The 41,355-nt window shown below is 70.3% G+C and carries 38 protein-coding genes and 1 tRNA gene; 33 read left to right on the top strand and 6 right to left on the bottom strand.

The annotated features are described in order from the left end of the window. Positions 1-139 precede the first annotated feature (139 nt). The 23 genes from metK to QWJ90_RS14335 all read left to right on the top strand — a co-directional run bounded on the left by metK (position 140) and on the right by QWJ90_RS14335 (position 26,512). Complete coding sequence (metK, locus tag QWJ90_RS14445) at positions 140-1,330, top strand: methionine adenosyltransferase (RefSeq protein WP_290108571.1); 1,191 nt, start codon at positions 140-142, stop codon at positions 1,328-1,330. Positions 1,331-1,346: 16 nt separating this feature from the next. Further along, positions 1,347-3,326 carry a primosomal protein N' gene (locus QWJ90_RS14440; RefSeq protein WP_290108570.1) on the top strand — a complete coding sequence of 660 codons (1,980 nt, stop codon included), beginning with the start codon at positions 1,347-1,349 and terminating at the stop codon, positions 3,324-3,326. A 12-nt stretch (positions 3,327-3,338) separates the two neighbouring features. Next, positions 3,339-4,274, top strand: coding sequence for a methionyl-tRNA formyltransferase (gene fmt, locus QWJ90_RS14435; protein ID WP_290108569.1), 936 nt, complete (start codon positions 3,339-3,341; stop codon positions 4,272-4,274). Continuing rightward, positions 4,271-5,659, top strand: a complete 1,389-nt coding sequence (locus QWJ90_RS14430) for an RsmB/NOP family class I SAM-dependent RNA methyltransferase (RefSeq protein WP_290108568.1) — start codon at positions 4,271-4,273, stop codon at positions 5,657-5,659. Before fmt ends, QWJ90_RS14430 begins: the two co-directional genes overlap by 4 nt. A gap of 505 nt (positions 5,660-6,164) precedes the next feature. After that, complete coding sequence (gene rpe, locus QWJ90_RS14425; RefSeq protein WP_290108567.1) at positions 6,165-6,848, top strand: ribulose-phosphate 3-epimerase; 684 nt, start codon at positions 6,165-6,167, stop codon at positions 6,846-6,848. A gap of 9 nt (positions 6,849-6,857) precedes the next feature. Beyond that, positions 6,858-7,121 (top strand): phosphoribosyl-ATP diphosphatase, encoded by a 264-nt coding sequence (locus QWJ90_RS14420; protein WP_290108566.1) that lies wholly within the window; start codon positions 6,858-6,860, stop codon positions 7,119-7,121. 44 nt (positions 7,122-7,165) lie between these two features. Then, entirely contained in the window at positions 7,166-8,005 is an 840-nt protein-coding gene (gene hisG, locus QWJ90_RS14415) for an ATP phosphoribosyltransferase (protein WP_156241319.1), read from the top strand. Beyond that, the gene (gene hisF / locus QWJ90_RS14410; RefSeq protein ID WP_290108565.1) at positions 8,005-8,766 is read left to right on the top strand and encodes an imidazole glycerol phosphate synthase subunit HisF; all 762 of its coding nucleotides are present in this window, start codon (positions 8,005-8,007) and stop codon (positions 8,764-8,766) included. The genes hisG and hisF overlap by 1 nt, the downstream gene beginning before the upstream one ends. Beyond that, complete coding sequence (gene hisI, locus QWJ90_RS14405; RefSeq protein ID WP_290108564.1) at positions 8,763-9,140, top strand: phosphoribosyl-AMP cyclohydrolase; 378 nt, start codon at positions 8,763-8,765, stop codon at positions 9,138-9,140. The genes hisF and hisI overlap by 4 nt, the downstream gene beginning before the upstream one ends. Then, positions 9,137-9,745: a Trp biosynthesis-associated membrane protein gene (locus tag QWJ90_RS14400; protein WP_290108563.1), complete on the top strand. Its 609-nt coding sequence runs from the start codon at positions 9,137-9,139 to the stop codon at positions 9,743-9,745. The genes hisI and QWJ90_RS14400 overlap by 4 nt, the downstream gene beginning before the upstream one ends. Positions 9,746-9,830: 85 nt before the next feature. Beyond that, entirely contained in the window at positions 9,831-10,061 is a 231-nt protein-coding gene (locus QWJ90_RS14395; RefSeq protein WP_290108562.1) for a DUF6704 family protein, read from the top strand. Further along, positions 10,061-10,867: an indole-3-glycerol phosphate synthase TrpC gene (gene trpC / locus QWJ90_RS14390; protein ID WP_290108561.1), complete on the top strand. Its 807-nt coding sequence runs from the start codon at positions 10,061-10,063 to the stop codon at positions 10,865-10,867. Before QWJ90_RS14395 ends, trpC begins: the two co-directional genes overlap by 1 nt. After that, the gene (gene trpB, locus QWJ90_RS14385; RefSeq protein WP_290108560.1) at positions 10,864-12,072 is read left to right on the top strand and encodes a tryptophan synthase subunit beta; all 1,209 of its coding nucleotides are present in this window, start codon (positions 10,864-10,866) and stop codon (positions 12,070-12,072) included. The genes trpC and trpB overlap by 4 nt, the downstream gene beginning before the upstream one ends. Further along, on the top strand, positions 12,069-12,875 hold the full coding sequence (gene trpA, locus QWJ90_RS14380; RefSeq protein ID WP_290108559.1) for a tryptophan synthase subunit alpha: 807 nt from the start codon (positions 12,069-12,071) through the stop codon (positions 12,873-12,875). Before trpB ends, trpA begins: the two co-directional genes overlap by 4 nt. A 10-nt stretch (positions 12,876-12,885) precedes the next feature. Continuing rightward, entirely contained in the window at positions 12,886-13,860 is a 975-nt protein-coding gene (gene lgt, locus QWJ90_RS14375) for a prolipoprotein diacylglyceryl transferase (protein ID WP_290108558.1), read from the top strand. A 122-nt stretch (positions 13,861-13,982) separates the two neighbouring features. Next, on the top strand, positions 13,983-18,548 hold the full coding sequence (gene gltB / locus QWJ90_RS14370) for a glutamate synthase large subunit (protein ID WP_290108557.1): 4,566 nt from the start codon (positions 13,983-13,985) through the stop codon (positions 18,546-18,548). Next, on the top strand, positions 18,541-19,998 hold the full coding sequence (locus QWJ90_RS14365; RefSeq protein ID WP_290108556.1) for a glutamate synthase subunit beta: 1,458 nt from the start codon (positions 18,541-18,543) through the stop codon (positions 19,996-19,998). Before gltB ends, QWJ90_RS14365 begins: the two co-directional genes overlap by 8 nt. 193 nt (positions 19,999-20,191) lie before the next feature. Next, positions 20,192-21,637: a pyruvate kinase gene (pyk, locus tag QWJ90_RS14360; protein WP_290108555.1), complete on the top strand. Its 1,446-nt coding sequence runs from the start codon at positions 20,192-20,194 to the stop codon at positions 21,635-21,637. Positions 21,638-21,707: 70 nt separating this feature from the next. Continuing rightward, positions 21,708-21,790: transfer RNA gene (locus tag QWJ90_RS14355), tRNA-Leu, on the top strand. A 561-nt stretch (positions 21,791-22,351) separates the two neighbouring features. Continuing rightward, positions 22,352-23,260 (top strand): formyltetrahydrofolate deformylase, encoded by a 909-nt coding sequence (gene purU / locus QWJ90_RS14350; RefSeq protein ID WP_436836709.1) that lies wholly within the window; start codon positions 22,352-22,354, stop codon positions 23,258-23,260. Continuing rightward, entirely contained in the window at positions 23,260-24,129 is an 870-nt protein-coding gene (locus QWJ90_RS14345; protein WP_290108554.1) for a methylenetetrahydrofolate reductase, read from the top strand. The genes purU and QWJ90_RS14345 overlap by 1 nt, the downstream gene beginning before the upstream one ends. Before the next feature lie 21 nt (positions 24,130-24,150). Then, positions 24,151-25,527, top strand: coding sequence for an aminomethyl transferase family protein (locus QWJ90_RS14340; RefSeq protein WP_290108553.1), 1,377 nt, complete (start codon positions 24,151-24,153; stop codon positions 25,525-25,527). 85 nt (positions 25,528-25,612) lie between these two features. Beyond that, complete coding sequence (locus QWJ90_RS14335) at positions 25,613-26,512, top strand: bifunctional methylenetetrahydrofolate dehydrogenase/methenyltetrahydrofolate cyclohydrolase (RefSeq protein ID WP_290108552.1); 900 nt, start codon at positions 25,613-25,615, stop codon at positions 26,510-26,512. 24 nt (positions 26,513-26,536) lie between these two features. Here the strand turns inward: QWJ90_RS14335 and QWJ90_RS14330 are convergent, their stop codons facing one another. Beyond that, the gene (locus QWJ90_RS14330; RefSeq protein WP_290108551.1) at positions 26,537-27,004 is read right to left on the bottom strand and encodes a MarR family winged helix-turn-helix transcriptional regulator; all 468 of its coding nucleotides are present in this window, start codon (positions 27,002-27,004) and stop codon (positions 26,537-26,539) included. A 138-nt stretch (positions 27,005-27,142) separates the two neighbouring features. Next, complete coding sequence (locus QWJ90_RS14325) at positions 27,143-28,699, bottom strand: MFS transporter (protein WP_290108550.1); 1,557 nt, start codon at positions 28,697-28,699, stop codon at positions 27,143-27,145. A gap of 189 nt (positions 28,700-28,888) precedes the next feature. On the opposite strand from QWJ90_RS14325, the gene QWJ90_RS14320 reads away from it, so the two are divergent. The 8 genes from QWJ90_RS14320 (at position 28,889) to QWJ90_RS14285 (ending at position 36,595) form a co-directional block, all read left to right on the top strand. Further along, positions 28,889-29,347 carry a MarR family winged helix-turn-helix transcriptional regulator gene (locus QWJ90_RS14320; protein ID WP_290108549.1) on the top strand — a complete coding sequence of 153 codons (459 nt, stop codon included), beginning with the start codon at positions 28,889-28,891 and terminating at the stop codon, positions 29,345-29,347. Between the two features lie 325 nt (positions 29,348-29,672). Continuing rightward, a complete protein-coding gene (locus QWJ90_RS14315) occupies positions 29,673-31,025 on the top strand; it encodes an MFS transporter (protein ID WP_290108548.1) in 1,353 nt (450 codons plus the stop codon). 311 nt (positions 31,026-31,336) lie between these two features. After that, positions 31,337-32,110 (top strand): LamB/YcsF family protein, encoded by a 774-nt coding sequence (locus QWJ90_RS14310; protein WP_290108547.1) that lies wholly within the window; start codon positions 31,337-31,339, stop codon positions 32,108-32,110. Further along, the gene (locus QWJ90_RS14305; protein ID WP_290108546.1) at positions 32,107-32,829 is read left to right on the top strand and encodes a 5-oxoprolinase subunit B family protein; all 723 of its coding nucleotides are present in this window, start codon (positions 32,107-32,109) and stop codon (positions 32,827-32,829) included. Before QWJ90_RS14310 ends, QWJ90_RS14305 begins: the two co-directional genes overlap by 4 nt. Next, positions 32,826-33,839, top strand: a complete 1,014-nt coding sequence (locus QWJ90_RS14300) for a biotin-dependent carboxyltransferase family protein (RefSeq protein ID WP_290108545.1) — start codon at positions 32,826-32,828, stop codon at positions 33,837-33,839. The genes QWJ90_RS14305 and QWJ90_RS14300 overlap by 4 nt, the downstream gene beginning before the upstream one ends. 37 nt (positions 33,840-33,876) lie before the next feature. Next, on the top strand, positions 33,877-34,632 hold the full coding sequence (locus QWJ90_RS14295; protein WP_290108544.1) for an SDR family oxidoreductase: 756 nt from the start codon (positions 33,877-33,879) through the stop codon (positions 34,630-34,632). Further along, complete coding sequence (locus tag QWJ90_RS14290) at positions 34,629-35,378, top strand: 4-carboxy-4-hydroxy-2-oxoadipate aldolase/oxaloacetate decarboxylase (protein ID WP_290108543.1); 750 nt, start codon at positions 34,629-34,631, stop codon at positions 35,376-35,378. Before QWJ90_RS14295 ends, QWJ90_RS14290 begins: the two co-directional genes overlap by 4 nt. Then, a complete protein-coding gene (locus tag QWJ90_RS14285) occupies positions 35,375-36,595 on the top strand; it encodes an aspartate transaminase (RefSeq protein WP_290108542.1) in 1,221 nt (406 codons plus the stop codon). Before QWJ90_RS14290 ends, QWJ90_RS14285 begins: the two co-directional genes overlap by 4 nt. Positions 36,596-36,677: 82 nt before the next feature. Here the strand turns inward: QWJ90_RS14285 and QWJ90_RS14280 are convergent, their stop codons facing one another. The 3 genes from QWJ90_RS14280 to QWJ90_RS14270 all read right to left on the bottom strand — a co-directional run bounded on the left by QWJ90_RS14280 (position 36,678) and on the right by QWJ90_RS14270 (position 39,126). Further along, positions 36,678-37,019 (bottom strand): hypothetical protein, encoded by a 342-nt coding sequence (locus QWJ90_RS14280; protein ID WP_290108541.1) that lies wholly within the window; start codon positions 37,017-37,019, stop codon positions 36,678-36,680. Between the two features lie 415 nt (positions 37,020-37,434). Continuing rightward, positions 37,435-38,010 (bottom strand): gluconokinase, encoded by a 576-nt coding sequence (locus tag QWJ90_RS14275; protein ID WP_290108540.1) that lies wholly within the window; start codon positions 38,008-38,010, stop codon positions 37,435-37,437. Between the two features lie 12 nt (positions 38,011-38,022). Then, positions 38,023-39,126 (bottom strand): D-2-hydroxyacid dehydrogenase, encoded by a 1,104-nt coding sequence (locus QWJ90_RS14270; RefSeq protein ID WP_290108538.1) that lies wholly within the window; start codon positions 39,124-39,126, stop codon positions 38,023-38,025. A 264-nt stretch (positions 39,127-39,390) separates the two neighbouring features. Here QWJ90_RS14270 and QWJ90_RS14265 point away from each other — a divergent pair, with 264 nt between their 5' ends. After that, positions 39,391-40,404 (top strand): LacI family DNA-binding transcriptional regulator, encoded by a 1,014-nt coding sequence (locus QWJ90_RS14265; protein WP_290108537.1) that lies wholly within the window; start codon positions 39,391-39,393, stop codon positions 40,402-40,404. A gap of 49 nt (positions 40,405-40,453) precedes the next feature. On the opposite strand, the gene QWJ90_RS14260 is transcribed toward QWJ90_RS14265, so the two are convergent. Beyond that, positions 40,454-41,152 carry a FadR/GntR family transcriptional regulator gene (locus QWJ90_RS14260; protein ID WP_290108536.1) on the bottom strand — a complete coding sequence of 233 codons (699 nt, stop codon included), beginning with the start codon at positions 41,150-41,152 and terminating at the stop codon, positions 40,454-40,456. Positions 41,153-41,228: 76 nt separating this feature from the next. On the opposite strand from QWJ90_RS14260, the gene QWJ90_RS14255 reads away from it, so the two are divergent. Continuing rightward, positions 41,229-41,355 (top strand): SDR family NAD(P)-dependent oxidoreductase (locus tag QWJ90_RS14255; protein ID WP_290108572.1); only part of this gene is annotated, 127 nt, incomplete at its 3' end.

Genomic DNA, 41,355 nt, shown 5'->3' with positions numbered 1-41,355 from the left:
GCCCGGCGCCCCCGCGGTGTGCGCGGCAATCACCCCCAAAACCCCCCGGGCCCCCCGCCCCGGGGGGGGGGCGCCCCGCGACATAGTGGGGGGGGGGGCCCCCGCGGGCGCCGCGCCCCCTTGATCGTCTGGAGCCGCCATGAGCCTGCGCCTGTTCACATCCGAGTCGGTCACCGAGGGCCATCCCGACAAGATCTGCGATCAGATCTCCGACAGCATCCTCGACGGGCTCCTCGCGGTCGACCGCGACAGCCGCGTCGCCGTGGAGACCCTGGTGACGACCGGACTCGTGCACGTGGCGGGCGAGATCCGCACCGACGGCTACGTCGAGATCCCCGCGATCGTCCGCCGCGTGATCAACCGCATCGGCTACACCTCGAGCGACATGGGCTTCGACGGCGACTCGTGCGGCGTGAGCGTCTCCGTCGGCGAGCAGTCCAGCGACATCGCCCATGGTGTCGACCGCGCACTCGAGCAGCGCGAGGGCGATTCGGTGGACCGGTTCGATCTGCTCGGCGCGGGCGACCAGGGCATCATGTTCGGCTTCGCCACCAACGAGACGCCGCAGCTCATGCCGATGGCCGCCTGGACCGCGCATCGCCTCGCCGAGCGCCTCACCGAGGTGCGGCGCAGCGGCGAGCTGCCGTTCCTGCGCCCGGACGGCAAGACGCAGGTGACCCTCGGCTACGAGGGCTTCACGCCGAAGACCGTCGATGCGATCGTGCTCTCCACCCAGCACCACCCGAAGGTGACGCAGGACGAGCTGCGCGACGAGGTCGAGCAGGCCGTCATCCGGCCGGTCCTCGACCAGATCGGGCTCGACGCCCCCGACGTCAAGCTCTACATCAACCCCGCCGGGCCGTTCGTCACGGGTGGTCCGAAGGGCGACGCGGGCCTCACCGGCCGCAAGATCATCATCGACACGTACGGCGGCGCCGCGCGTCACGGCGGCGGCGCGTTCAGCGGCAAGGACCCGTCCAAGGTCGACCGCTCCGCCGCGTACGCCATGCGGTGGGTCGCGAAGAACGCTGTGGCGGCGGGTCTCGCCGACCGGCTCGAGGTGCAGGTCGCTTACGCGATCGGCAAGGCCAACCCGGTCGGGCTCTACGTGGAGTCGTTCGGCACCGGCAAGGTCTCCGACGACGTCATCACTCACGCCATCCAGCAGGTGTTCGACCTGCGGCCCGGCGCCATCATCGAGCATCTCGACCTGCTGCGCCCCATCTACGCGCAGACCGCCGCGTACGGCCACTTCGGCCGCGAGCTGCCGGAGTTCACCTGGGAGCAGACGAACCGCGCCGACGAGCTGCGCCGCGCGGCCGGGCTCTGACGACGGGCGGGCGGCCATGACCCGCCGCATCGCGCGCGTCCAGCTGGAGTCGCCGCTGCCGCAGCTCGACCGGCTGTTCGACTACGCCATCCCCGCCGAGCTGCTCGACACGGCCGTCCCCGGCGTGCGCGTGAAGGTGCCGCTGCGCACGGCGGGTCGGATGGTCGAGGGTTACGTCGTCGAGATCGGCGACGAGGACGATGCGGACCGCCCGCTCTCCGAGCTCGATCAGGTCGTCTCGACCGCGCCCGTGCTGCCCGAACGGCTCTACCGTCTGGCGCGCGCGGTGGCCGACCGCGCCGCGGGCTCGGCCGCCGACGTCCTGCGGCTGGCGGTGCCGAAGCGGATGGTGCGCGCGGAGAAGGCGTGGCTCGCCTCCGACGGCGCGGCGCCGCCCGTGGTGCTCTCCGCCGAGCGCGCTCGCGCGGCGGCCGTGCTCGAGGAGTTCCCGACCCTGCTCGAGCAGCTGCGGGCGGGGGAGCGAGTCGCGGTCGATGCGCCGCCGCGCCTGGTGGAGGCCCGCCCAGCGTGGGCACGTCTGCTCGCGGCCGCAGCCGCGAGCATGCTGGCCGAGGGGCGCTCGGCGGTGGTGGCCGTGCCCGACCACCGGGACCTCGACCTGCTGCAGGAGCAGCTGCTGACGCTCGTGCCCGACTCCGCGCTCGTCCGCCACGATGCGGGGCAGTCGGGGCCGGAGCGGTACGCGGGCTACCTCCGCACGCTCGAGGACGCGCCCTGCGTCGTCATCGGCAACCGCTCCGCCGTATACGCCCCGGTGCGCGACGCCGGCCTCGTCGCCATCTGGGACGACGGCGACCCGCTGCTCGATGAGCCCCTCGCCCCGTACGCGCACGCCCGCGACGTCGCGCTCGTGCGGCAGAGCCTCGACGGGTGCGCCCTGCTGTTCGCTGGCCACACCCGCACCACCGACGTCGAGCGCCTCGTCTCGATCGGCTTCGTCGCCGAGGTGCAGACCCCGCGCCGCGCGGCTCCGCGCGTCGTCCTCAGCACGGCACCCGAGCACGAGCAGAGCTCGGCGCGCATCCCCTCGGCGAGCTTCCGCGCTGTGCGGGAGGCGGTCGAAAGCGGCCCCGTGCTCGTGCAGGTGGCCCGCCCCGGCTACGCCCCGTCGCTCGTGTGCGCGGACTGCCGTGCACCCACCCGCTGCGCGCACTGCGGCGGTCCGCTGCACGCCCGCGCCCGCGGCGCCACCCCCGTGTGCACCTGGTGCGGACGAGCGGCGCACGCCTGGTCTTGCCCGCAGTGCTCCTCGACCCGCCTGCGCCTGGCATCGTCGGGCAGCGAGCGCACCGCCGACGAGCTGGGGCGCGCCTTCGCCGGCGCGCGCGTGATCGTCGCCGACGGTGCGCATCCCGTGCGCGAGGTCGACGACCGCCCGGCGCTGGTGGTGGCCACACGCGGGGCCGAACCCCTCACACCGCACGGGTACCGCGCGGTGCTCCTCCTCGACGGCGACCGGATGCTGCAGGCGCCGGACCTGCGGATCGGCGAGCACTGCCTGCGGTGGTGGTCGAACGCCGCCGCCCTGGCCGCGCCGGATGCTCCCGTCCATCTCGTCGGGGTGACCGGCCCCGTCGCCCGCGCGCTCGCGAGCTGGACGCAGCCGAACTACGCGCGCCTCGAGCTCGCCGAGCGCGCACCGCTGCACATGCCGCCTGCCGCCCGGGTCGCGCGTCTCGAGGGCGACACGGCCGCCGTCGACGCGGCGCTGCGCACCCTCGCGGAGGACGTGCCCGGTCTCCCCGCCGAGGCCATCCTCGGACCCGTGCCGATCGACCGCGACGGCTACCCGGGATCGCGGGCGCTCATCCGCTTCGACTACGGCCGCGGCCCGCTCGTCACGCGGTCGCTGCGCGCCTCGGTCGTCGCGGCGGCGATGAAGGCGCGCGGGCGCGCAGCCAAGGACTCACGAAGCCGCAAGGCGACCCGCAATACACTCGCAGTGCGGGTCGACCTCGCCGACCCCGAGCTCTGAAGGACAGCAGTCATGACCTCCCCCCGCACGCTCCGGCTCATCTTCGCCGGCACCCCCGACGTCGCGGTGCCCTCGCTCCGCGCCCTGCACGAGGCGGGGCACGACATCGCAGCGGTGGTCACCCGCCCCGACGCGCCGCTCGGCCGCAAGCGCGTGCTCACGCCTTCGCCGGTCGCGCAGGCGGCAGAGGAGCTCGGCCTCCACGTGCGGAAGACCGCGCGCCTCGACGACGCCGCGACATCCGAGCTCACCGCGCTCGGCGCCGACCTCGCCGTCGTGGTCGCGTACGGCGGCCTCGTCCGTGAGCCGCTGCTGTCCGCGCCCGCGCACGGCTGGATCAATCTGCACTTCTCGCTGCTGCCGCGCTGGCGGGGCGCTGCGCCCGTGCAGCACGCGCTCATCGCCGGCGACGCCGAGATCGGCACCGCCGTGTTCCAGCTCGTGAAGGAGCTCGACGCGGGCGACGTGTACGCCCAGGAGACGGTCGCGCTTCCGTCGGAGGCGACGGCGGGCGCGGCCCTCGATATCCTCGCGCAGACCGGCGCGCGCCAGCTCGTCGACGTCGTCGCCGGGATCGCCGATGGCACGGCGGTCGCCCAGCCGCAGACGGGGGAGGTGACGGCGGCCCCGAAGCTCTCGCTCGCAGATGGCCTCATCAACTGGAGCGAGCCCGCCGTGCGCGTCTTCGCGCGGTATCGCGGCGTGACGCCCGAGCCGGGAGCCCATACGACCCTCGACGGCGCGCGCGTGAAGCTGCTCGCGCTCGCCCCCGCCCCCGAGCCCGTGGCGCTCGCGCCCGGCGCGACCGCGGCAGTCCGCGGCGGCGTGCTCGTGGGCACCGGAACCGAGCCGCTGCTGCTGACGCGCGTGCAGCCGGCCGGCAAGGGCGCCATGGCCGCGGCGGACTGGTTCCGCGGGCTCCGCGACGACGTGCGGTTCGGCGCGTGAGCCGCGACGGACGCCCCGCGGTGCGCGTGCAGCTCGCCCGTCAGGTCGCCTTCGTCGTGCTGCGGGCCGTGACGACCTCCGACGCGTACGCCAACCTGCTGCTGCCGCGCGAGATCGAGCGCGCGGGCATCAGCGGCTCGGATGCGGCGCTGGCGACCGAGCTCGCCTACGGCACGCTCCGTCGGCTGGGAACGTACGACGCGATCATCCGGTCCGCGGCCGGGCGCGAGCTCGACACCATCGACCCGCCCGTGCTCGACGCGCTGCGCCTGGGCGCGCATCAGCTCCTCGCCACGCGCGTCGCGCCGCACGCTGCCGTGAACGAGTCGGTGCAGCTCGCGCGCGAGGAGTCCGGCCCGCGCGCCGGAGGGTTCGCCAACGCCGTGCTGCGGCGCATCGGCCAGGCCGACTTCACGACCTGGATCGCCCGCGTCACGGAGGCCGCGCGCTCGGACGACGAGCGGCTGGCGATCGAGACCGCGCACCCGGTGTGGGTCATCCGCGCTCTCCGCCGCGCCCTCGCCGCGGAGGGGCGCGACGGAGAGCTGGTCGACCTCCTCGCCGCCGACAATGCGGCGCCGACCGTGACGATGGCAGCCCTTCCGGGCCTCGCCGAGCCCGACGGCGAGCGCACCCCGTACTCGCCGACCGGGTTCCGCCTCGGCGGCGGCGACCCCGAGCCGGCGGTCCGCCGGTCTCGCGGACGCCTCCGCGTGCAGGACGAGGGCTCCCAGCTCGTCGCGCTCGCGCTCACGCGCCTCGCGCCGGTGACGCCCGGGGAGCGGTGGCTCGATCTGTGCGCGGGGCCCGGCGGCAAGACCGCACTCCTCGCGGCCGAGGCGCTGGCCGGCGGCGCTGCGCTCGATGCGAACGAGATCTCGCACGCCCGCGCGGGGCTCGTGCGACGGGCGATCGCGCCCGTTCCGCTCGAGGTCGAGGTGCACGAGCGGGATGGCCGCGAGCTCGCGTCCGAGAGGGGCGGCGCGTACGACCGCATCCTCGTCGACGCCCCCTGCACGGGTCTCGGCGCGCTGCGTCGTCGGCCCGAGGCGCGCTGGCGGAAGCAGCCGTCCGACGTCGCCGAGCTCGCGACCATCCAGGCGCAGCTGCTGGAGGCCGCCCTCACCGCCCTCGAGCCCGGTGGGGTGGTGGCGTACGTCACCTGCTCGCCGCATCTGGCCGAGACCGCCGCTATCGTGCGCGAGGTCGTCGAGCGCCGTGGCGACGAGGTCGAGGAGCTCGACGCGCGGGCAGCGCTCCAGGCCGTGGCGCTCACGCCGCTCGACCTGCCCGAACCCGCGGACGGATCCGGCCACGCGCAGCTGTGGCCCCACCGCCACGGCACCGACGCGATGTTCCTCGCGCTGCTGCGCAAGCGCGCCTGACGCGCTCCAGCGCTCCGCGGCGCGAGGCGACGGAACGCGGCGACGCCGGTTGTTCCGCGTTCGGCGCGTTGCGGGTTCCGGGCCCGCGCTCCGAGACTGAGCCTTCGCTCGAAGACCGTGCGCGCACGCCGAGACCGCGTGCGGCGCGTGCTGTCTCGGAGCGATCGCGCGGGAGCGCTGCGCGATGAAGCGGTCCGGGAGCGCAGGCGCAGGGCACGAGGGCCGAGACCGTCCACGCCGCGCCGGGTGAGAGCAGTTCGGGAGCGCTCACGCAGCCCGCGAGGGAAGCCGCGGTCTCGACCTCGACCATCCGACGCGTGTGGGCGGTGCGCTCGCGCCTGCTCCCACACTGCACGTTCGCGCCGACCCCGCGTGCGGCGCGTGCTGTCTCGGAGCGATCGCGCTTCGGCTCTGCGCGACGAGGCGGTCCGCGAGCGCGAGCGCAGTCCGGGAGCTTCGGCCCGCCGTCCGAGCCGTGTCCCGCCGCTCCGCCATAATGGACGCGATGAGCCTTCCCGCCGCGCCGCGCGTCAACCCGAGCATCCTGTCCGCCGACTTCGTCAACATGCAGGCGGACCTCGAGCGCATCGCCGCAGCCGACTTCGTCCACGTCGACGTCATGGACAACCACTTCGTGCCGAACCTCACGTTCGGGCCGCAGATGGTCGAGCGCGTGCAGCAGACGAGCCCCGTGCCGCTGGATGTGCACCTCATGATCGACGACCCCGACCGGTGGGCGCCCGGGTACGCGGAGCTCGGAGCGGCGTCGGTCACGTTCCACCTCGAGGCCGCGGCCGACCCGATCGCCCTCGCGCGCCGGCTGCGTGAGATCGGCTCGCGCGCGGGTGTCGCGCTCAAGCCGAGCACGGCGGCCGAGAGCCTCTACGAGCACCTGCACGAGTTCGACCAGATCCTCGTGATGACCGTGGAGCCGGGCTTCGGCGGGCAGTCGTTCATGCCGGAGACGATGCCGAAGCTGCGCGCCCTCGCCGACGAGGCGCGTCGGCGCGAGGCGGACGTGTGGTTCCAGGTGGATGGCGGCATCTCGTCCTCGACGATCGCGCAGGCCGCCGAGGCGGGGGCGGACACCTTCGTCGCCGGCTCCGCGGTGTTCGGCGCGCCCTCCGCGGGCGACGCCATCGCGCAGCTGCGCGCCCTCGCCGCCGAGCACCGGCACGCGAACCGGTAGCCTTGACGGGTGAAGAACTTCGACGACCTGTTCGCCGAGCTGGCTGAGAAGGCCCAGACGCGTCCGGAGGGTTCCGGGACGGTCACGGAGCTCGATGCCGGCATCCACTTCATCGGCAAGAAGATCGTCGAGGAGGCGGCCGAGGTCTGGATGGCGGCGGAGTACGAGTCCGACGCGGAGGCCGCGGAGGAGATCTCTCAGCTCCTGTACCACCTCCAGGTGCTCATGCTGGCGAAGGGGCTCAGCCTCGAGGACGTGTACCGACATCTGTGAGCCTCGCCGCCGCACTGTCTGACCCCTCGATCGAAAGACCTGGAATGCTCCGCATCGCCGTTCCCAACAAGGGTTCGCTGTCCGAGACCGCCGCCGAGATGCTCGCCGAGGCCGGTTACGCCGGACGCCGCGACACGAAGTCGCTGCACCTCATCGACGCCGCCAACGACGTCGAGTTCTTCTACCTCCGCCCGCGCGACATCGCGACCTACGTCTCCGCCGGTGCGCTCGACGTCGGCATCACCGGCCGCGACCTGCTTCTCGACGTGCGGATGTCCGCGCGTGAGATCGAGACGTTGGGCTTCGCCACCTCGACGTTCCGCTTCGCCGCCCCTCCCGGGCGCTTCACCGGCGTCGCGGACCTCGAAGGCGCGCGCATCGCCACCTCGTACCCGGGCCTCGTGGACTCCTTCCTCGACCGCCACGGCGTCGCGGCCGACCTCGTGCCGCTCGATGGCGCCGTGGAGTCGGCCGTGGAGCTCGGCGTCGCGGACGCCATCGCCGACGTGGTGGAGACGGGCACGACCCTCCGCCAGGCGGGCCTCGACATCTTCGGCCCGGTGATCCTCGAGTCGGAGGCGGTCCTCATCCAGGGGCCGAACGAGCACCCCGGCATCGAGACCCTGCTGCGCCGCGTCCGCGGCGTGATGGTCGCGCGCCAGTACGTGATGCTCGACTACGACCTGCCTGCGGCGCTCGTCGACCGCGCCGTCGAGATCGCCACCGGCATCGAATCGCCCACCGTGTCGCCGCTGCGCGACCCCGAGTGGGTCGCCGTGCGCGTCATGGTCCCGCGCCGCGGCGTCAACCTCGTGATGGACGAGCTGTACGCGATCGGCGCCCGCGCCATCCTCGTCACCGCCATCCACAACGCGCGCCTCTGATGGGCGTCGTCACCCGGGTGATCCCATGCCTCGACGTGGCCGCCGGCCGCGTCGTGAAGGGCGTCAACTTCGAGAACCTCCGCGAGATGGGCGATCCCGTCGAGCTCGCGCGCCGGTACTTCGAGCAGGGCGCGGACGAGCTCACCTTCCTCGACGTGACGGCCACGGTCGACGAGCGCGCGACGACGTACGACGTGGTCCGCCGCACGGCGGAGGAGGTCTTCATCCCCCTGACGGTCGGCGGCGGCGTCCGCTCGGTCGACGACGTCGGGCGGCTGCAGAGCGTCGGCGCCGACAAGGTCGGCGTGAACTCCGCCGCCATCGCGCGCCCCGCGCTGCTGAACGAGATCGCCGACCGCTTCGGCGCGCAGGCGCTCGTCCTCTCGCTCGACGTGAAGCGGTCGCCGCGCACGCCGTCGGGCTTCGTCGTCACCACGCACGGCGGCAAGAAGGAGACCGACCTCGACGCGCTGGCCTGGGCACGCGAGGCGATCGAGCGCGGCGCAGGGGAGCTCCTCGTCAACTCGATCGACGCCGACGGCACGAAGGCCGGCTTCGACCTCGAGCTCGTCGGCCTCATGCGCGAGCTGTCGACCGTTCCCGTCATCGCCTCGGGTGGAGCGGGCGACGTCGCGCACTTCGCGCCAGCCATCCGCGCGGGCGCCGACGCCGTGCTCGCCGCCAGCGTCTTCCACTCCGGTCAGATGACGATCGGCGACGTCAAGCAGGCGCTGAGCGCGGACGGCATCGAGACGCGATGACCGACGACCTCGAGCAGCGCATCGCCCGCGTCGCCTTCAACGCGGATGGCCTCGTGCCGGCCATCGTGCAGCAGTGGGACTCCCGCGAGGTGCTGATGCTGGCCTGGATGGATGCGGAGGCTCTCCGACGCACTCTCACCTCAGGGCGCGTCACGTACTGGTCCCGCTCCCGCGGGGAGTACTGGCGCAAGGGCGACACGTCCGGGAACATCCAGATCGTCAAGGGCGCCCGGCTCGACTGCGACGGCGACGCCGTGCTGCTCGAGATCGACCAGATCGGCCCGGCCTGCCACACGAGCACACGCACGTGCTTCGACAGCGACCTCACCCGCGACGAGGTCGGCGACCGCGACCTGCACCCGGTGATCGGATGACGGCGGTCGGCCGGACGACGGCCACGAGCGCGCGCGGGCGGTCGATCGCCGTCCTCGCCGCGCTCGTCGGCGGCGCGCTGGCGCTCATCGGCTCCACGCAGACGTGGCTCACGGCGTCCGTCGCGGAGGCCACGCTTCCGGTCTCGGGCGCGGAGGCCGTGTCGGTGCTGCGCCCGCTCGCCCTCGCGGCGCTCGCGCTGTCGCTCGTCCTCGCGATCGTCGGGCTCGCCCTGCGCTACGTGCTCGCGGCCGTCGCGATCGCCGTCGGGGGCTCGATCTCCTGGCTGTCGCTGGACGTCGCCCTCGCGCCCTCGGCCTCCGCCGCCTCGTCGGTCGTGACCGAGCACACCGGCATCGCGGGAGACGCGGCGATCGCCGACCTCGTGCAGGGCATCGCGCTCACCCCGTGGCCCGCGACGACGGCCGCTGCCGGCATGGTCGTGGTCGCGGCGGGCATCTGGACGCTCGCGACCGCCCACCGGTGGAAGCGGTCGGGGCGCAAGTACGAGAAGGGCGGCTCGCGCGCGGGCCGCGACGAGGCGGCGCCCCTCGACGCCATCGACTCGTGGGATGACCTGTCCCGCGGCGACGACCCGACGCGCTGACCGCGGCGGACCGCCCGCGACCGAGCGCGGCGCGCGGCCCCGATAGACTGAACGACGTTCCCAGCAGCACGGAGGATGACACGACATGAGCCACTCGATCGACGACCCCGGTCACGGACACTCGCCCGCCGCCTGGACCACGGTCCTCATCATGCTGGTCGCGCTCGCGATCGCCGCGGTCGCGCTGTTCCTCTGGGTGCCGTGGCTGCTCATCGCGTGCACCGTGCTCTTCGTGATCGGCCCGATCGCCGGCTTCATCCTCTCCAAGGCCGGCTACGGCTCCCACGGGGACAAGTCGCGGCCCAAGGCCCACTGATGTCGCTCCTGGCCGATCTCACGGCCGGGGCCGTCGAGGATGCCGAAGCGAGGCGGGCCATCCGCCCGTACGCCGACGTCGAGAGCGCAGCCGCCGACCAGGCGCCTGCGCTCGACGTGTCTGCGGCCCTGCGCCCCGACGCCCGCGTGCGGATCATCGCCGAGGTGAAACGGGCGAGCCCCTCGCGCGGCGACCTCGCGACCATCCCCGACCCCGCGCTGCAGGCGGGCCGCTACCAGGAGGGCGGGGCGTCGGCGATCTCCGTGCTGACCGAGCAGCGCCGCTTCAAGGGCAGCCTCGACGACCTCGCCGCCGTGCGCGCGCGGGTGTCGGTGCCCGTCCTCCGCAAGGACTTCATCGCCACGCCGTACCAGGTGCTGGAGGCGCGTGCGGCGGGAGCGGACATCGTGCTCCTCATCGTCGCGGCACTCGAGCAGCCCGTGCTCGAGGAGCTCTTCGCCCTCACCGTCCAGCTCGGGATGACCCCGCTCGTGGAGGCGCACTCCGCCGAGGAGGTCGCCCGCGCGGCGGACGTCGGCGCGCACCTCATCGGCGTGAACGCCCGCGATCTGTCGACCTTCGAGTTGGATCGCGACCTCTTCGGCCGACTGGCCGAGGCCATCCCCGCCGGCGCCGTGCGCATCGCGGAGTCGGCCGTGCTTCAGCCCGCAGACGTCGCGCACTACCGGCGCGCCGGGGCCGACGCCGTTCTCATCGGGGAGGCGCTCGTCACGGGCGACCCCGTCGCCACGCTCGGCGCGTTCCTCGCGGCCGGCGATTTCCCCGCGGGGGAGGAGACCTCATGAGCCTGCGCACTCAGCCCGGACCGTTCTTCGGAGAGTTCGGCGGTCGCTACATGCCCGAGTCGCTGATCGCGGCGATCGACGAGCTCGCCGTCGCGCACGAGCAGGCGATGGCCGACCCGGCATTCCACGCCGAGCTGAACGCGCTGCTCGTCGACTACGCGGGCCGTCCCTCGTCGCTCACCGAGGTGCCCCGGTTCGCCGAGCACGCCGGCGGGGCGCGGATCTTCCTCAAGCGCGAGGACCTCAACCACACCGGCAGCCACAAGATCAACAACGTGCTCGGACAGGCGCTGCTGACCAAGCGGCTGGGCAAGACGCGCGTGATCGCCGAGACCGGCGCCGGCCAGCACGGCGTGGCCACCGCCACCGCCGCCGCGCTGTTCGGCCTCGAGTGCCGCATCTACATGGGCGAGGTCGACACCGAGCGCCAGGCGCTCAACGTCGCGCGCATGCGGCTGCTGGGCGCCGAGGTCGTGCCGGTCACCACCGGCTCGCGCACGCTCAAGGACGCCATCAACGAGGCGTACCGTGAGTGGGTCGCGAGCGTCGAGACGACCAATTACATCTTCGGCACCGCCGCCGGGCCCCACCCGTTCCCGGCCATGGTGCGCGACTTCCAGAAGGTCATCTCCGAGGAGGCGCGCGCGCAGCTCCTCGAGCGCGCGGGGCGCCTTCCCGACGCCGTGCTCGCGTGCGTCGGCGGCGGCTCGAACGCCATCGGCATGTTCGACGCGTTCATCGACGACCCCGAGGTGCGCCTGTTCGGCGTGGAGGCCGCGGGCGACGGCGTCGACACGCTGCGCCACGCCGCGTCGATCGAGCGCGGCCGCCCGGGCGTGCTCCACGGCGCGCGCACGTACGTGCTGCAGGACGAGGACGGGCAGACCGTGGAGTCGCACTCCATCTCCGCCGGCCTCGACTACCCCGGCGTCGGCCCCGAGCACTCGTGGCTTGCGTCGATCGGGCGCGCGGAGTACATCCCCGCGACCGACGGCGAGGCGATGGAGGCGCTGCGCCTGCTGAGTCGCACCGAGGGCATCATCCCCGCGATCGAGTCCGCGCACGCCCTCGCCGGCGCCCTCCGCATCGGGCGCGAGATGGGCCCCGACGCCATCCTCGCCGTCTGTCTCTCGGGCCGCGGCGACAAGGACATGGACACCGCCGCCCGCTGGTTCGGGCTCTACGACGAGGGAGCGGACGCGTGAGCCGGGTCGAGGACGTCATCGCGAACGCCGCAGCCGAGGGCCGCGGCGTGCTCATCGGGTACCTCCCCGTGGGGTACCCCGACCTGCAGACGAGCATCGACGCGGCCGTGACCCTCGCCGAGAACGGCGTCGACATCATCGAGCTCGGTCCGCCCTACAGCGACCCGGTCATGGACGGGCCCGTCATCCAGGAGGCCACCAACGCCGCGCTCGAGGCCGGCTTCCGCACCGAGCACCTCTTCACGGCGCTGCGGGAGATCACCCGACGCACCGACGCGCCCGTGCTCGTCATGACGTACTGGAACCTCGTCGTGCAGCGCGGCGTCGGCCGCTACGCCGACGAGGTGCGCGAGGCCGGGGGAGCGGGACTCATCACGCCCGACATCACCCCCGACGCGGCCGAGGACTGGATCGCCGCCTCCGAGCGCACCGGCCTCGACCGCGTGTTCCTCGCCGCCCCGACGTCGGTCGACGCGCGGCTGGGCCTCATCGTCGAGAAGACCACCGGCTTCGTCTACACGGTCTCCACGATGGGGATCACGGGCGAACGGGCCGAGCTCGACGCCGCGGCGCGGTCGCTCGTCGGCCGCCTCCGCGCGCAGGGAGCTCAGCGCGCCTGCGTGGGGATCGGCGTCTCCTCCGCCGAGCACGTCGCCAGCATCGTCGAGTACGCGGATGGCGCGATCGTCGGCACCGCGCTCGTCCGCGCGCTCCGAGACGGCGGGGTCGAGGGGCTCGCTGCGAAAGCGCGCGAGCTCGCCGCCGGCACCGTGCGTCACGGTGCGACCCTGCAGAGGAATTAGACTCTCGATCATGCTGTCCTCCGCCCTGACGAGCGTCGTCGCGAGCATCCCCAGCCCCGCGGTGTCGTACATCGACCTCGGTCCGCTGCGCATCCACTTCTACGCCCTCTGCATCATCCTGGGCATCGTCGTGGCCACGCTCATCACGAACCACCGCCTCACCCGCCGCGGCGCGGAGCCGTGGGTCGTCATCGACATCGCGCTCCTCGCCGTGCCGCTGGCCATCATCGGGGCGCGGATCTACCACGTGCTGACGCACTGGGGCTTCTACTTCGGCGCAGGCGCGAACCCCTGGAACCCCACGCAGCCCGGATCCGTGTGGGCGATCTGGGAGGGCGGCATCGCCATCTTCGGCGCCCTCATCGGCGGCGCCGTGGGCGCCTGGCTCGGCTGCAAGTGGACCGGCATCCGGTTCTGGACCTTCGCGGACGCGCTGGCCCCGGCCATCCTGCTCGCCCAGGCACTCGGCCGCTTCGGCAACTGGTTCAACCAGGAGCTGTTCGGATGGCCGACCGACGTCCCGTGGGGGCTCGAGATCGATCCCGACAACGCGGCGTTCCCCGCGGGGCTGCCCGACGACACCCTGTTCCACCCCACCTTCCTCTACGAGGTGATCTGGAACGTCCTCGGCGTGATCGTGCTCTTCGTCCTCGGGCGGAAGCTCTTCTTCCGCTGGGGCCGCCTCTTCGCGATCTACCTCGTCTGGTACGGCGCGGGGCGCGTGGTGTGGGAGTCCATCCGCATCGACCCGAGCGAGGTCATCCTGGGCCTGCGCACCAACGTGTGGGGCGCGATCGCCGCGATCGTCATCGGCCTGGCCATCCTCGTGGTGCAGTCGCGCCACAAGGGGATCGAGCCGTCGCCGTACCGGCCGGGGCGCGAGAGCCACGGCGCCGACGCGGTACAATCGCAGGGCGACTTCGTCGATGTGAGCGAACCCCCTGCATCGACGGTCGCGTCCACGCCGTCGCCACAAGCACCGTAGCGACGATCCCCTGCCTCTGCTGTCCTTTCGGAAAGGGCACGAGGATGATCGTCCGCGCGAAACGGCGCCACCGGGCCAAAGTCGTCCCCTGCCACGAAATCCATCCCGAGGACGGTAGCCACATGTACTTCCAGCCCCCTTACGGCGCATCCGGCGCGTACCCCCCGCGACAGGGCATGTACAACCCGGCGTTCGAGAAGGACGCCTGCGGACTGGCCATGGTCGCGACCCTGCGAGGAGAGGCAGGGCACGACATCGTCGACCTCGCCCTCGAGGCCCTGCGCAACCTCGAGCACCGCGGTGCGATCGGCTCGGACGCGGGCACCGGCGACGGTGCGGGCATTCTCACGCAGATGCCGGATGACTTCCTGCGCGCGGTGGTCGACTTCCCCCTTCCGAAGCGGGGCGAGTACCTCGCCGGCCTCTCGTTCCTCCCCACGGACGACGACGCCCGCGCAGCTCAGAAGGACGGCATCGCCGCCATCGCCGCGGAGGAGGGCCTCGCCGTCCTCGGATGGCGCGAGGTGCCGGTCGACCCGGAGCATCTCGGCCGCCTTGCGGGCGAGGCCCGCCCGGCCATCGAGCAGGTCTTCCTCTCCAGCGCCTCCGACGCCCCCCTCGCGGGCGTCGCGCTCGACCGCCTCGGCTACCGCCTGCGCAAGCGCGCGCAGCACGAGCTCGGCGCGTACTTCGTCTCCCTGTCCAGTCGCACGCTCGGCTACAAGGGCATGGTCACGACCCTGCAGCTCGAGCCGTTCTACCTCGACCTGCAGGACGAGCGCTTCACGACCGAGCTCGCCGTCGTGCACTCGCGCTACTCCACGAACACCTTCCCGTCATGGCCCCTCGCGCAGCCGCTGCGCATGATGGCGCACAACGGCGAGATCAACACCGTCGGCGGCAACCGAAACTGGATGCGCGCGCGCCAGTCGCAGCTCGAGAGCGAGCTGCTGGGCGACATCCGTCCGCTCCTGCCGATCTGCAGCGACACCGAGAGCGACTCCGCCTCATTCGACGAGGTGCTCGAGCTGCTGACGCTGACCGGGCGCACGCTCCCGCACGCGATGCTGATGATGGTGCCGGAGGCGTACGAGAAGAAGGCGTACGTCGACCCCGATCTGCGCGCGTTCTACGAGTTCCACGCCGGGCAAATGGAGCCGTGGGACGGCCCGGCCGCCCTCATCGCCACCGACGGCACGCTCGTCTGCGCGACCCTCGACCGCAACGGGCTGCGCCCCGGACGCTGGACCGTCACGAAGGACGGCCTCGTCGTCATCGGCTCGGAGACCGGCGTCCTCGACTTCGCCCCCGAGCGCATCGAGCGTCGCGGGCGTCTTCGGCCCGGCACGATGTTCGTGGTGGACACCGAGCAGGGCCGCATCATCTCCGACGACGAGGTGAAGGGCGACCTCGCCCGGCTGCACCCGTGGCGCGAGTGGCTCGATCAGGGCGCCGTGCGCCTGGCCGACCTGCCCGAGCGCGAGCACCTCGTGCACCCGATCGCGTCCATCACGCGCCGTCAGCGCACTTTCGGCTACACCGAGGAGGAGGTGCGGATCCTTCTGCGCCCGATGGGCCAGACCGGCGTCGAGCCCCTCGGCGCCATGGGCTCCGACACGCCCATCGCCGTCCTCAGCAAGCGCCCTCGACTGCTGTTCGACTACTTCACGCAGCAGTTCGCCCAGGTCACCAACCCGCCGCTCGACTCCATCCGCGAGGAGGTCGTCACCAGCCTCAAGCAGGGGCTCGGGCCGGAGCGGAACCTCCTGGACTGGGGGCCGGAGCACGCCCACAGCGTGACGCTCGACTTCCCCGTCATCGACAACGACGAGCTCGCGAAGATCCAGCACATCGACAGCTCGCTTCCCGGGCGCAGCTCGCGGACCATCCGTGCGCTGTACCACTTCGACGCCGGCCCCGGCACGATGCGGCGCCGCCTCGAGGAGATCTGCGCGGAGGTGGACGCGGCGATCGCCGACGGCGTGGAGTTCATCGTGCTGTCCGACCGGGACTCGAACAAGGACCTCGCGCCCATCCCGTCGCTCCTGACGGTCGGGGCCGTGCACCACCACCTCATCCGCAACGAGACCCGCATGAAGGTCGGGCTCGTCGTGGAGGCGGGTGACGTGCGCGAGGTGCACCACGTCGCGACGCTCCTCGGCTACGGCGCGAGCGCGGTCAACCCGTACCTCGCGATGGAGACGGTCGAGTACCTCGTCCGCTCCGGCGCGATCACGGGCGTCACCCCGCAGAAGGCCGTGAAGAACCTCATCTACGCGCTCGGCAAGGGCGTGCTGAAGATCATGTCGAAGATGGGCATCTCGACCGTGTCGTCGTACACGGGCGCCCAGGTCTTCGAGGCCGTCGGCCTCAGTCAGGAGACCGTCGACGCGTACTTCACCGGCACGGAGACCAAGCTCGGCGGCATCGACACCGAGGCCATCCAGGCCGAGAACCAGGTGCGGCACGACTTCGCCTACCCGGAGGACGAGGCCGTGCACGCGCACGAGCGGCTGTGGACCGGCGGCGAGTACCAGTGGCGCCGAGGCGACTCACCGCACCTGTTCACCCCGGAGACGATCTTCAAGCTGCAGCACTCCACGCGCACCGGCAGCTACGAGGTCTTCCGCCAGTACACGCGCCTCGTCGACGAGCAGGCGGCGGAGCTGAAGACGCTGCGCGGGCTCTTCTCGTTCAAGGAGGGCGTGCGCCAGCCGGTCCCGATCGACGAGGTCGAGCCGGTCTCCGCGATCGTCAAGCGGTTCTCGACCGGGGCGATGAGCTACGGCTCGATCTCCCGCGAAGCGCACGAGACGCTCGCGATCGCCATGAACCGGCTGGGCGCGAAGTCGAACACCGGCGAGGGCGGCGAGGATGTCGATCGTCTCCTCGACCCGGAGCGCCGCAGCGCGATCAAGCAGGTGGCGTCCGGCCGGTTCGGCGTGACGAGCATATACCTCACGCACGCCGACGACATTCAGATCAAGCTCGCCCAGGGCGCGAAGCCCGGCGAGGGCGGTCAGCTGCCGCCGGGCAAGGTGTACCCGTGGGTCGCGCGCACACGGCACGCGACGGCGGGGGTCGGCCTCATCTCGCCGCCGCCGCACCACGACATCTACTCGATCGAGGACCTGAAGCAGCTGATCTTCGATGTGAAGCGCGCGAACCCGTCCGCGCGCATCCACACGAAGCTCGTCAGCCAGTCGGGCATCGGCGCGGTCGCCGCCGGCGTCGCGAAGGCGCTGAGCGACGTGATCCTCATCTCCGGCCACGATGGCGGAACGGGGGCGAGCCCGTTGAACTCGCTCAAGCACGCCGGCACCCCGTGGGAGCTGGGTCTCGCGGAGGCGCAGCAGACGCTCATGCTCAACGGCATGCGCGGCCGCGTGGTGGTGCAGGTCGACGGGCAGATGAAGACCGGGCGCGACGTCGTCATCGGCGCGCTGCTCGGTGCCGAGGAGTTCGGCTTCGCGACCGCGCCGCTGGTCGTCACCGGCTGCATCATGATGCGCGTCTGCCACCTCGACACCTGCCCCGTGGGCGTCGCGACGCAGAACCCGGTGCTGCGCAGCCGTTTCACCGGTCAGGCCGACCACGTCGTCAACTTCATGGAGTTCGTCGCGCAGGAGGTGCGCGAGTACCTCGCCGCGCTCGGCTTCCGCTCCATCGAGGAGGCGGTCGGCCACGCCGAGCTGCTCGACGCGAACCGCGCGATCGCGCACTGGAAGGCCGAGGGCCTGAACCTGACGCCGATCCTCGAGGGCCCGCCCTTCGGCGAGGACGAGCCGCGCCGCAACGTGAGCACCCAGGATCACGAGCTGGACGAGCACTTCGACGTGCAGCTCATCGAGCGCGCCCGCGACGTGATCGCCGACGGCGGTCGGGTCGTCATCGACCTGCCGGTGAAGAACACCGCGCGCGCGGTCGGCACGATGCTCGGTCATCACGTCACGCGCGCCCACGGGGAGCACGGCCTGCCCTCCGGCTCGATCACGGTGAACCTGCGCGGCTCCGCCGGTCAGTCGTTCGGCGCGTTCCTCCCGAGCGGCATCAAGCTGCGCCTCGAGGGCGACTCGAACGACTACGTCGGCAAGGGCCTCTCCGGCGGCGAGATCGTCGTCCGGCCCGCGACCGGCTCGACCTTCGACGCCGCTGAGAACGTCATCGCGGGGAACGTCATCGGCTACGGCGCCACGCAGGGAACGATGTTCCTGCGCGGCATGGTGGGCGAGCGCTTCTTCGTGAGGAACTCCGGTGCGACGGCGGTCGTCGAGGGGGTGGGCGACCACGCGCTCGAGTACATGACCGGCGGCCTCGCCGTGATCCTCGGACGCACCGGGCGCAACCTCGGCGCGGGGATGTCCGGAGGCACGGCGTACATCCACAGGCTCGACGAGAACCTCGTCAACCGCGAGGCGATCGCCTCCGGTGAGCTCACGCTCGGCCCGCTGGGATCCGGTGACGTCGAGATCCTCCGCGACCTGCTGGAACGGCACGTCGCGGAGACCGAATCGGAGCTGGCCCGACGCCTGCTCGCCGATTTCGAGGACGAGGTGGAGAACTTCGTCCGCGTGCTGCCGCGCGATTACGCGGCGGTGCTGGAGACCCGCCAGGTGGCGGTCGCCGAGGGGCTGGACCCCGATGGCGACGTCGTGTGGAACCGGATCATGGAGGTGACTGGTGGCTGACCCCAAGGGCTTTCTGAAGACCACGGAGCGCGAGCTGCCGGCTCGCCGACCCGTGCCCGTGCGCATCCTCGACTGGAAGGAGGTGTACGAGCCGGGCGACTCGGCCGTGCTCCGCCGCCAGGCCGGACGCTGCATGGACTGCGGTGTGCCGTTCTGCCACCAGGGGTGCCCGCTGGGCAACCTCATCCCGGAGTGGAACGACCTGATGTGGCGCGGTGAGGGCCGCACCGCGATCGAGCGCCTGCACGCGACGAACAACTTCCCCGAGTTCACCGGACGCCTGTGCCCCGCGCCCTGTGAGAGCTCGTGCGTGCTCGGCATCAACCAGCCGCCGGTGACGATCAAGCAGATCGAGGTCTCGACCATCGATCAGGCCTTCGCGAACGGATGGGTCGAGCCCGAGCCGCCCGCGCGCCTCACCGGCAAGACGGTCGCGGTCGTGGGCTCCGGCCCCGCCGGCCTCGCCGCAGCCCAGCAGCTGACGCGCGCGGGCCACACGGTCGCCGTGTACGAGCGCGACGATCGCATCGGCGGTCTCCTGCGCTACGGCATCCCCGACTTCAAGATGGAGAAGCGCCACCTCGAGGCGCGACTGCGTCAGATGCAGGACGAGGGGACCCGCTTCCGCGCGGGCGTCACGATTGGCGTGGACATCTCGTGGGACGAGCTGCGTGCCCGGTACGACGCGGTCGTGGTCGCCACCGGTGCGACGGCTCCGCGCGAGCTGCCCATCCCCGGACGTGAGCTGGCCGGCATCCACTTCGCGATGGAGTACCTGGTCGAGTCGAACAAGGCCGTCGCGGGCGACACGGTGCCGAACCAGATCACCGCCGACGGCAAGCACGTCGTCGTGATCGGCGGCGGCGACACCGGCGCCGACTGCATCGGCACGGCTCATCGCCAGGGTGCGCTCAGCGTGACCAACCTCGCGATCGGCAAGCGGCCATCCGATGAGCGGCCTGGCCACCAGCCGTGGCCGATGATGCCGCAGGTGTTCGAAGTGACCTCCGCGCATGAGGAGGGCGGCGAGCGGCACTTCCTCGCCTCGACCGTCGAGTTCGTCGGCAACGACGCGGGGGAGGTGCGCGCGCTCGTCGTGGCCGACACCGAGTTCGTCGACGGCCGCCGCGTGCCGAAGCCGGGCACCGAGCGTGAGATCCCCGCGGACCTCGTCCTCATCGCGATGGGCTTCACCGGCCCGGAGCGCGCGCACCTCGAGGAGCAGCTGCGGACGCAGTTCACCACGCGCGGCGTCGTCGAGCGCGACGGCTCGTTCCAGTCCTCGACCCCCGGCGTCTTCGTCGCAGGAGACGCGGGCCGCGGGCAGTCCCTCATCGTCTGGGCGATCGCCGAGGGGCGCTCCGTCGCGGCCGAGGTCGACACCTACCTGATGGGGCAGACACAGCTGCCCGCCCCCGTGGCCCCGACCGACATCGCGATCGGCGTGTGAGGCGGATGGCGGCGGCCGGGGCGACATCGCTCCCGGCCGCCGACCATGTCCGTACATGACCGCGGATGGCCCGGGCGCGTAGGGTGGGGATGCATCCGGAATCGTCCGCGACGGCCTCGTGCGGAGAGCCGTCGACCCGACGGACGCGGATGCGTCCACAACAGAAGAAGCAAGCAGTGCGGAAGGCAAGCTTTTGAGACGAGCCAAGATCGTCGCCACGCTGGGCCCGGCCACCTCGACGAAGGAGACCGTGCGGTCTCTCATCGAGGCCGGACTCGACGTGGCGCGCCTCAACCTCAGCCACGGTGACTACACCGTGCACGACAACAACTTCGCGAACGTGCGCGCCGCGGCCGAGGAGGCGGGCAAGCCCGTCGCGATCCTCGTCGACCTCCAGGGTCCGAAGATCCGCCTGGGCAAGTTCGCCGACGGCCCCCACGAGCTCGCCGAGGGCGACATCTTCAAGATCACCGTCGAGGACATCCTCGGCACGAAGGAGATCGTCGGCACCACGTTCAAGGGTCTGCCGCAGGACGTCAAGCCCGGCGACATGCTGCTCATCGACGACGGCAAGGTGCGCGTCAAGGTCGTCGAGACCGACGGCACGGTCGTGACGACCGAGGTCATCGTCGCCGGCGCGGTGTCGAACAACAAGGGCATCAACCTGCCCGGCGTCGCGGTGAACGTGCCGGCCCTCAGCGAGAAGGACGAGGCGGACCTCCGCTACGGCCTGCGGAACGGCGCCGACATCATCGCGCTGTCGTTCGTGCGCAGTGCGAAGGACGTCCAGCGGGTACACGTGATCATGGCGGAGGAGGGGCGTCGCGTCCCTGTCATCGCCAAGATCGAGAAGCCGCAGGCGGTGGAGAATCTCGAGGAGATCATCGACGCCTTCGACGGCATCATGGTCGCCCGCGGCGATCTCGGCGTCGAGCTGCCGCTCGAAGCCGTGCCGATCGTGCAGAAGCAGGCCGTCGAGCTCGCCCGCCGGATGGCCAAGCCCGTCATCGTCGCCACCCAGATGCTCGAGTCGATGATCTCGAGCCCCGTGCCGACACGCGCGGAGACCAGCGACGTCGCCAACGCCGTGCTCGACGGCGCCGACGCGGTCATGCTCTCGGGCGAGACGAGCGTGGGAGACTACCCCGCCATCACCGTGCAGACCATGGCGCGGATCGTCGAGTCGACCGAGGACCACGGACTCGAGCGCATCGCCCCGCTGACGAACAAGCCCCGCACGCAGGGCGGCGCCATCACGCTCGCGGCGATCGAGGTGGCCGACTTCGTCGACGCGAAGTTCCTCTGCGTCTTCACGCAGTCGGGCGACTCCGCTCGCCGGATGGCGCGGCTCCGCTCGCCGCGACGCATGATCGCCTTCACGCAGGACGAGGCCATCCGTCGCCGGATGGCCCTCACCTGGGGCATCCGCTCGGCGCTCGTCGAGCAGGTCGAGCACACCGACCGAATGTTCCTGCAGGTCGACGACTACCTGCTCTCGAACGACCTCGCGAAGGTCGGCGACAAGGTCATCGTCATCTCCGGCTCCCCTCCCGGGATCTCCGGCTCCACGAACGACCTGCGCGTGCACCGCGTCGGCGACGCCGTCCACGGCGCCGCTCCGGTCTACAAGCAGGGCTGAGGCGCGACGCGCCAGGGAACGGGGTCCGGTTCAGCGCCGGGCCCCGTTCGCTGTATCGTCGAGCACGCATGCCGGTGTGGCGGAATGGCAGACGCGGGGCACTCAAAATGCTCTGTCCGCAAGGGCGTGTGGGTTCGAGTCCCACCACCGGCACTTTCTCGCGAGGGCCGCGATCCTCTGGGAACACCGGGATCGCGGCCCTCCTTGGCTACGGATCCGGGTTGACGTGAAAGGTAGAAGCCCTCGTCGACCGGCAGGTCCGGTGACGTAGATCTCGACGACGTCTGAATCGGTTTGCCCGCCGGTGACCTCGCCGGCGGCCTCGATGACTGCTCCGGCGACCCGTGCACTCGGAGGTGCGGCGGCGTCCGTGGTGAGCCACCGGTTCTGCGAAGCAGATCTGCAGGCCCCGATGGAACCAGTGGGAAGCGTGCTGCAACCGCCGCGCATATGTCTCATGCGCATGCGATCATTTCAATTGCTTGACAATCGAGTGGGCATCCTGGTTGCATGGATCCGACGGTGCGACCTGGTGAGCCGCGAATCAGCTCATCTGGAGCGGAACTGATTCTCCCGGTAGCCGCACTGCTCTCGAATCGCTCGTGCAGGGGCACGGCGAGGATCCGACGAGGTCGGACTGCTTCACACCCCTGCGGGGCCGGCCTGAGCAAGCCGACTCCCAAGGGGCTGGTAATCAGACTCAAGGGAGAGACCATGTCGAAGGCAATGACCGCGTCCGCACCGCCATCGAGGTTCGCAGAGGCCTCCGCGGAGGAAGGCGTCCTTCTCGTCCAGGGGGCGGACCGCCCCGGACTCGTCGCGAAGATCTCGACGCTCCTGGCCGCCCATGACGCCAACATCGTCTCGCTGGACCAGTACTCCGATGACCCCGACGGCGGAAACTTCTTCCAGCGGACGGTGTTCTCGCTTCCCGATTTCATCGCCGTTCGGCCGACCCTGGAGTCCGCGCTCGCCGGCGAGCTGGGAAGCGAAAGCGACCTGATCTGGCGGCTGGAAGATCGCACAGCACCCAAGCGCGTGGCCATCCTCGCATCCACATCCGACCACTGTGTGCTGGATCTGCTGTGGCGTCAGCGTCAAGGAAACATCCCGATGACGATCCCGATGGTGATCTCCAACCACACCAACGTCGCCGAGGACGTGCGGCAATTCGGCGTTCCGTTCTTCCATGTGCCCTCCACAGGCGCCGACAAGTCTGAGGCGGAAAAAAGGATCCTGGAGCTGGTGAAAGGCAATGTCGACGTCGTGGTGCTCGCGCGCTACATGCAGATCCTGTCCGCTGATTTCCTGCAGCAGGTGAGTGTGCCGGTGATCAATATCCATCACTCGTTCCTTCCCGCATTCATCGGTGCCGCCCCGTACCGCAAGGCCAAGGAACGTGGCGTGAAGCTGATCGGGGCCACCGCGCACTATGTCACGGAAGATCTCGACGAAGGCCCGATCATCGATCAGGACGTCGTACGCGTCACCCACGCGGAGACCGCGGCTGACCTGCAACGACGCGGTGCAGACGTGGAGCGCATGGTGCTCTCGCGCGCCGTGACGTGGCACTGCGAAGACCGCGTCATGCGCAACGGCCGCGAGACGGTGGTGTTCTCCTGATGACCGAGTCCGCCTCGACGAGCAAAATGCATGCGCAGGGTCCGACCGGTCTGCTCGACGGCTTCTCCCTCGAGATGACGGGCCGGGACATTCCCGAACTGGAACGTGCCGCACCCCTGATTCCCGCCGGCACGCAGATAAACGTCACCTTCTTGGCCACGGAGAACCTCGACCTGCGGGTTGCGGCCGCCCGGGCTGTTCTCAGCGCAGGCGCTGTTCCCGTCCCGCACATCGCTGCGCGTCGGATCAGCAGTGCTGAGGAACTCGACTGCACGCTGGCCGCGCTTCAGGAGGCCGGTGCCGCGCAGCGCGTCTTCGTCGTCGGCGGCGACCCGTCCAGGCCCATGGGTGCGTACTCCTCTTCTCGTGACGTCATCGAGAGTGACCTTCTCGCAAAGCACCACGTTCAGCAGGTCAGCATCGCCGGCTATCCGGAGGGGCATCCCGATATCGACCGAGACACGCTCTGGCGCGAGCTGGAGGCGAAGAGTGCTCTGTTGAAGAAGCAGGGTCTGCGCGGCGAGATCATCACGCAGTTCGGCTTCGACGAGAAGCCGATCATCGAGTGGGTTCACGAGGTCCGTGAACGTGGCATCTCGACCCCCATCCGCATCGGCGTTCCAGGCCCAGCGGGCGTGAAGCGGCTGGTCGGCTTCGCGCGCCGCTTCGGCATCTCCGCGAACGCGTCGATCGTGAAGAAGTACGGCTTCTCGCTCGGCAATCTCATGGGCACCGCGGGGCCAGATCGCTTGATCTCCGCACTCGAGCGAGACATTGACTCCCGCCAGCTCGGAGAGGTGCGGCTGCACTTCTACACATTTGGCGGCGTCGAGACCACCGCGAAATGGATCAGCAGCTTCCGAGGCTGAACGACGCGAACGCCTCAGTGCATGACGAACATCACCAACTCGACGATGAGAGGAAATACCACCATGAACGTCCCCACCCTCCAAGAGGCGATCGATCAGGCGGGCTCACCGATGCAGCTTCTCTGGCAGCCCGACGCCCAGCCCTGGACTGTACCGGTCGTGCAGCCCGAGTTCGTCGGTTGGGCGAAGGAACAGGAAGCCTGGCGGTCGGGTGTCGCCTTCTTCGACCTGTCGTTCCACATGTCCGACACGTTCCTGGCTGGCCCTGACGCCACGCGACTGCTGAGCGAGGTCAGCGCGAACAACTACGAGAAGTTCACCATCGGCCAGGCGAAGCAGTTCGTGCCCGTTGCCGCTGACGGAAACATCATCACCGACGGCATTCTGCTGCGCACCGCCGACCAGGAGTACACCCTCACCGGCCCGCCGGCATCTCAGAACTGGGTGAAGTACCACGCCCAGGCAGGGGGCTACGACGTCGAGTACCGTACCAACGCCGACTCATCCGTTCGGAGGGACGGCGACCCCGAGCTTCTCCGCTTCCAGATCCAGGGCCCGCAGGCCATGGAAGTCATCGAGCGCCTTCTCGGCCGCCCGGTGCCGGAGGTCAAGTTCTTCCACTCAACGCACCTGACCATCGCGGGACGCTGCATCCGAGCGCTGCGTCACGGCATGGCCGGCCAGCCGGGCTTCGAGTTCATCGGAGACTACGCGGACTACGGCGCTGTCAAGGATGCGATCCTCACCGCAGGGGCGCCCTCTGGTCTCGTGCAAGTCGGAGGGGAGGCCTACTTCACCAACGGTGTCGAAAGCGGCTGGATTCCCACGCCGACACCCGCCATCTACACCGACCCCGCCCTGGAGGACTATCGGCGATCGCTCAGCTCGTTCTCCTATGAGGGGAAGAAGCCCCTCAACGGCAGCTACTACTCCGACGACATCGAGGACTACTACATCTCCCCGTGGGAGCTCGGATACGGTCGTTCTCTCAACTTCTCGCACGAGTTCATCGGACGCGACGCCCTCCTCGCCGCCAAGGACCAGGTGCGGCGCACCAAGGTCACGCTCGAGGTGAACCGCGACGACGTCTCCCGCGTGCTCGGGGCGGACCTGGGCTACCTGAACACCTACTCGCGGTTCCGCATCGAGAGGAACGGCGCGCTTGCGGGCATGACGTTCTGGACCTCCAACATCGCCCCCGTCGGCACCGTCCTGGCCCTCTCGCTCGTCGACCACGCCGCGGCCGAGCCGGGCACCGAAGTCGAGCTGGTGTGGGGCCAGCACCCCGGGCACGGCACAGATGGCGACGCCGACCTCGCCCTCCCACGCCTTCGCGCCACAGTGCGACCGTCACCGTACGATGACTTCGCTCGCACCGGGTACCGCTCCAACACCTGACACGCGGACAACCGCCCACGCTCGCCCGGGCAGCCCGGGCGAGCGTCTCCCCTCGCCATGACCTGACACGACCGAGAGAGAAACGATGACCGCCAAACGACTGGATGGCACGGCGACCGCACGCACAATCAGGGAGGACCTAGCCGGTCGCGTGGCTCGTCTCAGCGCACACCAGATGGTGCCCGGAATCGCGACGGTACTCGTCGGAGAGGATCCCGCATCCGTACTCTACGTGGGGATGAAGCACAGGCAGGCCCTCGCGATCGGAATGCGCTCGATCGAGCGCCATCTCCCTTCGAACGCAAGGCAGGAAGAGGTGCTCGCCGTCCTGGACGATCTCAATGCGGATCCCCGCTGCCACGGGTACATCGTGCAGCTGCCCCTCCCACCCCAGATTCACACGGACACCGTGCTCGAGCGGATACATCCCGATAAAGACGCCGACGGGCTCCACCCGACCAATCTCGGCAAGCTCGTCCTCAACGTCGACTCGCCGATCTCTTCGCCGTTGCCCTGCACTCCGCGCGGCGCGATCGAGCTTCTCCGACGCAACGGGTACGACCTCGCCGGTAAGCACGTCGTCGTGGTCGGCCGCGGTATCACCATCGGCCGGTCCGTCGGCCTCCTGCTCACGCGGAGGGACGTCAACGCCACCGTCACGCTCACCCACACCGGCACGCGCGATCTCGGCGCACAGCTGCGCCAGGCGGACGTCATCATCGCCGCAGTCGGAGTGAAACATCTCATCAGACGAGAAGACGTGAAGCCCGGCGCGGCGGTGATCGACGTCGGAGTCACCCGTGAGACCGACGTCGAGACCGGGGAGCATCGTGTCTACGGGGACGTGCATCCGGATGTCGCGGAGATCGCAGGCTACCTTTCACCCAACCCAGGTGGCGTCGGTCCCATGACCGTCGCGCTGCTTCTCACCAACGTCGTCGAAGCGGCCGAGCGCGCCCTCGCTCAGCAACAGGACATCGCCTGACTTTCTGAGAAGGGGACCCTGTCGTCACGCTGGCCATAGCGGCTGCGGCGGCTGCTCCTCGCCGACTAGATCTGCCGACAACTCGAGTAGCATCTGCTGAAGATCGGACACGAAGGACGTGCTGAGACGCTCCTCCAGCATTGCATGGAATTGCCCCAGGATCGCACGACCCGCCTGAGCCTGTTCGCTCCCCAGGGGAGTGACGCCGAACCAGATCACCCGCTTGTGCACGGGATGCGGAGTCCGCTCCACCCACCCCAGGCGCTCCAGCCCGCCGAGCGCCATCGACGCGGACTGGGGACTGACACCGAAGTGCCTCGCAAGGTCGGATCCCGACAACCGCCCCAGCGCATCGAGATGCACCGCGAAACCGAGCTGAGTGATCGTCACGCCAAGATGAGTTGTCTGTTGAGCGAGTAGGCGCTGCACCGCCTGGTTCGCGCGAAACAGGCGGTAGGGAAGGCCGTCAGTCCAGCCAGGAACAGTCGTCACCGCCCTAGTATGACAGAAGCGGATAACATTTCAGACAGATGAAACAGTCTCTGACAACAGGCACGGCTGCCGACCCCCTGCCACGTGCGGCGCCGAGTGCCTCGTCCGTGACTGAGGAGAGACACTCGGCGGCCGCAGTCAGCGGTGGCCGGCCTCGCCTTCGACGGTCTCCTCGAGCACCGTCTTCACGCTGGCATGGCGGCGAGTGCGGATGAAGACGAGCGCGAGGGCGGCGACGACGACCGCGACGGTCGCGCCGACGACCAAGGCGTTGTGGAAGCCGTTCAGGAACGCGTCCTGCGCGGCCACGACGTCGGCGCCGGTCAGCTGTGCGGGCACGATGCCCTGGGCGAGAGAGCCGCGGTCCGGGGCGGTGAGATCGATGCTCTCGGTGCCACTGTTCACGCTTGAGGAGACGACGGCCGCGAACACCGCGGTGCCGAGTGCGCCGCCGAGCTGCAGCATAGTCGCCTGGAACCCCCCGGCGACGCCCGCGTACTGGACGGGTGCGCTGCCGACGATGGAGTCCGCGCCGGCGGTCATGGTGAACCCGACGCCGAATGACAGCGCGACGAAGGGGATCACCATGCCCCAGTACGGGGAATCGACACTTGTGGCCACGAGGGAGAAGAACGAGACCGCGATCAGCAGGAGCCCCGTGATCATCGTCCACTTCGCAGTGATCTTGTGCACGACGACCGCAGCGATGGGCGACGCGATGATCGAGACACCTGAGAGGGGGAGCAGCATGAGCCCGGCCGTGAGTCCCTCGATGCCGCGGAGGTTCATCAGGTAGAGCGTGAGGAAGAAGGTCACGCCGAGCAAGGTGAAGAAGTTCGTTCCGATGGCCAGGCCGCCGATGCTGAAGCCGCGGGAGCCGAACAGGGTCAGCGGCAGAAGGGGGTTCCTCGTCCTCCACTCGGTGAGCACGAACAACCCCAGGAGCACGATGCCGAGCACGAACGCGCCGATGGTGAGGCCGCTGCTCCAACCCCAGACCTCAGCTTGGACGATAGCGACGATGAGGCTGGCAAGCCCGGTGGCGAGCAGGATCACGCCGAGGATATCGAAGCGGCCCTGCTGGCGCTCCGCGGTGGATTCCTTGAGCGCGAGTGCGGAGAAGATCACGCCGATGAGGGCGATCGGGGCGTTGATGTAGAAGATCGACTCCCAGCCGAGGGTCGCCACCAGTGCGCCACCGACGATGGGGCCGGCGGCGATCGCCACGGAGGACACACCGCCCCAGACGCCGACCGCCATGCCGAACCTCTCGCGCGGGAACGTGGACCTCAGCAAGGCAAGGGTCTGCGGCATGAGCATTGCGGCGGAGGCGCCCTGGAGCGCGCGGAAGACGATGACTCCCGTGGTGCTGCCGACCAGGCCGATCGCGACGGAGGTGAGGGCGAACGCAGCGACGCCGAAGACATAGGTGCGGCGCCTGCCGAAACGGTCGCCGATCTTGCCGCCGAGGATCAGGAACGCGGCAAGACCGAGCAGGTAGACGTTCGTGATCCACTGCAGCTCGGCGAAGCTGGTGCCGAGATCGGCGGCGATCGCGGGATTCGCGATCGAGACCACAGTGGCATCCAGACCCACCATGAACAGGCCGAACGCGACGGACACGAGGGTGGCGGTGGGATTGCCGCGAAGCCCGCTACTGCGGGTGTCGCGACGAATGGGAGCAGTCGAGGTCATCGGTGCGTGTGCTCTTTCGTTCGTCATGTAGCGAGAACGCACGCGAGACAAGGCCCGAACGAAGGCGGGGTGTCCTTGCGAGGGCGCTGTGCGCAAGGACCGAACGTGGCAGCAGTACTGCGCGGGCGTGCGCTACCTCGATCGCACACAGCCCCCTTGTGTATAAAAACATACAGTAAGATGGGAGATATGAGCAAGGACGCCACCCCGGATGTCCTGGCCGATCTCGCGGATGCTGTCATCGCGCTCGCCCACCACCTCGAGCTGCGTGGGGCGACTGCACAGGAGGTCGCGGCCCTTACCGGGACAGAGATCACGGTGATCCGGGAGATCCACCGCGCCCCCGGCAGTACCGCGATGAAAATCGCTGAGGCGACGGGTCTGCAGCGCAGCAACGTGAGTGCGACCGCGCACGCCCTCGAGCGGAAGGGGCTCGTCTGCTCCGGCGGTGCCGACGGCTCCGTGCGGGGCACTGGATTCACCGTCACGGAGACCGCTGTAGCGCACATCGAACGCGTGCGCGCCTACTGGGTGCAGCGACTGTCGCTGATGCCGGACGGTCTATGGACGGACCTCCTGCGCACCCTCGACACCGTCCGCGCGGGTACTGGCGCCGACTGCGGAACGAGTTCGACCCTTCCAAGCTGAGTTCGCGGCGGCGCCGACGATGACCGCGCATAGCCGCTCAGGCGATCGCGCAATTCGCCGTTGCAGCAACCAGCGGCGCCCAGATCGAACTGTGGCAATGAATTTGCCGGCGATTCGGCTCGCTCACGCCTGCAGCCGCGAATCGGCGGGCATGCGTACCGCCGCCTTGGCACGGCTGTGGCACAGTGCTTGTTCTGGTTTCGTGTCGATTCGTATAGTTCGAGCAGCCCGCGATACCCAGCCCCCGACTCACCGAGCAGGGTCCCCGGCGCCGACAAACGAATCCCGATCCGTCGCCGCACCGCCGATTGCCAATGGAGGCGAAATGACAACAACCTCAGCACTCAAGAAGACGCCGGCGCGAGCCGCAATAGCCTCCTGGGTCGGCACGACCCTGGAGTACTACGACTTCGCCGTATACGGCACCGCTGCCGCCCTCGTGCTCAACCAGCTCTTCTTCCCCCCGGAGCTGCCCGCCGGCATCCGTGTGCTGCTGAGCATGGTCACGCTGGCTGTGGGATACGTCGTGCGACCCCTCGGTGCCTTCATCCTGGGCCCGCTCGGCGACCGATTCGGCCGCAAGTTCGTCATGATGCTGACCCTGTTCGGCATCGGCGTCTGCACGTTCGTCGTCGGCTGCCTGCCGACCTACGACCAGATCGGAGTCCTCGCGCCGATCCTGCTGGTGGTCATCCGCGTCCTGCAGGGCCTGTCGGTCTCGGGAGAGCAGGCCAGCGCGATCTCGATGAGCCTCGAGCACGCGTCCGACCACCGTCGTGCGTTCACGACCAGCTTCGTCACGAGCGGCTCGGCGTCGGGTGGTCTGCTTGCGACGGCCGTCTTCATCCCGTTCGCGGCCCTGCCTCAGGAGGACTTGCTGAGCTGGGGATGGCGCGTCCCGTTCTGGCTCTCCGCCGTCGTGGTCGTCGTGGCCTACATCATCCGACGCTCGCTCCAGGAGCCGCCGGCCTTCATCGAGACCCAGGCCATCAAGGTGCAGCTCGCGCCTCTCAAGCAGGTGACGCGGTTCCACTGGGTCAAGATCATCCGCGTCGCCGCCTGCGCCATGGTCGCGGGCGTCAGCTATCTCTTCGCCACCTTCTCGGTCGCCTTCGCCACGACCGGCTACGGGCTCGACAAGTCGACCATGCTGTGGGTGCCGGTGCTGGCGAGCCTGCTCGCCCTGCTCTACACGCCGCTCGCCGGCTATGTCGCGGACTACATCGGACGCCGGACCGTGTTCATCATCGGCGCGCTGGGTGCGGGCATCACGACCCTGCCCTACCTGTGGGCGATCACGCAGGGCAACTGGCCGATGATCTTCGTGCTCGGCATCCTCTGCAACGGCTTCTTCTACTCCACCGCCAATGCTGCCTGGCCCGCGTTCTTTGCGGAGATGTTCCCGAACCGCGTGCGGGTCTCCGGCCTCGCCGTGGGCACGCAGATCGGCTTCGCGCTGGCCGGCGCCATCGGGCCGGTCGCCTCGACGGCTCTGTCCGGCGGCGACCTGAAGAACTGGGTCGGCCCCGGCATGCTCGGCATCGGTCTCGCTCTGGTCGCGGTGATCGCCGCGCTGACCGCCAAGGAGACGCACCGGCTCACGCTCGATGAGCTCGACGACGCGCAGCAGACGCAGAAGGAGAAGGACGCCGTCACCTCGTCCATCCTGGTTCCGTAGACGAGCGAGACGCCGCTCAGAGCGAGCCCGGGGTGCCATCGGCACCCCGGGCTCTCCGCGTCCCGCGCGGCGGACTGGGGTCGGCGCCCTCTGCGCCGATCCGAGCGCGAGAGGACAGCCGGACGTGGCAATGAATTTGCCACGCCTTCATCTATCCGTCGCGCGAAGATGCGGCCTGCGGGGTGAACTCCCTGCTTTGTGGCACGAACTCGGCAACACGCTTTGCCTTTGGCGTCGCGACGGCGTTTCATTGCATAACGTGCTTCTGGCGCGACTGACCACGTGCCTTCGACGACGGAAGGAGCCCTCGGGTGACTCGGAGTATCGATCTGGTCGCCGACCTCGGCGAGGGATTCGGCGACTGGCGCATGGGCGACGACGACGCGCTCCTCGACATCCTCACCTCCGCCAACGTGGCGTGCGGGTTCCACGCCGGCGACCCGCGGATCATGGACCGCACGGTGGCGGCTTGCCGGGAGCGCGGCGTCGCGGTCGGCGCGCACCCGAGCTTCCCCGACCTCGTCGGCTTCGGCCGTCGAGCGATGGACCTCACCCCACACGAGGTCCGGACGGACGTCACCTACCAGATGGGCGCCCTCGCGGCGTTCGCGGCGCATCACGGCACGTCGCTCGCTCACGTCGCTCCGCACGGGCGCCTCGGCAACCTGGTCGCCACGCGCGCCGACTACGCGCAGGCCGTGGTGGACGCCGTTCTCGGCTTCGATCGGGATCTCATCGTGCTGGCGCAGGACGGCGAGCTCGCCGACGCCGCGCGAGCTGCGGGTCTCGCCGTCGGCATCGTCGGCATCGCCGACCGGGCGTACCAGGACGACGGCACGCTCGTGCCGCGCTCACAGCCCGGAGCCGTCATCCATGATCCTGCCGAGGTCGCCGAGCGCACTGTCCGCATGGTCGTCGAGGGGAAGATCGGAAGCGTGAACGGCGTCGACATCTCCGTCCACGTGGACACGGTCCTGCTTCACGGAGACACGCCCAGCGCCGTCGCGGTGGCGCGCGAGATCCGCACGCAGCTCGAGGCATCGGGAGTGGCGATCGCTCCGCTGGATGCGGAGAGCCTGCGGTGAGCGCCTCCGCTCGCATCCAGGAGACGGGGGAGGCGGCGCTCCGCGTCACCGGCACCACGGGCGACCGCGAGAGCGACTGGCGTCTGGTGCACATGATCGCGCGCGCCGTGAGCGTCCCCGGTGTGCCCGGGGTGCACTCGGCGATCCCCACCTACGAGTCCGTGCTCATCGAGTTCGACCCGATGATCACGAGCGCGGCTGCGATGACTGCGATCGTCTCGGTGGTGCTGTCGGAGGTCGATCCCTCGCAGCCCCTCACGGAGAATCCCCGCGAGTTCATCGTCCCCGTGCTCTACGGCGGCGAGGGCGGCCCGGACCTCGCCGACGTCGCGCGCACGACGGGTCTCGATGAGGAGGCCGTCATCGAGGCGCATCTCGCTCCCACCTACGTCATCCGCTGCCTCGGCGCTCCTGGCGGATCTCCCATGCTCGACGGGCCCGCGCTGCCGGTGCCGGTCCCTCGCCTCAAGAGTCCCCGGACGCACGTCCCTCAGGGGGCGGTCTCCCTGGCCGGAAGGCAGGCGACGATCACACCCGCTCCCGCACCGGGCGGGTGGTCCCTCATCGGGCGCACGCCGTACACGGTGCTGGATCTCGCCGCCGAACCGCTCGTTCCCTACGCGCCGGGCGACGTCCTCCGCTTCCGTCGCATCGACGAGGCGGAGTTCGACGCACTGCGGGGGATGCGCTTGGAAGCCACGAAGGAGGAGGCGAAGTGAGTCCGCACCTCACGATCACCCTCGCCGGGCGAGCGGCCGTGACCGACCTCGGCCGGTTCCGCGGGCCTGCGTTCGGCCTCCCCGTGAACGGCGCGCTCGACCAGTACTCCGCCCGGGTGGCGAACATCCTCGTCGCGAACGACGAGGCTGCGCCCCTCATCGAGGCAGTCGCCTTCGACACCGCGTTCGTGCCCAGCGTCGACGTGCTCATCGCGGTGACGGGAGCGCCGGTGGCGCTGACGGTCGACGGCTGCGAGCGACCGATGTGGGAGCCGGTGTCCGTCTGCGCCGGGCAGACGGTGGCGCTGTCCTCGATGACCGGCGGGATGCGCGCATACGTCGCCGTCCACGGGTCCTTCGCGGTCCCCGGGCTTCTCGGCAGCTGTGCCCCCGACACGGTCATCGGCTTCGGCAGCTTCCTGACCGACGGCGGACAGGTGGCCCTCAACGCTCAGACCGCCGCGCCGATCAATCCGTACTTCGGCATCTCCCTGTTCAACTTCGGCGTCGACCGCCCGTTCTTCGGCGATGTCGCGTACATCGACGTCACAGACGGCCCCGACGTCGACGAGTTTGCCGGCACATCCCGGCGGCTCTTCGACGCACCGTACCGGGTCACCCCGCGAAGCAACCACATCGGACTGCGCCTGACGGGCTCGCTGCCGGAGCGCGTGCGCAGCGATGAGATGATCTCGCGCGGTGTGCCCGTCGGAGCGGTCGAGGTGCCGCCGGGGGACGAGCTGCTCGTCCTCCATCGCGGGCGGGGTGTGACGGCGGGGTATCCCGTGCTCGCCGTCGTCACGTCCACCTCGCTCGACACCCTGGGACAGGCCCGACCGGGAACCGCCGTGGTCTTCCGACGGGTGACGGCGGAGCATGCGGCGCGGGACGCGCGCGCCTGGCGCGAACGGCTCGACGCCCTGCGCGACCGCGTGGCCACCGTCTACTCCTGCATCGGGGCGGAGCACATCGTTCCCGTGCGTTCCTCGGGCTGCCTGCAGGGCGCCTGATTCCGCCCGACATCACTTCGTAGAAAGGAAGGTCTGCATGACCTACAGCGACTACCGCACCGCGCTCGTCACCGGCGCCTCCACCGGAATGGGTGAAGCCACTGTCAAGAAGCTGCGCGAGCAGGGGCTGACCGTGCACGCCGTCGCTCGCGACGCGCAGCGGCTGACAGCGCTCGCGGAGGCGACCGGTGCCATCGCACACGTCGTGGACCTCGCCGACACGGACGCGATCGAGCGCGAGCTCGGCACGCTCGAGATCGACGTGCTCGTCAACAACGCGGGCGTGAGCGCGCCCGGCAACATCCTCGACGCGACGCGGCAGAGCGTCGACGCGATGGTCGATGTGAACCTCCGCGCGGTGCTGCACCTCGCCCGGCTGCTTCTTCCCGGCATGGTGGAGCGGGACTGCGGCCACATCGTCAACATCTCGAGCATCGCCGGCCTGTACAACTTCTTCGGCCACACCGCCTATCACGCGACGAAGGCCGCCGTGCACCAGATCTCGCGCCAGCTGCGCAACGACACCGTCGGCAAGCGGATCCGCGTGACCGAGGTCTGCCCCGGCCGCGTGGAGACCGAGATCTTCGGCCGCAACATGGGCGGATCGCCCGAGGCGCTGAAGGAAGCCTGGAGCACCTACTACGAGGGTTACGAATCCCTCACGACCGACGACATCGTCGCGGCGATCGATTTCGCGCTCGCCGCGCCCCGCCACGTGAACATGGGCCTGATGGAGATCATGCCGACGTTCCAGGTCCCCGGCGGGCTGACTTTCGACCGGAGGGAAGCATGAGCTCCACCACCACGACCCGTCCGCTGACGACGCCCCCGCACGTCACCACCCGCATCGAGCGCGCCGACGCGGAGGCCGTGGAGCTCCTCGGCCGCTACGGCTCGGCGAGCATCCATGAGGCGCAGGGCCGCCGCGGCGCGATCGCTTCGCAGATCAAGCCCGTCGACCACACCATGCGCTTCGCCGGCACGGCGTTCACTGTCGTGTGCGCGCCGCGCGACAACCTCATGCTGCAGGTGGCCATCCACTATGCGCAGCCCGGCGACGTCATCCTCGTCTCAGCCGGCGAGATGGGCCAGGCCGGCACCTTCGGCGACGTGCTCGCGAACGCCGCGAAGGCCAAGGGCATCGCGGCGGTCGTCACGGACAGCGGCGTGCGCGACACCGCCTCGCTGCGCGCGCTCGGGCTGCCGGTGTTCTCCGGAAGCGTCTCGATCACCGGCACCGTGAAGGAGACCCTCGGCCCGATCAACCAGCCGATGGTCTTCGGCGGTCAGCTCGTCTACCCGGGCGACGCGGTGGTCGGCGACGCGGATGGCGTGGTGGTCGTGCGCCGTGATGAGGTCGCGCAGGTCGCGGAGCTCTCCCGAGCCCGCGAGGAGCACGAGGAGCAGCTCATCGAGCTGTATAAGGCCGGCCGCACGACGATCGACCTGTGCAACCTCCACGACGTGCTGCGCACGAAGGGGATCACGACGGACATCGACGACGTCGACCCCGACCACGGGCTGGGGGCCCGCCCGTGACCACCACGACGACGGCATTCGTGCCGGCGCGTCGCGTGCAGCGGATCAAGGAGTCGCCGAGCTCCGCGGCCGCGGCTCGCGTGCGCGAGCTCAAGGCGCAGGGGCGGCGGATCCTCGACCTCACCGTGGGCGAGCCCGATTTCGACACCCCCGCCAATGTCAAGGTCGAGGCCATCCGCGCCATCGAGGCGGGGGAGACCAAGTACACCCCCGTCAACGGCACCCCTCGCCTGCGCGCGGCCATCCGCGAGCGGATGCTGCGGACGACCGGCGTGGAGTACGCGGACGACCAGATCACGGTCGGCGGCGGCGGGAAGCAGGTGATCTACCTCACGTTCACCGCGTCGCTCGACGAGGGCGACGAGGTGATCATCCCCGCGCCGTACTGGGTCTCTTACCCCGACATGGTGCGTGCGAACGACGGCACCCCGGTCATCCTCGAGACGACGGCCGAGAACCGCTACAAGGTGACGGCCGAGGCGCTGCGTGCGGCGATCACGCCGCGCACCAAGTGGCTCGTGCTGAACGCTCCGAGCAATCCGACCGGCGTGCTGTACTCGCGGGACGAGCTGGAGGCGCTGGGCCGGGTACTGGAGGACGCACCGCACGTGCGCGTGCTCACGGATGAGATCTACGACGAGATCGTCTTCGGCGACGAGCGGGCGGTCGGCCTCGCCCAGGCTGCGCCGGCGATCCGCGATCGCGTGCTCACCGTGAACGGCGTCTCCAAGAGCTACGCAATGACCGGATGGCGACTGGGATACGCCGTGGGAGACCCGGGGGTCGTCAAGGCGATCAACCTGTTGCAGTCGCAGACGTCGTCGTGCCCCTCGTCGATCACGCAGGCCGCGGCAGCCGAGGCCCTCACGGGCGACCAGAGCTTCATCGACGAGAGCGTCTCCGTCTATCGTGAGCGCCGCGACCGCGCGGTGGAGCTGCTCAGCGCGATCGACGGACTGACTCCCGTCACACCGGACGGGGCGTTCTACCTGTTCGTCGACTGCAGTGGGCTCATCGGCCGCCGCACGCCCGACGGCACGGTCCTGGAGAACGACCAGGACCTCACGCTGTACCTGCTGGATCACGCGGGGGTGGCCGTCATCCAGGGGTCGGCGTACGGAGTCGCGCCGTTCTTCCGCATGTCGTTCGCAACGGACCTCGACACGATCGAGGCCGGAGCCGCCGCGATCGCCGGAGCGGTGGCCGACCTGCGCTGACGACCTCGGAACGGAAGGGGCGCGACGACCGACCGGTCGTCGCGCCCCTTCGACGTCTCCCATCGACGGCGACGCCGACCGATCAGGTCGGCTCCGCGCTCAGGATGAGCCGCATGGTGCGCGGGGTCACCCGACGCCGGCGCAGGGGATCGTCGGAGCCGAGGTCGCCGATCGTCGTGCGCCCGCACCCGGTCAGGGCGGAGATCTCCCGGATGCTCAGCCCCTGCCGTCGCCATTCGCGCACGCGCTCGGCTGCTGCCGCCGCGCTCACGGTCTCCGCGCGCGGGGCGATGCCGGCAGCCCGCGCGCACTCCCTCCTGTAGGCGGCCCGTGCCTCCGGGCACGTCTCCCCGGTGTCCCCGCCGGGGCAGGAGCGCGCGTCGCGGCACCCGAGCAGATACCCGTTCGACGTGCCGTGCTCCACCGGCGCCCCGCGCCCGCCGAGACGCCCCGACCGCCACCCGTCCAGGTAGCGACGACGCGCTCCAGCGCAGGTCTGCCGGCCCAGCGCCCAGTTCGGGCACAGGCGGTCGTCATGGCATCCGCGCTTGTATCCCCATGGCGTGCCGTGAACCTCCGATACAGGCTTTCGCTCCGGCGCCCGCGGCGTGCGCGGCGCCGCGGGCGCCGACGGCGGGGAGGCAGCAGCCGACCGCCTCGGCACGGGCTGTTCGGGCGAGAGCTTTCCGACGTGGTAGTCCGAGCGCCGACGGATCGCCGCCTCGGCGCAGGTCAGCCAGTCCGGATCGTCGTGATGCGGGCAGTGCGCCGATAGGCGGCAGCCCTCGTCGAATCCGGCGGGGCTGCCGTGAGGCGCGGAGGGCCGGGCCATCGTCGCCTCAGCGGATGTCGTCGGCGTCTGCCTCGGCACGCTCGCGCGAGGGGAGGGAGGCCCTTCCGCCTGTCACCGCGACGAGCGCCGTGCGCACCACGCGCTCGATCTTCTGGTCGCCGTCGACTCGGGTGCCGATCTCGTCGTCCCTCAGCGGCTCGAGCGCGCGCATCTGGTCGTCGAGGAGCGTGCGCGGAGAGCACTGCGCGAAGCGCGTGATGAGGCGGTTCGCGAGGACCGCGCGCGGCACGTCCAGATGGAGGAAGAAGACCTCCGGCGCCGCGTTGCGGAGCACGTCGCGATGCGCCGCCTTCAGGGCAGAGCAGCCGATGACGACTCCGCCGCCCCGGCGGGCTCGGAGGTCGTCCGCGACGGCCTGCAGCCAAGGCTGGCGGTCGTCGTCGGTGAGGCTGACGCCCTCGACGATCCTCGAGAGGTTCTGCGTCGGCTGATGGTCCTCGCCGTCGATGAACGGCACGTCGAGCCGCTCGGCCAGCAGCGCGCCGACCACGGTCTTCCCGCTGCCCGCCGCGCCCATCACGACGACCAGCGGCGGCTCCCGATGCCCGCTCTGCTCAGTCATCCGCGTGCTCCCTCAGTAGAAGTCGACCGTGTCGACGACGTTCCGGAGCGACCGCCCGTCGAGGAAGCGCGTGGCGTTGTCGGCGAAGAGCTCGGCGATGCGCCGTTCCTCACGAGGATCGAGGGCGGCGGTGTGCGGGCTGACGATGACCTGGGGCAGCTCCCAGAGCGGGCTGCTCTCGGGCAGCGGCTCGACGGCGAAGACGTCCAGCGCGGCGAACCCGACGGTCCCCGCGCGCAGGGCGTCGACGAGGGCCTCCTCGTCGACGACGGTGCCGCGGCCGACATTGACGAAGGTGGCCCCGGGCTTGAGCGCTGCGAGGAAGTCGCGGTCGATCAGACGCTCCGTGGCGGCGGTGCCCGGCAGCGTGGAGATCAGCGCGTCCGCGTCGGCGAGGTGATCCCAGACCTCGGGCAGGGGAGCGACGGGCGTCACCTGGCCCTCGGACGCGGCGCCCGATCGGCTGAAGCTCACGACCTGCGCCCCGAGCAGGTGCAGCTTCTCCGCCGTCTTCCGCCCGATCCCGCCGTTGCCGAGGACGACGATATTCATCGTGCTCAGCTGGCCCATCGTCCACCGGTCGGTCCACTGGCGCGCGGCCCGCTGTGCGGAGAGTCGAGGCAGGCTCTTCGCGCCGGCGAGCACGCCGAAGAGCGCGAACTCGGCGAGGCTGTCGCCGTGCACGCCGGCGCTGGTCGTGAAGACGACACGCTCGAGCTCCGCGGAGGTGAGGCCGGCGGCGCGCACCTGCCCGCCGCCGCCGGCCGCCATCGTCTGCACCCACCGCAGCTGCGGGTTGGAGCGGATGGTGCTGGCCAGCAGCTGCGGGTTCACGTCCGGGATGCCATAGAGGGCGTCGGCGCCTTCGAGGAGCTCCTCGAAGGCGCGCTGCTGGGCAGCCGACCTCGAGAACGCGGGATCCCCGGAGAAGTCCGCGGGGAAGCGCATGGGCGGCAGCAGACCGGGGACGTGCAGCAGCTCCACACGAGGCTCGAGTTCGACGATGCGCTGTGCGTCCGCTTCGGCGAGCGGTGCGGCGACGGCGACGCGCAGCGCGGGGAGTGAGTCGGAAACGACTGCCGCCTGGGCCGGGGCGGTCGATGAAGCGTCGGTCATTGCGGTCGCTTTCTCTTGAGAACGGGTCGGAGGGCCCGGCGTGACGAGCCGGCGCGCCTGGTCGCAACTCCAAGGGCAGCGCTCGACGGCACCGCGCGGCGCGGCGGTCGATGCTCACCTGAAACTACCCACCTCGCGAGACGATGCCAGTTTCTGTGCCATACTCGTGCCATCCGTCGCTCAGGCCCGGTCGGCAACGGCGCCAGTCGAGGCCACCAATGGAGCACAACTGGCACAGGTCGTGCCGATCGTAAGGAGAGTCTCGTGATCCCGGAGCGTCGATTCACCCGTCGTGTGAACCTCACCGACATCGCCCGCGCCTGCGGAGTCGCGCCGTCGACCGTCTCTCGCGCTCTCAGCAACCCCGGCCGTGTGAGTGCGGCCATGTACGAGCTCATCTCGACCAAGGCTGTCGAGATGGGCTACGCATCGGCGACGCTGCCGCAGGGGCCCGAGCGGCGGGCGCGCGGGACGATCGCGCTCGTCGTGCCGAATCTCGTGAATCCGTTCGTACACGATCTCATCCGCGGGAGCCAGGCGCAGGCTCAGGCCGCGGGCTTCCTCTTCCTCCTCGTCAACACCGAGGAGTCGGCCCATGTGGAGCTGAACTGGCTGAAGGAGCTGTCGAAGACCGTCGACGGCGTCGTGCTGGCATCACCGCGTGGGAGCGAGACAACGCTCCGATCGATCGGGGACGCCACTCCTCTGACGATCATCAACCGCGAGGTCCCGGGCATCAGCAGCGTCGTCATCGACACGCCGTCCTCCTCCGTCGAAGCGCTGCACTACCTGGCCTCGCTCGGCCACCGGCGGATCGCGTACGTGCGCGGGCCTCAGTCTTCTTGGACGGACCACGCGCGCATCACCGCCCTGGAGGCCGCGGTGAAGGAGATGGAGGTCGAGCTCCTGCCCATCGGCGCGTTCCATCCCTCGCTGTCGGCCGGCGCGGCCGCGGCCGACGCGGTGGCGCTCAGCGGCGCCACGGGAGCGCTGTTCTTCAACGACACCCTGGCGATCGGGGCGATGATGCGCTTCCGCCAGCGCGGCGTCGACGTCCCGGAGAAGATCAGCGTGGTCGGCTGCGACGACATCGCCGCGGCTGAGACGTCGAGCCCGCCGCTCACGACCGTCACCGCCTCGGGCGAGCGCGCGGGCCGCGCGGCGACCGAGCTGCTCATCGGGCAGTTCACCGCGAGGACGCCGCGCCCCCGCACCGAGAGGCTCGCCGCTCACCTCACCGTGCGCGATTCCACGGGACCGGTCGCCGCCGCCGAGTGAACACCGCAGGCGGCGACGACGCCGATGCAGTCGACGTCGCGACGGTCCCTCAGAATGACGCGGCATCGACTCTCTCCGTGCGCGCCACCTCGCGACGAACCTGCTCGAGCTGCGCTGCGGAGCGCGCGGCCGCAGTGTGGGAGTCGTACTCGGCGATCGCGCGAGCGGTCGCGATGTGATCTTCGACCGTTCCCGGAGCAGGTCGACGGGGAGTGAGGCCGAGTTCGGTGCGGCCTCGCAGCACTTCCGTGATCGGCGAGACGAGACCAGCCAGGAAGGGGTTGCCTGATGCCACGAGCAGAGTCGTGTGGAACTCCACGTCGGCATCGAGGTAGTCGAGCGTGTCGCCGCGCCCTGCGGCGCCGAGTTCCCCGAGCGCCTCGGCCGTGGCCAGGAGATCGGTCCGCTGATCCGGCGTGGCGCGTTCGGCGGCCAGGCGCGCGGCAAGAGGCTCGACCGCCAGACGCAGCTCCATCAGTGCCTCGAGCTGTCTGGCCCGACGCGGCCCGCTGAGCGACCACCGGATGAGGTGCGGATCGTAGATCTCCCAGCGGTGCTCGGAGGTGACGATGACGCCGACGCGTCGGCGCGGCTCCACCATGCCGATGCTCGCCAGAACGCCCACGGCTTCTCGGACGACGGACCTCGACGCTCCGCTCTCGGCCTGCACGTCGGCGATGGTGAACACCGATCCGGCGGCGAGGGCGCCGTCGGCGATGCTCTGACCGAGGCGGTCCAGGAGGTTCACGGGCGCGCCTCTGCGTCGTTCGCCGGGTCGTGGCAGACTCATAAAGTCAGACTATTACTCAGGAGGTTCATCCCGCATGACGGACATCTTCGACGTCTCTGGTCGCTTGGCTCTGGTGACGGGTTCGTCGCGGGGTCTTGGCCGTTCGCTGGCTTTGGCGCTCGCGGAAGCGGGTGCGGAGGTGGTGTTGCATGGTCGGGACC

This window comes from Microbacterium oryzae (assembly GCF_030406385.1).
Taxonomy (GTDB): domain Bacteria; phylum Actinomycetota; class Actinomycetes; order Actinomycetales; family Microbacteriaceae; genus Microbacterium; species Microbacterium oryzae_A.
This window is presented reverse-complemented; position numbering and strand designations above follow the sequence as displayed.

Coding starts and splice junctions, on each gene's coding strand:
- hisI (WP_290108564.1), top strand. CDS start 8,763: ATGACCGACGACCTCGAGCAGCGCATCGCCCGCGTCGCCTTCAACGCG.
- QWJ90_RS14395 (WP_290108562.1), top strand. CDS start 9,831: ATGAGCCACTCGATCGACGACCCCGGTCACGGACACTCGCCCGCCGCC.
- QWJ90_RS14345 (WP_290108554.1), top strand. CDS start 23,260: ATGACCGAGTCCGCCTCGACGAGCAAAATGCATGCGCAGGGTCCGACC.
- QWJ90_RS14275 (WP_290108540.1), bottom strand. CDS start 38,010: ATGACTGAGCAGAGCGGGCATCGGGAGCCGCCGCTGGTCGTCGTGATG.
- QWJ90_RS14315 (WP_290108548.1), top strand. CDS start 29,673: ATGACAACAACCTCAGCACTCAAGAAGACGCCGGCGCGAGCCGCAATA.
- QWJ90_RS14340 (WP_290108553.1), top strand. CDS start 24,151: ATGACGAACATCACCAACTCGACGATGAGAGGAAATACCACCATGAAC.
- QWJ90_RS14290 (WP_290108543.1), top strand. CDS start 34,629: ATGAGCTCCACCACCACGACCCGTCCGCTGACGACGCCCCCGCACGTC.
- metK (WP_290108571.1), top strand. CDS start 140: ATGAGCCTGCGCCTGTTCACATCCGAGTCGGTCACCGAGGGCCATCCC.
- hisG (WP_156241319.1), top strand. CDS start 7,166: ATGCTCCGCATCGCCGTTCCCAACAAGGGTTCGCTGTCCGAGACCGCC.
- gltB (WP_290108557.1), top strand. CDS start 13,983: ATGTACTTCCAGCCCCCTTACGGCGCATCCGGCGCGTACCCCCCGCGA.
- QWJ90_RS14335 (WP_290108552.1), top strand. CDS start 25,613: ATGACCGCCAAACGACTGGATGGCACGGCGACCGCACGCACAATCAGG.
- hisF (WP_290108565.1), top strand. CDS start 8,005: ATGGGCGTCGTCACCCGGGTGATCCCATGCCTCGACGTGGCCGCCGGC.
- lgt (WP_290108558.1), top strand. CDS start 12,886: ATGCTGTCCTCCGCCCTGACGAGCGTCGTCGCGAGCATCCCCAGCCCC.
- QWJ90_RS14440 (WP_290108570.1), top strand. CDS start 1,347: ATGACCCGCCGCATCGCGCGCGTCCAGCTGGAGTCGCCGCTGCCGCAG.
- rpe (WP_290108567.1), top strand. CDS start 6,165: ATGAGCCTTCCCGCCGCGCCGCGCGTCAACCCGAGCATCCTGTCCGCC.
- QWJ90_RS14270 (WP_290108538.1), bottom strand. CDS start 39,126: ATGACCGACGCTTCATCGACCGCCCCGGCCCAGGCGGCAGTCGTTTCC.
- purU (WP_436836709.1), top strand. CDS start 22,352: ATGTCGAAGGCAATGACCGCGTCCGCACCGCCATCGAGGTTCGCAGAG.
- QWJ90_RS14400 (WP_290108563.1), top strand. CDS start 9,137: ATGACGGCGGTCGGCCGGACGACGGCCACGAGCGCGCGCGGGCGGTCG.
- QWJ90_RS14295 (WP_290108544.1), top strand. CDS start 33,877: ATGACCTACAGCGACTACCGCACCGCGCTCGTCACCGGCGCCTCCACC.
- trpC (WP_290108561.1), top strand. CDS start 10,061: ATGTCGCTCCTGGCCGATCTCACGGCCGGGGCCGTCGAGGATGCCGAA.
- fmt (WP_290108569.1), top strand. CDS start 3,339: ATGACCTCCCCCCGCACGCTCCGGCTCATCTTCGCCGGCACCCCCGAC.
- QWJ90_RS14320 (WP_290108549.1), top strand. CDS start 28,889: ATGAGCAAGGACGCCACCCCGGATGTCCTGGCCGATCTCGCGGATGCT.
- QWJ90_RS14325 (WP_290108550.1), bottom strand. CDS start 28,699: ATGACCTCGACTGCTCCCATTCGTCGCGACACCCGCAGTAGCGGGCTT.
- trpB (WP_290108560.1), top strand. CDS start 10,864: ATGAGCCTGCGCACTCAGCCCGGACCGTTCTTCGGAGAGTTCGGCGGT.